At 58.2% G+C, this 47,004-nt stretch carries 39 protein-coding genes (1 of these 39 only partly in view); 20 read left to right on the top strand and 19 right to left on the bottom strand.

From position 1 onward, the window contains the following. Positions 1-211 precede the first annotated feature (211 nt). Entirely contained in the window at positions 212-1,552 is a 1,341-nt protein-coding gene (citS, locus tag CWM61_RS17960) for a citrate/sodium symporter CitS (RefSeq protein WP_100631636.1), read from the bottom strand. Positions 1,553-1,808: 256 nt separating this feature from the next. Here citS and citC point away from each other — a divergent pair, with 256 nt between their 5' ends. The 9 genes from citC (at position 1,809) to CWM61_RS17910 (ending at position 12,801) form a co-directional block, all read left to right on the top strand. Next, the gene (gene citC, locus CWM61_RS17955) at positions 1,809-2,837 is read left to right on the top strand and encodes a [citrate (pro-3S)-lyase] ligase (RefSeq protein WP_040972889.1); all 1,029 of its coding nucleotides are present in this window, start codon (positions 1,809-1,811) and stop codon (positions 2,835-2,837) included. Positions 2,838-2,867: 30 nt separating this feature from the next. Continuing rightward, positions 2,868-3,161 carry a citrate lyase acyl carrier protein gene (citD, locus tag CWM61_RS17950; RefSeq protein WP_012542888.1) on the top strand — a complete coding sequence of 98 codons (294 nt, stop codon included), beginning with the start codon at positions 2,868-2,870 and terminating at the stop codon, positions 3,159-3,161. Continuing rightward, complete coding sequence (citE, locus tag CWM61_RS17945) at positions 3,158-4,027, top strand: citrate (pro-3S)-lyase subunit beta (RefSeq protein ID WP_012968960.1); 870 nt, start codon at positions 3,158-3,160, stop codon at positions 4,025-4,027. Before citD ends, citE begins: the two co-directional genes overlap by 4 nt. 10 nt (positions 4,028-4,037) lie before the next feature. Beyond that, the gene (citF, locus tag CWM61_RS17940) at positions 4,038-5,564 is read left to right on the top strand and encodes a citrate lyase subunit alpha (RefSeq protein WP_061155805.1); all 1,527 of its coding nucleotides are present in this window, start codon (positions 4,038-4,040) and stop codon (positions 5,562-5,564) included. A gap of 18 nt (positions 5,565-5,582) precedes the next feature. Next, positions 5,583-6,491, top strand: a complete 909-nt coding sequence (gene citG, locus CWM61_RS17935; protein WP_100631635.1) for a triphosphoribosyl-dephospho-CoA synthase CitG — start codon at positions 5,583-5,585, stop codon at positions 6,489-6,491. A 238-nt stretch (positions 6,492-6,729) separates the two neighbouring features. Further along, positions 6,730-7,551: a 4-hydroxy-tetrahydrodipicolinate reductase gene (gene dapB / locus CWM61_RS17930; RefSeq protein WP_061155803.1), complete on the top strand. Its 822-nt coding sequence runs from the start codon at positions 6,730-6,732 to the stop codon at positions 7,549-7,551. A gap of 457 nt (positions 7,552-8,008) precedes the next feature. Beyond that, the gene (gene carA / locus CWM61_RS17920) at positions 8,009-9,157 is read left to right on the top strand and encodes a glutamine-hydrolyzing carbamoyl-phosphate synthase small subunit (protein WP_061155802.1); all 1,149 of its coding nucleotides are present in this window, start codon (positions 8,009-8,011) and stop codon (positions 9,155-9,157) included. Between the two features lie 17 nt (positions 9,158-9,174). Next, a complete protein-coding gene (gene carB / locus CWM61_RS17915; RefSeq protein WP_061155801.1) occupies positions 9,175-12,399 on the top strand; it encodes a carbamoyl-phosphate synthase large subunit in 3,225 nt (1,074 codons plus the stop codon). Between the two features lie 168 nt (positions 12,400-12,567). Next, entirely contained in the window at positions 12,568-12,801 is a 234-nt protein-coding gene (locus CWM61_RS17910; RefSeq protein ID WP_074386896.1) for a YgdI/YgdR family lipoprotein, read from the top strand. Between the two features lie 48 nt (positions 12,802-12,849). Here CWM61_RS17910 and CWM61_RS17905 read toward each other — a convergent pair whose 3' ends face one another. Genes CWM61_RS17905 through idnO form a run of 3 tightly spaced genes read right to left on the bottom strand, consistent with a single transcriptional unit; the run spans position 12,850 to position 14,624 of the window. Next, entirely contained in the window at positions 12,850-13,317 is a 468-nt protein-coding gene (locus tag CWM61_RS17905; protein WP_100631634.1) for a YhcH/YjgK/YiaL family protein, read from the bottom strand. Next, positions 13,314-13,844, bottom strand: coding sequence for a gluconokinase (locus tag CWM61_RS17900; protein WP_008807483.1), 531 nt, complete (start codon positions 13,842-13,844; stop codon positions 13,314-13,316). The genes CWM61_RS17905 and CWM61_RS17900 overlap by 4 nt, the downstream gene beginning before the upstream one ends. 15 nt (positions 13,845-13,859) lie before the next feature. Then, entirely contained in the window at positions 13,860-14,624 is a 765-nt protein-coding gene (gene idnO / locus CWM61_RS17895; protein WP_025713774.1) for a gluconate 5-dehydrogenase, read from the bottom strand. 236 nt (positions 14,625-14,860) lie between these two features. Between idnO and CWM61_RS17890 the strand changes: the two genes are divergently transcribed. From CWM61_RS17890 to folA, 6 genes are all read left to right on the top strand, one after another. Then, on the top strand, positions 14,861-15,853 hold the full coding sequence (locus CWM61_RS17890; RefSeq protein WP_008807481.1) for a LacI family DNA-binding transcriptional regulator: 993 nt from the start codon (positions 14,861-14,863) through the stop codon (positions 15,851-15,853). Positions 15,854-16,063: 210 nt separating this feature from the next. Continuing rightward, positions 16,064-17,014 carry a 2-hydroxyacid dehydrogenase gene (locus CWM61_RS17885; RefSeq protein WP_012542880.1) on the top strand — a complete coding sequence of 317 codons (951 nt, stop codon included), beginning with the start codon at positions 16,064-16,066 and terminating at the stop codon, positions 17,012-17,014. A gap of 70 nt (positions 17,015-17,084) precedes the next feature. Further along, on the top strand, positions 17,085-18,389 hold the full coding sequence (locus tag CWM61_RS17880) for an MFS transporter (RefSeq protein WP_032756190.1): 1,305 nt from the start codon (positions 17,085-17,087) through the stop codon (positions 18,387-18,389). A 95-nt stretch (positions 18,390-18,484) separates the two neighbouring features. Continuing rightward, the gene (gene kefF, locus CWM61_RS17875) at positions 18,485-19,018 is read left to right on the top strand and encodes a glutathione-regulated potassium-efflux system oxidoreductase KefF (protein ID WP_008807478.1); all 534 of its coding nucleotides are present in this window, start codon (positions 18,485-18,487) and stop codon (positions 19,016-19,018) included. Beyond that, a complete protein-coding gene (gene kefC / locus CWM61_RS17870) occupies positions 19,011-20,876 on the top strand; it encodes a glutathione-regulated potassium-efflux system protein KefC (RefSeq protein ID WP_074386893.1) in 1,866 nt (621 codons plus the stop codon). The genes kefF and kefC overlap by 8 nt, the downstream gene beginning before the upstream one ends. Positions 20,877-21,050: 174 nt before the next feature. Beyond that, positions 21,051-21,530, top strand: a complete 480-nt coding sequence (gene folA, locus CWM61_RS17860; protein WP_008807476.1) for a type 3 dihydrofolate reductase — start codon at positions 21,051-21,053, stop codon at positions 21,528-21,530. Positions 21,531-21,733: 203 nt separating this feature from the next. On the opposite strand, the gene apaH is transcribed toward folA, so the two are convergent. The 6 genes from apaH to lptD are packed head-to-tail and all read right to left on the bottom strand — an operon-like array spanning position 21,734 to position 28,469. Beyond that, on the bottom strand, positions 21,734-22,582 hold the full coding sequence (gene apaH / locus CWM61_RS17855; RefSeq protein WP_074386888.1) for a bis(5'-nucleosyl)-tetraphosphatase (symmetrical) ApaH: 849 nt from the start codon (positions 22,580-22,582) through the stop codon (positions 21,734-21,736). Positions 22,583-22,586: 4 nt separating this feature from the next. Further along, positions 22,587-22,964, bottom strand: a complete 378-nt coding sequence (gene apaG, locus CWM61_RS17850) for a Co2+/Mg2+ efflux protein ApaG (RefSeq protein ID WP_004204274.1) — start codon at positions 22,962-22,964, stop codon at positions 22,587-22,589. Between the two features lie 2 nt (positions 22,965-22,966). Next, positions 22,967-23,788: a 16S rRNA (adenine(1518)-N(6)/adenine(1519)-N(6))-dimethyltransferase RsmA gene (rsmA, locus tag CWM61_RS17845; RefSeq protein ID WP_061155795.1), complete on the bottom strand. Its 822-nt coding sequence runs from the start codon at positions 23,786-23,788 to the stop codon at positions 22,967-22,969. Further along, a complete protein-coding gene (pdxA, locus tag CWM61_RS17840; protein WP_165785280.1) occupies positions 23,785-24,774 on the bottom strand; it encodes a 4-hydroxythreonine-4-phosphate dehydrogenase PdxA in 990 nt (329 codons plus the stop codon). Before pdxA ends, rsmA begins: the two co-directional genes overlap by 4 nt. A gap of 5 nt (positions 24,775-24,779) precedes the next feature. Beyond that, complete coding sequence (gene surA / locus CWM61_RS17835; RefSeq protein WP_061155793.1) at positions 24,780-26,066, bottom strand: peptidylprolyl isomerase SurA; 1,287 nt, start codon at positions 26,064-26,066, stop codon at positions 24,780-24,782. A gap of 54 nt (positions 26,067-26,120) precedes the next feature. Beyond that, positions 26,121-28,469, bottom strand: coding sequence for an LPS assembly protein LptD (gene lptD / locus CWM61_RS17830; protein ID WP_061155792.1), 2,349 nt, complete (start codon positions 28,467-28,469; stop codon positions 26,121-26,123). Between the two features lie 243 nt (positions 28,470-28,712). On the opposite strand from lptD, the gene djlA reads away from it, so the two are divergent. Then, the gene (gene djlA / locus CWM61_RS17825; protein ID WP_074386885.1) at positions 28,713-29,540 is read left to right on the top strand and encodes a co-chaperone DjlA; all 828 of its coding nucleotides are present in this window, start codon (positions 28,713-28,715) and stop codon (positions 29,538-29,540) included. A gap of 32 nt (positions 29,541-29,572) precedes the next feature. Here djlA and CWM61_RS17820 read toward each other — a convergent pair whose 3' ends face one another. Together CWM61_RS17820 and CWM61_RS17815 are read right to left on the bottom strand one after the other, a co-directional pair. Further along, complete coding sequence (locus CWM61_RS17820) at positions 29,573-30,271, bottom strand: response regulator (RefSeq protein WP_074386884.1); 699 nt, start codon at positions 30,269-30,271, stop codon at positions 29,573-29,575. Beyond that, on the bottom strand, positions 30,261-31,886 hold the full coding sequence (locus tag CWM61_RS17815) for a sensor histidine kinase (RefSeq protein ID WP_061155789.1): 1,626 nt from the start codon (positions 31,884-31,886) through the stop codon (positions 30,261-30,263). Before CWM61_RS17815 ends, CWM61_RS17820 begins: the two co-directional genes overlap by 11 nt. Positions 31,887-32,209: 323 nt before the next feature. Between CWM61_RS17815 and CWM61_RS17810 the strand changes: the two genes are divergently transcribed. Then, positions 32,210-33,574: a 2-hydroxycarboxylate transporter family protein gene (locus CWM61_RS17810; protein WP_008807467.1), complete on the top strand. Its 1,365-nt coding sequence runs from the start codon at positions 32,210-32,212 to the stop codon at positions 33,572-33,574. 179 nt (positions 33,575-33,753) lie between these two features. Then, a complete protein-coding gene (citX, locus tag CWM61_RS17800; protein ID WP_008807466.1) occupies positions 33,754-34,293 on the top strand; it encodes a citrate lyase holo-[acyl-carrier protein] synthase in 540 nt (179 codons plus the stop codon). Between the two features lie 42 nt (positions 34,294-34,335). On the opposite strand, the gene rluA is transcribed toward citX, so the two are convergent. The 6 genes from rluA to araB form a co-directional block, all read right to left on the bottom strand. After that, entirely contained in the window at positions 34,336-34,995 is a 660-nt protein-coding gene (gene rluA, locus CWM61_RS17795) for a bifunctional tRNA pseudouridine(32) synthase/23S rRNA pseudouridine(746) synthase RluA (protein WP_074386882.1), read from the bottom strand. 11 nt (positions 34,996-35,006) lie between these two features. Next, positions 35,007-37,913, bottom strand: a complete 2,907-nt coding sequence (gene rapA / locus CWM61_RS17790) for an RNA polymerase-associated protein RapA (RefSeq protein WP_061155787.1) — start codon at positions 37,911-37,913, stop codon at positions 35,007-35,009. A gap of 186 nt (positions 37,914-38,099) precedes the next feature. Beyond that, positions 38,100-40,457, bottom strand: coding sequence for a DNA polymerase II (gene polB / locus CWM61_RS17780; RefSeq protein WP_100631632.1), 2,358 nt, complete (start codon positions 40,455-40,457; stop codon positions 38,100-38,102). A gap of 148 nt (positions 40,458-40,605) precedes the next feature. After that, entirely contained in the window at positions 40,606-41,301 is a 696-nt protein-coding gene (araD, locus tag CWM61_RS17775) for an L-ribulose-5-phosphate 4-epimerase (protein WP_012968949.1), read from the bottom strand. A 137-nt stretch (positions 41,302-41,438) separates the two neighbouring features. Further along, complete coding sequence (gene araA / locus CWM61_RS17770) at positions 41,439-42,941, bottom strand: L-arabinose isomerase (RefSeq protein WP_074386880.1); 1,503 nt, start codon at positions 42,939-42,941, stop codon at positions 41,439-41,441. A 10-nt stretch (positions 42,942-42,951) separates the two neighbouring features. Continuing rightward, the gene (gene araB / locus CWM61_RS17765; RefSeq protein WP_074386879.1) at positions 42,952-44,661 is read right to left on the bottom strand and encodes a ribulokinase; all 1,710 of its coding nucleotides are present in this window, start codon (positions 44,659-44,661) and stop codon (positions 42,952-42,954) included. Between the two features lie 337 nt (positions 44,662-44,998). On the opposite strand from araB, the gene araC reads away from it, so the two are divergent. After that, on the top strand, positions 44,999-45,844 hold the full coding sequence (gene araC / locus CWM61_RS17760; RefSeq protein WP_004204301.1) for an arabinose operon transcriptional regulator AraC: 846 nt from the start codon (positions 44,999-45,001) through the stop codon (positions 45,842-45,844). A 128-nt stretch (positions 45,845-45,972) separates the two neighbouring features. After that, entirely contained in the window at positions 45,973-46,740 is a 768-nt protein-coding gene (locus CWM61_RS17755) for a DedA family protein (protein WP_008807458.1), read from the top strand. Here the strand turns inward: CWM61_RS17755 and thiQ are convergent. Next, positions 46,727-47,004: the end of a thiamine ABC transporter ATP-binding protein ThiQ gene (gene thiQ, locus CWM61_RS17750; protein ID WP_074386878.1), read on the bottom strand. 424 nt of this gene lie beyond the right edge of the window; 278 of the gene's 702 nt are visible here — the last part of the coding sequence; its start codon lies beyond the right edge, outside the window — the gene reads right to left on this strand; its stop codon occupies positions 46,727-46,729. The two genes, CWM61_RS17755 and thiQ, sit on opposite strands and share 14 nt — an antisense overlap.

Raw genomic sequence — 47,004 nt, 5'->3', positions numbered from 1 at the left:
TGCCGAGAAACATCAGGGTGAAGCCTTCGCCCAGGAGGACGGCATTGTCAGTCATTGGTACATCTCAAATAGAGGCACGATGGCGCGCTGCCTGGCGACGTTTCTGGTGTTTCCGGCTAAGGAGTAGGGTGGATTTCCCTCTGCCGCTCCCGGCATTGGACCCTGATAAGCCATTTACCTCGTCAGTTCAACGCGCCACCGTGCAAATGGGTTAAATCATCATGCCGAACACGATACTGGCGATGACCAGCACAATACCGCCGCCCAAGCGGGAGGAGATTTGCGCATAAGAGATAAGGCTCATACGGTTACAGGCGGAAAGGACTTCCAGGTCTCCGGAGCCGCCGCGGTTAGCCATACACAGGCCTGCGGTGATCGCCGATTCTATTGGGAAGAAGCCCATCAGCCAGCCACCGACCGCCGCGCCGATCACCGCACCGATAACGATAATGGCGGCGATAACGACGTTAGCGAAGGTGATGGCGTTGATGATTTCCTGCAGGTCGGTGTAGCAGACGCCGACGCCGACCATCAGTACCCACAGCAGCTGTTTAGAGAAGAAATCAGACAGACGCTTGGCGCCGGCTTTGATTTCTGGTGAGCACAGGCCGGAGGCGTTTAGCGCCGCAACGATCAGCACCATCCACGCGAAGTAGTGAATCGAAACGCCGCCAATGCTGGGCAGGATTTTCTTGGCGACGACGTACGCCAGCAGGAAGCAGGTAGTGGACAGCACCAGGCCGACGGCGGTTTCACGATGGGTGATTTGTCCCGCTTTTTCATCGTCTTCCACTTTGAATGAGGCTTTACGCACCAGTTCGCCTTCACCGCTCAGCCAGGTGTGCTTTTTACCGATGATATCGAGTATCGCGGCAAAGACGATGGCGAAGATGTTGGCGATGGTCAGGATAGCGATGGCAGTAGAGTAATACTCTTCACGTGAGCGGCCGGTGACGGAGTGATAAATCTCCGACAGCGGTACCGCGCCCGCGCCGTTGCCGCCGCCCATGATCGGCAGAACGTAGAGCATCATGATACGATCAACCGGAATCCCGAACACCAGACCGATAGCGATACCGAAAATCGACGCGCCGATAATGCCCATCAGGATGGTTGGGATGTAGCCGAGCAGCGATTTCAGCAGCAGGCGGCGGTTCACCGACAGAATCGCACCGGTAATTAATACCGCGATGAATAAGTTAAGGAAGTTACTCTTATCCATCACGTTGCTGATGGCATCGATCTCTTTCTGCGTGAAAATACCGGCATAGACGAAATAAGCCGCCACCAGGAAAATCATCACCGGTGCGCCACCGATATATTTATTGAATATTGGCAGGCGTTTACCAATTTCGCCGAACAAGGCGCCGATAATAAACATGATGGCGAAACCGCCGACAATGTCGGTGGGTAAAGCGTTATAGAAATGTGAAAGTAATAGTGTAATTAACGCAAACGCGTAAAGAGGTAGCGGCATGCCGAAGATTTTAAATCCCAGCAGGTCGCTAACGCCCTTCTTCTCCGTTACCGGAGCCTGACTCATGTTAGTCATAAACGTTATCCTGTTTATCGATGGAGTATTAAGACCGGCGCATAGTAATAAATAGACCCAGTGGTAAGGTGTGATTACCTTCACTGAATACTCGTGTTTTTTATTAATTTAATTGTTTTTATTATTCTGAATTAATTAACAACATAAAAACCATAAAGCCAATTAAGCCACGAGAAAAACTGTGACTTAAATACAAGAATCCATAGCCGAACGCTGGCGAAATACAGGTCGTTTTGAAATGACGAAGCGCTAAAAAATGACACTGATATTAAAACGCGTTCAGCTATTAAAAGATAAACCGCGGCGAGAGGCGATCGATCGGTTTCTCCGCCAGCATCAACTGTCGTTAGAGGCCGACTGCGAAATGGCGATTATCGCCGAGTATCAGCAGCGGCTGGTCGGCTGCGGTGCTATCGCCGGCAATGTGCTGAAATGCATCGCCATCGATCCCTCGCTGCAGGGGGAGGGGCTGAGCCTTAAATTACTGACCGAGCTCCTGACGCTGGCCTATGAGCTGGGGCGCAGCGAGCTGTTTTTATTCACTAAACCCAGTAACGCTGCGCTCTTTTCCGGGGCAGGCTTCTGGCCAATTGCCCAGGCGGGCGATCGCGCCGTATTAATGGAAAATAGCCGCGAACGGCTGACCCGCTACTGCCGACAGCTGGCGATGTACCGTCAGCCGGGGCGCAAAATCGGCGCCATCGTGATGAATGCCAACCCGTTTACCCTCGGCCACCGTTGGCTGGTGGAGCAGGCGGCACGCCAGTGCGACTGGTTGCATCTGTTTGTCGTGAAGGAAGATGCCTCCTGCTTTTCCTATCACGATCGCTTTACGCTTATCGAAAAAGGTATTGCCGGCATCGACAAGGTGACGCTGCATCCCGGTTCGGCGTACCTCATCTCACGGGCGACGTTCCCCGGCTACTTCCTCAAAGAGCAGGGCGTGGTCGATGACTGCCACAGCCAGATCGACCTGCAGATCTTCCGCGAACGCCTGGCCCCGGCGCTGCAGATCACCCATCGCTTTGTTGGCACCGAGCCGCTGTGTTCGCTGACCCGCAGCTACAACCAGCGCATGAAAGCGTTGCTGGAAGCGCCCGGTGATGCGCCGCCTGTTGAAGTGGTTGAGCTGGCGCGTATCGAAAAAAACGGTGGGCCGATATCCGCTTCTCGCGTGCGCGAGCTGTACCGACAGCGCAACTGGCAAGCCGTCGCGGCGCTGGTGCCGCCGGGAACCCTCTCTTTTCTGATGCAACTGGCGGAGAGCGAACATCAAACCGCCTGATTTATACGCCCTAACTAAGGATTTTCCCCTATGGAAATGAAGATTGACGCCCTGGCCGGCACGCTGGAGTCCAGCGATGTGATGGTCAGGATTGGACCGGCGGCGCAGCCGGGCATTCAGCTGGAAATCGACAGCATTGTGAAACAACAGTTTGGCGCCGCGATCGAGCAGGTGGTCAGAGAAACGCTGGCGCAGCTTGGCGTGAAGCAGGCCAACGTGGTGGTCGATGATAAAGGCGCCCTGGAGTGTGTTTTGCGAGCCCGCGTACAGGCCGCGGCGCTGCGCGCGGCGCAACAGTCTCAATTGCAATGGAGCCAGCTATGAAACCACGTCGCAGTATGCTGTTTATCCCTGGCGCCAACGCCGCCATGTTAAGCACGTCATTCGTCTACGGTGCTGATGCGGTGATGTTCGACCTGGAAGATGCCGTCTCGTTACGGGAGAAAGATACCGCCCGTCTGCTGGTGTATCAGGCGCTGCAGCATCCGCTGTATCAGGATATCGAAACCGTGGTGCGCATTAACCCGCTGAACACCCCGTTTGGTCTGGCCGATCTTGAAGCGGTGGTACGCGCGGGCGTGGACATGGTGCGTCTGCCGAAAACCGACAGCAAAGAAGATATCCATGAGCTGGAAGCGCATGTTGAGCGGATTGAGCGCGAATGCGGCCGGGAAGTGGGCAGCACCAAACTCATGGCGGCCATCGAGTCGGCGCTGGGCGTGGTGAATGCGGTAGAGATTGCCCGCGCCAGCCCGCGTCTGGCGGCGATCGCGCTGGCGGCTTTCGACTACGTCATGGATATGGGCACCTCCCGTGGTGACGGTACTGAACTGTTCTATGCCCGCTGCGCCGTGCTGCATGCCGCGCGCGTTGCCGGCATCGCCGCCTATGACGTGGTGTGGTCGGATATCAACAACGAAGAGGGCTTCCTCGCGGAAGCGAATCTGGCGAAAAACCTCGGCTTCAACGGCAAATCGCTGGTCAACCCACGACAAATTGAACTCCTGCATCAGGTCTATGCCCCGACGCGCAAAGAGGTCGACCATGCGCTGGAGGTGATTGCCGCGGCGGAAGAGGCAGAGTCGCGCGGTCTGGGCGTGGTGTCGCTGAACGGCAAGATGATCGACGGACCGATTATCGACCACGCTCGCAAAGTGGTGGCGCTCTCGGCTTCCGGTATTCGTGATTAAGGGGAACAAGATGAAAGAAACTGTAGCAATGCTTAATCAGCAGTACGTGATGCCGGAAGGACTGACCCCTTATAGCGGCGTGACGGCGAAAAGCCCATGGCTGGCCAGTGAAACAGAAAAGCGCCAGCGTAAAATCTGCGACTCGCTGGAAACGGCAATCCGTCGCTCCGGCCTGCAAAATGGTATGACTATCTCGTTCCACCACGCGTTTCGCGGCGGTGACAAAGTGGTCAATATGGTGGTGGCGAAGCTGGCGGAGATGGGCTTTCGCGATCTGACCCTGGCATCCAGTTCGCTGATCGACGCCCACTGGCCGCTGATCGAGCATATTAAAAATGGCGTGATCCGCCAGATCTACACCTCCGGTCTGCGCGGCAAGCTGGGCGAGGAGATCTCCGCCGGCCTGATGGAAAACCCGGTGCAGATCCACTCTCACGGCGGTCGCGTACAGCTGATTCAAAGCGGCGAACTGTCAATTGATGTCGCGTTTCTCGGCGTCCCCTGCTGTGATGAGTTTGGTAATGCCAATGGCTTTAGCGGTAAATCACGTTGTGGTTCGCTGGGCTATGCGCGCGTTGATGCGGAACATGCCAAATGCGTGGTGCTATTGACCGAAGCGTGGGTGGATTACCCAAACTATCCGGCCAGCATTGCCCAGGATCAGGTGGATCTGATCGTCCAGGTGGACGAAGTCGGCGATCCGGAAAAAATTACCGCTGGGGCGATCCGTCTGACCAGCAACCCGCGCGAACTGCTGATTGCCCGCCAGGCGGCGAAGGTGGTCGAGCATTCCGGTTACTTTAAAGATGGCTTCTCGCTGCAGACCGGCACCGGCGGCGCCTCGCTGGCTGTCAGCCGCTTCCTCGAAGACAAAATGCGCCGTAACGGCATCACCGCCAGCTTCGGCCTCGGCGGCATCACCGGCACGATGGTCGATCTGCACGAAAAGGGGCTGATCAAAACGCTGCTTGATACCCAGTCGTTCGATGGCGACGCCGCGCGCTCGCTGGCGCAGAACCCAAACCACGTCGAGATCTCCACCAACCAGTATGCCAGTCCAGGTTCCAAGGGCGCCTCCTGCGAGCGGTTGAACGTGGTGATGCTCAGCGCGCTGGAAATCGATACCGACTTTAACGTCAACGTGATGACCGGCTCCAACGGCGTGCTGCGCGGTGCATCCGGCGGACATAGCGATACCGCCGCCGGCGCGGATCTGACCATCATTACCGCGCCGTTAGTTCGCGGCCGTATTCCCTGCGTCGTGGAAAAAGTGCTGACCCGTGTGACGCCCGGAGCCAGCGTGGATGTACTGGTCACCGACCACGGCATTGCGGTAAACCCGGCGCGCCAGGACCTGATCGACAATTTACGCAATGCGGGTATTCCGCTGATGACCATTGAGGAGCTGCAGCAGCGTGCAGAGCTGTTGACCGGCAAGCCGCAGCCGATCGAATTTACCGATCGGGTGGTGGCGGTCGTGCGCTATCGCGACGGTTCAGTCATCGATGTGATTCGTCAGGTGAAAAACAGCGACTAAACGCAGAGGGGAAAGGCCATGAGCGACGTGTTAATGAATCCTGCGCGTGTGCGGCGCGTGAAGCCACTGAGCGCCGAAGAGGTGGTCAGCGCGGTAGAGCGCGCGCTGTTGACCGAAGTTCGCTTGACCCCCAAGCCCGGGCTGGTGGATATTCGTAACGCTGGCGCGCACCGGGATATGGATCTGGCCTCGTTTGAGGCCAGCACCGCGGTGGTGGCGCCGTGGATGGAGAAGTTTTTTATCATGGGTCACGATACTGCGGCGGTCGCGCCGGAGCAGGTATTGATGATGCTGCGCCCGGTAGGGATGGCCTGTGAGAACGATATGCTGGAGGCCACCGGCGGGGTGAATACCCATCGCGGGGCGATCTTCGCTTTCGGTTTGCTGAGCGCGGCGGCGGGAAGGCTGGTGTCGAAAGGTGAGCCGATTGAACAACACCGGCTTTGTGACCAGGTGGCGCGCTTCTGTCGCGGCATGGTTATGCAGGAATTGTCCGCCGCGAGTGGGGAACGGCTCAGTAAAGGTGAGGCCCATTTTCTGCGTTATGGCCTCTCCGGGGCCCGCGGCGAGGCGGAAAGCGGTTTCCTGACGGTGCGTACCCAGGCATTACCGGTCTTTACCCGCATGATGGAGGAGACCGGCGACAGCAATCTGGCACTGCTGCAAACCTTGCTGCATCTGATGGCGTGGAATGATGACACTAACCTGGTCTCGCGTGGCGGGCTTGCCGGGCTGAACTTTGTTCAGCAGGAGGCGCAGCGACTGCTGTGGCAGGGCGGTGTGCTGGCTGACGGCGGGCTGGAGGCGCTGCGCCAGTTTGACGACGAGCTGATTGCCCGCCATCTCAGCCCCGGCGGCAGCGCCGATCTGCTGGCGGTGACCTGGTTTTTATCCGCGTTTCCCGCCGGCGCACTTTTCCCGCTATAACCCGCTATAACCCACTACAACACCGCTTTCGCCCGCATTGTGCGGGCGAAAGCGCCATCATTAGCCTTCCCGGTTGTCACTACGTCAACGTGGAATTGCGGCACAATCGTATAGTTTTTACTGATATCGTCCGCCGTTTGTCATAAATTTCTAATTATCGGCGTTTTTGAGTAGCGGCCCGCTGACGGGCTGGTTACTCTGAAAACAATTTACGTAATGTTAACAAAAGAGAATAGCTATGCATGATGCACAAATCCGCGTGGCCATCGCCGGCGCGGGCGGCCGGATGGGACGCCAGTTAATTCAGGCTGCATTGCAGATGGAAGGCGTGGCGTTGGGCGCGGCGCTGGAGCGCGAAGGGTCAAGCCTGGTGGGCAGCGACGCCGGGGAGCTGGCGGGCGCCGGCAAAGCGGGCGTCGCGGTGCAGAGCAGCCTCACGGCGGTAAAAGATGATTTCGACGTGTTGATCGATTTTACCCGCCCGGAAGGCACGCTGAACCATCTGGCGTTTTGCCGCGAGCATGGCAAAGGGATGGTCATCGGCACCACCGGTTTTGACGACGCCGGCAAACAGGCGATTCGCGACGCCGCGCAGGAGATTGCCATTGTCTTCGCCGCTAACTTTAGCGTCGGCGTCAACGTCCTGTTAAAGCTGCTGGAGAAGGCGGCAAAGGTGATGGGCGACTACACCGACATCGAAATTATCGAAGCGCACCACCGGCATAAAGTGGATGCACCGTCAGGCACCGCGCTGGCGATGGGCGAAGCGATCGCCGGAGCATTGAACAAAGATCTGAAGGACTGCGCCGTCTACAGTCGTGAAGGTCATACCGGCGAACGCGTTCCGGGCACCATTGGCTTCGCGACCGTCCGTGCGGGCGATATCGTCGGCGAACATACGGCAATGTTTGCCGATATTGGCGAGCGTATTGAAATCACCCATAAAGCGTCCAGCCGCATGACCTTTGCTAATGGTGCAGTTCGTTCGGCATTATGGCTTAAAGATAAGAAAAGTGGTCTTTTTGACATGCGTGATGTGCTGGATTTGAACAGTTTATAACGATTATTACCCATCGTGATGTGGTTATTGCAATCAATAAGTCATTGATGCAAGGGGCAATATATTGTTGCCCTTTTTTATTTTTATGGGTTTGGTTTGTATTTTTGCATTAGTTGGCTATAAAGTATCATTTTTCTGCTGTTTTGGGTGAATGAAATGTAAATTTTGACCATTTGGTCCACTTTTGAGCTCTCCGTCGCCAGGTTTTACACTCTTTTCCTTCCGCAAGCGTTTTCTCAGCCAGGTTTGTTGATCTTTTTGGCGTAAAAATCACGTGTTATGCGCCAGTGGCGTAAAATGACATTAAAAATCTCCGCTTTAAGTTGACTTTTATCCGACATCTCTCCAGAATGCCGCCGTTTGCCAAAATTCTGCGGGCAACAGATTTGCATTGATTCAGATCGTGTTTATGAATTAATATGCAAATAAAGTGAGTGGATATTCTCTGGAGGGTGTTTTGATTAAGTCAGCGCTATTGGTTCTGGAAGACGGAACCCAGTTTCACGGTCGGGCCATCGGGGCAACCGGCACGGCGGTTGGGGAAGTCGTTTTCAATACTTCAATGACCGGTTATCAAGAAATCCTCACTGATCCTTCCTATTCCCGCCAAATCGTCACTCTTACTTATCCTCATATTGGTAATGTCGGCACCAACGCCGCCGATGAAGAATCTTCTCAGGTACACGCGCAGGGTCTGGTTATTCGCGACCTGCCGCTGATTGCCAGCAACTACCGCAATACTGAAGATCTTTCTTCTTATCTGAAGCGCCATAACATCGTGGCGATTGCCGATATCGATACCCGCAAGCTGACGCGTCTGCTGCGTGAGAAAGGGGCGCAGAACGGTTGCATCATCGCGGGCGACAACCCGGATGCTCAACTGGCGCTGGAAAAAGCGAAAGCGTTCCCGGGCCTGAACGGCATGGATCTGGCGAAGGAAGTGACCACCGCAGAAACCTACAGCTGGACGCAAGGCAGCTGGACCCTGGCGGGCGACCTGCCGGAAGCGAAAGCGGAGAGCGAGCTGCCCTTCCACGTCGTGGCGTATGACTTCGGCGCAAAACGCAACATCCTGCGCATGCTGGTTGATCGCGGTTGCCGCCTGACGGTGGTACCGGCGAAGACCTCGGCGGCGGATGTTCTGGCGCTGAATCCGGACGGTATTTTCCTCTCTAACGGCCCAGGCGACCCGGCGCCGTGCGATTACGCTATCGACGCGATTGAAAAATTCCTTGAGACCGATATTCCGGTATTCGGCATCTGCCTTGGCCATCAGCTGCTGGCGCTGGCGAGCGGTGCGAAGACCATTAAGATGAAGTTCGGCCACCACGGCGGCAACCACCCGGTTAAAGATATTGATAACGACGTGGTGATGATTACTGCGCAGAACCATGGTTTTGCGGTTGATGAAGCCACGCTGCCAGCCAACCTGCGCGTGACTCATAAGTCACTGTTCGACGGCACCCTGCAGGGCATTCATCGTACCGACAAACCGGCGTTTAGCTTCCAGGGGCACCCTGAAGCGAGCCCGGGGCCGCACGATGCCGCGCCGCTGTTCGACCATTTTATCGAGTTAATTGAGCTCTACCGTCAGTCCGCGAAATAATCAGGAGTAAAAGAGCAATGCCAAAACGTACAGACATAAAAAGTATCCTGATTCTGGGCGCGGGCCCGATTGTTATCGGTCAGGCGTGTGAGTTTGACTACTCCGGCGCGCAGGCCTGTAAAGCCCTGCGTGAAGAGGGCTACCGCGTTATCCTGGTGAACTCCAACCCGGCGACCATCATGACCGACCCGGAAATGGCCGATGCGACCTACATCGAGCCGATTCACTGGGAAGTAGTACGTAAAATTATCGAAAAAGAGCGCCCGGATGCGGTGCTGCCGACCATGGGCGGCCAGACGGCGCTGAACTGTGCACTGGAGCTGGAACGTCAGGGCGTGCTGGCAGAGTTCGGCGTGACCATGATCGGCGCCACTGCCGACGCGATTGATAAAGCGGAAGACCGTCGTCGCTTCGACGTGGCGATGAAGAAAATCGGCCTCGACACCGCGCGCTCCGGCATCGCCCACACCATGGAAGAAGCGCTGGCGGTTGCCGCCGACGTTGGCTTCCCGTGCATTATCCGTCCGTCCTTTACGATGGGCGGCACCGGCGGCGGTATCGCCTATAACCGCGAAGAGTTCGAAGAAATCTGCGAACGCGGCCTGGATCTCTCTCCGACCAACGAACTGCTGATCGATGAATCGCTGATCGGCTGGAAAGAGTACGAGATGGAAGTGGTGCGCGATAAGAACGACAACTGCATCATCGTCTGCTCGATTGAAAACTTCGATGCCATGGGGATCCATACCGGCGACTCCATCACCGTTGCCCCGGCGCAGACCCTGACCGACAAAGAATACCAAATCATGCGTAACGCCTCGATGGCGGTCCTGCGTGAAATCGGTGTGGAAACCGGCGGCTCTAACGTGCAGTTCTCGGTGAACCCGAAAGACGGTCGCCTGATCGTTATCGAAATGAACCCGCGCGTCTCCCGCTCTTCGGCGCTGGCCTCGAAAGCCACCGGCTTCCCGATTGCTAAAGTGGCGGCCAAGCTGGCGGTGGGCTACACCCTCGACGAGCTGATGAACGACATCACCGGCGGCCGCACTCCGGCTTCCTTCGAGCCGTCCATCGACTACGTGGTCACCAAAATTCCACGCTTTAACTTCGAAAAATTCGCCGGCGCTAACGACCGTCTGACCACCCAGATGAAATCCGTCGGCGAAGTGATGGCGATTGGCCGCACCCAGCAGGAATCGCTGCAGAAAGCGCTGCGCGGCCTGGAAGTGGGCGCTACCGGCTTCGACCCGAAAGTGAGCCTCGACGACCCGGAAGCGCTGACCAAAATCCGCCGCGAGCTGAAAGACGCTGGCGCCGAGCGTATCTGGTACATCGCGGATGCTTTCCGCGCCGGTCTCTCGGTAGACGGCGTTTTCAACCTGACCAATATCGACCGCTGGTTCCTGGTGCAGATTGAAGAGCTGGTGCGTCTGGAAGAGAAAGTGGTGGAAGTGGGCATCAACGGCCTCGACGCCGACTTCCTGCGCACCCTGAAGCGTAAAGGCTTTGCCGATGCGCGTCTGGCGAAACTGGCTGGCGTGCGTGAAGCGGAAATTCGCAAGCTACGCGACCAGTATGACCTGCACCCGGTCTACAAGCGCGTGGACACCTGCGCCGCCGAATTCGCCACCGATACCGCCTACATGTACTCTACGTATGAAGAAGAGTGTGAGTCCAACCCGTCCGTTGACCGCGATAAAATCATGGTCCTCGGCGGCGGCCCGAACCGTATCGGCCAGGGTATCGAATTTGACTACTGCTGCGTACACGCCTCTCTGGCGCTGCGCGAAGACGGTTACGAGACCATCATGGTCAACTGTAACCCGGAAACCGTGTCTACCGACTATGACACCTCCGACCGTCTGTACTTCGAGCCGGTGACCCTGGAAGACGTGCTGGAAATCGTACGCATCGAGAAGCCGAAGGGCGTAATCGTCCAGTACGGCGGCCAGACGCCGCTGAAGCTGGCGCGCGCCCTGGAAGCCGCAGGCGTACCGGTTATCGGCACCAGCCCGGACGCTATCGACCGCGCGGAAGACCGTGAGCGCTTCCAGCACGCGGTTGACCGTCTGAAGCTGAAACAGCCGGCGAACGCCACCGTCACCGCCATTGAGCAGGCGGTAGAGAGAGCGAAAGAGATTGGCTACCCGCTGGTGGTTCGTCCGTCTTACGTGCTTGGCGGCCGGGCGATGGAAATTGTTTACGACGAGCAGGATCTGCGCCGCTACTTCCAGACCGCGGTTAGCGTCTCCAACGATGCACCGGTACTGCTGGATCGCTTCCTCGACGACGCGATTGAAGTGGATGTCGATGCTATCTGCGACGGCGAGATGGTGCTGATTGGCGGCATCATGGAGCATATCGAGCAGGCGGGCGTACACTCCGGCGACTCAGCCTGTTCCCTGCCAGCGTATACGCTGAGCCAGGAAATTCAGGATGTGATGCGCGAGCAGGTGCAGAAGCTGGCTTTCGAGCTGCAGGTTCGTGGTCTGATGAACGTCCAGTTCGCGGTGAAAGATAACGAAGTTTATCTGATTGAAGTGAACCCGCGTGCGGCGCGTACCGTACCGTTCGTCTCCAAAGCCACCGGCGTCCCGCTGGCGAAAGTCGCGGCGCGCGTAATGGCCGGTAAAACGCTGGCGCAGCAGGGCGTGACCAAAGAGATCATCCCGCCGTACTACTCGGTGAAAGAAGTGGTCCTGCCGTTCAACAAATTCCCGGGCGTTGACCCGCTGTTAGGGCCAGAAATGCGCTCTACCGGGGAAGTGATGGGCGTGGGTCGCACCTTTGCCGAAGCGTTCGCCAAAGCGCAGCTGGGCAGCAACTCGACCATGAAGAAAAAGGGTCGTGCACTGCTCTCCGTTCGCGAAGGCGACAAAGAGCGCGTGGTCGACCTGGCGGCGAAGCTGCTGAAGTTTGGCTTTGAGCTGGATGCGACCCACGGTACGGCGATTGTACTGGGCGAAGCGGGTATCAACCCGCGTCTGGTGAACAAGGTGCATGAAGGTCGTCCGCACATTCAGGACCGTATCAAGAATGGCGAATACACCTACATCATCAACACCACCGCAGGTCGCCAGGCGATTGAAGACTCCAAGCTGATTCGCCGCAGCGCGCTGCAGTACAAGGTGCATTACGACACCACCCTGAACGGCGGCTTTGCCACTGCGATGGCGCTGAATGCCGATGCCACCGAGAAGGTGATTTCGGTTCAGGAAATGCACGCGCAAATCACCAAATAAGCGCACCGGCCTGGCCGGATAACAACAAGCCTGGGCTGACGACATCGTCAGCCCTTTTTTTTGGCTACGGTCATCTTCGGAGAGTTCTGCTTTTAACCACCTGTCGGGTCAGGCTAACTATAGTTAGCACCATAACGATACCTATTGATGAAAAGACAGGAGGATACAATGCGGCACAATATTCTGGTGGCATCCGCACTGGCAGCGACGGCAATCATGTTCGTGGCCGGCTGCTCATCGAATCAGTCGATCAAAACCACCGATGGCAAGACCATTGTCACCAGCGGCAAACCGCAGGTGGATGATGACACCGGCCTCGTCTCATACAAAAATGCCGAAACCGGCCGCGTGGAGCAGATTAACCGCGACCAGGTAAAATCCATGGATGAGCTGGATAACTAAGTGGTTATCCCAGGCCCCGCGGGGAGCGTGCGGGGCCGAACGATCGCGTTACAGCAGCGCGCGATCGATTTTGACCACGATTTTGCGCAACGCTGCGCCTTGATCGAGGCAGGCCATCGGGCGGTGTAATTCACCGGGGAAGAGGATCGCCAGCTCTTCCGGGTGGAGATGAATCAGCGTTTCGCTGTCGATAGCCTGGCAGAAACCGATATCCTGCGCCGTGTTGAAGGGGCCATCTTCAACGAGCGGCAGCCCTTTATTCCCGGCACCGATGATCTCTTCGCCTTTCAGCACAATGTGAATGTCGAGATATTGACGATGATATTCCGGGCGTTGCTCGCTCAGCGGCCGGGTGTGACCTTCGACGACGGTAAAAAACACATTATCACTCTCGACGGTATATTTCCCCGGCGGCAGCGCGTGCGGTTGTTGCTGTAATACGGCCTGCAGCGCCTGGCGAATCACCGGCGGATAGAGCTCATTTTCGGCGGCGGCGGTTAAGGTATCGATAATCATGCCGGGATCCTCTGCGGTTGTTGCGAATGAAGTAACGTTAATGAGTGAGCGACAATACTGGCGACGTCGGGGGTAATATCGACGGCCAGAACATCGCTTTCACTGGCGTCTGGCGTCTCCAGGGCGGCAAACTGGCTACGCAGTAGCGCCTCTGGCATAAAGTGGCCTTTACGCTGGCGCATACGCTGCAAAATGCAGTCATAATCCCCGGTCAACCACAGGAAGCGTAGCTTCGCGTTCCCCTCACGCAGGCGGTCGCGATAGCGCTTCTTCAATGCGGAACAGACCAATACACCAGACTCGTTTTTCTGCTCAAGGCTGAAAATAACGTCGGCGATACGCGTCAGCCACGGTTGACGATCCTCATCATTTAGCGGCTGGCTGGTGGCCATTTTGACGATATTGTTGCGTGGATGAAGGTCGTCGCCGTCGATAAATTTCGCCCCCAGCGCGTGGGCCAATGCCTGACCGACGGTGGATTTGCCGGTCCCGGAGACGCCCATCAAAATAATGCATTGTCCTGCCATCATGCGCTCCTTCTTTCAGACCGCGACCAGCATGCCGCCATCAACGAACAGCAGATGGCCGTTGACGAAATTCGACGCGTTTGACGATAAAAAGACGGCAGCGCCGACCAGCTCCTGCGGATCGCCCCAGCGGGCGGCAGGGGTGCGTTTGCATAACCAGTCGGTAAACGCCTTATCCTCAACCAGCGTCCGGGTCATCGCCGTATTAAAGTAGCCCGGGGCAATACCGTTGACCTGAATGTTGTGCCGCGCCAGCTCAACGCACATCCCGCGGGTTAGCATCTTCACCGCGCCTTTGGCGGCGGCGTAAGGGGTGATGGTGTCGCGCCCCAGCTCGCTCTGCATGGAGCAGATATTGATGATTTTTCCCTGCTGGCGGTCAACCATGCGCTTCGCGACGGCCTGAGAGACGAGAAACACCGCCGTCTGGTTAACCGAAATCACGTCATTCCACTCCTGCACCGGGAATTCGGTAAACGGGTGTCGACGCTGGATCCCGGCGTTATTGAATAACACGTCGATTGGGCCAATATGCGCTTCGATATCGGCAATGGCCTCTTCAACGGCCTCGGCATCGGTCACGTTAAATACCGCAGCATGGGCGATGGCGCCTTCATCGCGGAGCTTCATCACTGCATCGTCCGCTCGCGGGGCAGAAAGGTCATTAATAATGATTTCTGCGCCATATTGCGCCAGACCCTGGGCCATGACAAAACCGATCCCCTGTCCTGCACCCGTAATTAAAATGCGTTTACCTTGTAAGCTGAAAAGATCGTTCATCTCGATATCCTGATTAGCGGCTGAAGAAAACCTGTGCCCTATCTCACGGATTTTTACCGGGGGAAACTGTGATGAAGATCACTCGAAACCGTGTTACAAAAAGGGGTTACCTTAAACGTGACGCTGCCGGTAAATCTCGCTGACTCAACGGGTTAACGGCTACGGACTGGCATTCTCTTTTTACCCCCCGACAGGCATAATGGCCTGAAGCAGTCAGGTATTTGGCGGACACACAGATGAAAGCACAACGCATTACGCTCCATGATATTGCCGAGCTGGCTGGCGTAACCAAGATGACCGTTAGCCGCTATTTACGCACCCCGGAAAAGGTGAAACCGGAGACGGCGGAGCGCATTGCCAGCGTGATAGCGGAGATCGGCTATCAGCCCGACCCGGATAATCCGGCGATGACCAGCGTCGCCGTGCCGCGGATTGGCGTACTCATTCCCTCCTTTCATAATCAAATTTTTGCCGATCTGCTGGCCGGTATCGAATCTGTCGCCGCCGGGCATGGCTACCAGACGCTGGTGGTGAATTACGACTACGATCGCCAGCGTGAAGAGGAGCAGATTGCCGCCGTGCTGGCGTTTAACGTGAAAGGGCTGCTGCTGACCGAGTCGGTGCACTCCCTGCGGGCGGACAAGTATCTGAATGCCGCGAAGATCCCGATCGCTGAAGTGATGGGGCTGGCGGAGAATCCGGGACGCATCAACGTCGGATTCGATAACTTCCAGGCCGGCTTCGATATGACCACCATGCTGCTGGCCAGCGGTAAACGACGGATCATCTACTTCGGCTCGATGTCCGATGTCCGCGACGAGCAGCGTTATCTGGGCTACTGTCGGGCGATGGAGAATGCCGGGCTGGCGGTGGGGCGCATTGCGCCGAATAAAGTCTCGTCGGTTTCCATTGGCACCGGCATGATGACCCTGGCGCGGCAAATGTACGCCGATATGGACGGTATCCTGTGCACTAATGACGATCTGGCGGTGGGCGTGTTACAGGAGTGCCTGGCATCCGGTATCAGCGTGCCCCAGGAGCTGGCTATCGCGGGCTTTCATGGCCTGGAGATCGGCCAGATCGTCTCTCCCCGGCTGGCCAGCGTCCTGACGCCGCGCTTCGAGATGGGGAAAGTAGCGACAGAGATTTTAATAAAGAAAATCAAAGGACTGCCCACCATTGAAAAAGTGGATCTCCACTACCGCCTGTCGATGGGCGAAACGATTTAACGTCCATCAGCCAGCGCCTACCGCGTGTTAGCGAAAGGTTAATGCGCGCGCGGTCCATCGCCTGTCTGGTCGCCGTTTTGTCTTCACGATCACGCGTCCGGTAACACGCATTTTTAACACGATTCAGCGTGATACAGATCGCAAAATCCCCCGGTAAAAACCCGTTTGATAGTGGCTACCGTCGTAACCAAACGTCAAACAGGTGATCTGATGAAGAGTGTTATTCCCCGCGCCGTCCTTTTAGTGGCCCCCGTAATTGAAACCCTGCAGCTGCAGCTGGCGGAGCATTTCCCGCTGCTGCGTCTCTACGAGCAGGACGACCCGATCGCCTTTCTGCGTGAGCAAGGTGAGAACATTGCCGTCGTGGTCACTCGCGGCGACGTCGGCGTAGCAAACAGCGTCCTTGAGTTGCTGCCTCAGGCTGGGCTGATTGCCATCTTTGGCGTCGGTACCGATGCGGTGGATCTGGCGTATGCCCGCTCGCGGCAAATTGCCGTCACCATCACCTCCGGGGTGTTGACGAATGATGTCGCTGACCTGGCGATGGGGCTGCTGCTGGCCGGTTCCCGTCAGCTCTGTCAGGGCGATCGCTTTGTCCGCGAAGGACGCTGGCTGAGCGGTGGTATGCCGTTGGCGACTCAGGTGAGCGGGAAGCGTATCGGCCTGCTGGGTATGGGGAATATTGGCCAGGCGATCGCCCGCCGGGCGCGGGGTTTTGATATGCAGGTGCTGTATACCGACCGTAAAAAGATAGCGGGCCTCGATTATCAGTGGTGTGCCGACCTGCATACCCTGGCGCATGAGAGCGATTTTCTGGTGATTGCCGCATCCGGCGGCGAGGCGAACCGCGGCATCATCGACGCCTCGGTGTTTAACGTGATGCCGGCGCATGCCTGGCTTATCAATATTGCCCGCGGTTCGCTGGTGGATGAAAAGGCGTTGATCCACGCGTTACAAAACGGCGTTATCGCCGGGGCCGGGCTCGATGTGTTCGAACAGGAACCCCAGGTCCCGGCGGCGCTGATCGCCCTCGATAACGTGGTGCTGCAGCCGCATGTCGCCAGCGCCACGCAGGAAACACGACAGAAAATGAGCGAAGTGGTTTTTGCTAACGTCGCCGCCTGGTTTGCCGGCGCAGCGCTGCCAAACGCTATCGATTAATTAGCTTTTTATTTCTGTACCCGCGCGATCTCAATCAAAACAATAACCTCTGCATAGAGAGTGCAAATATATGAACGAGAAAATTCCCAGCACCCGTTGGCTGCGTATCATTGTGCCGGTGTTAATTGCCTGCATTATGTCATTTATGGACCGGGTTAATATTAGCTTTGCCCTGCCGGGCGGCATGGAGGCCGATTTAGGCATTACCAGCCAAATGGCCGGCGTGGCCAGCGGTATCTTTTTTATTGGTTATTTATTTTTGCAAATTCCCGGTGGGCGAATTGCGGTTAACGGCAGCGGTAAAAAATTTATTGCCTGGTCGCTGGTAGCCTGGGCTATCGTTTCCGTGGCAACAGGGTTTGTAACTCATCAATATCAACTGCTGGTGCTGCGATTTATTCTCGGGGTATCGGAAGGGGGAATGCTGCCGGTAGTGCTGACCATGGTCAGTAACTGGTTTCCGGAAAAAGAGCTGGGTCGCGCGAACGCGTTTGTGATGATGTTTGCCCCGCTCGGCGGCATGCTCACCGCGCCGGTCTCCGGCGCCATTATTGCGGCGCTTGACTGGCGCTGGCTGTTTATCATCGAAGGGCTGTTGTCGCTGGTGGTGCTGGTCGTGTGGTGGTTTATGATCAGCGACCGTCCGCAAGAGGCCCACTGGTTGCCCGCCCGCGAGCGTGACTATCTGGTGACCACCCTGGCCGCCGAGCGTGCGGCGAAGCAGGCCGAAGCCCCAGTCAGCAAGGCCCCGGTGAAGGATGTGTTTGGTAATGCCGGACTGATGAAGCTGGTGATCCTCAATTTTTTCTACCAGACCGGGGATTATGGCTACACGCTGTGGCTGCCGACCATTCTGAAGGGGTTAACCGGCGGCAACATGGCCAGCGTTGGCTTCCTGGCGGTGCTGCCGTTTGTCGCCACGCTGGCCGGGATCTATGTGATTTCGTTGTTCAGCGACCACAGCGGTAAGCGTCGTCTGTGGGTTCGCTTCTCGCTCTACAGTTTTGCGGCAGCGCTGGTGGCATCGGTGGTGCTGCGCGACCATATGGTGGCGGCCTATATCGCGCTGGTGATCTGCGGCTTCTTTCTCAAATCGGCTACCAGTCCGTTCTGGTCGATGCCGGGGCGTATCGCTTCGCCGGAGGTGGCGGGCAGCGCACGCGGGGTGATCAATGGCCTGGGCAATCTCGGCGGATTCTGTGGCCCCTATCTGGTGGGTGTGATGATGTATCTCTACGGCCAGAATGTGGCGGTCTGCGCCCTGGCCGGTTCGTTGATTATCGCCGGTACAATGACCTTTCTGCTACCGAAGCAATGCGATCTGGTCGACAGCGATTCTGATGTGGCGATCAAGAATCAACCCCGAAATGCGTAACCCACTGCGACATAAATCACAGTTATCATTGTAAGCCGTTGGCTTAACTGTCTACACTCTTGCTGATTATGACAAGAGCAAACACAGGCCAATCAATGATTCTGATAATTTATGCGCATCCTTATCCGCAGCATTCTCATGCGAATAAGCGAATGCTTGAACAGGCAGGGACGCTTGAAGGCGTAGAGATACGCTCCCTCTATCAACTCTATCCCGACTTTAATATCGATGTCGCCGCCGAGCAGGCGGCGCTGGCCCGTGCCGATCTGGTTATCTGGCAGCATCCCATGCAGTGGTATAGCGTGCCGCCGCTGCTGAAGCTGTGGATGGATAAAGTGCTGGCGCACGGCTGGGCCTATGGTCACAACGGTATTGCCCTGCGCGGTAAATCGCTGATGTGGGCGGTGACCACCGGCGGCGGTGAAAGCCACTTTGACATCGGCTCATTCCCCGGTTTTCCGGTGCTGGCGCAGCCGTTGCAGGCAACCGCGCTTTACTGTGGGATGAAATGGCTGCCGCCGTTCGCCATGCACTGCACCTTTATCTGCGATGACGAAACGCTGCAGGCGCAGGCCCGCCACTATCGTCAACGCTTAATCGACTGGCAGGAGGCACACCAGAATGGATAGCCATACCCTGATACAAGCGCTGATTTACCTGGGCGCCGCGGCGCTGATTGTGCCCATCGCCGTCCGCCTGGGGCTGGGGTCGGTGCTGGGCTATCTGATCGCTGGCTGTATTATCGGCCCGTGGGGGCTGCGGCTGGTGACCGATGCCGAGTCGATTCTGCACTTTGCCGAGATCGGCGTGGTACTGATGCTGTTCGTGATTGGTCTGGAGCTGGATCCGCAGCGACTGTGGAAGCTACGCGCCTCGGTGTTCGGCGGCGGCGCGCTGCAGATGGTGGCCTGCGGGGTATTGATTGGCCTGTTCTGTATGCTGCTGGGCCTGCGCTGGCAGGTGGCCGAGCTGATAGGCATGACCCTGGCGCTCTCTTCCACTGCCATTGCGATGCAGGCGATGAATGAGCGCAATCTGACGGTGTCGCAGATGGGGCGGAGCGCCTTCGCGGTGCTGCTGTTCCAGGATATCGCGGCGATCCCGTTGGTGGCGATGATCCCGCTGCTGGCGGCCAGCGGCGGCGCCACTTCGCTGGTGGCGTTTGCTATCTCCGCGCTGAAGGTGGCCGCGGCGCTGGCGCTGGTGGTGGCCCTGGGGCGCTATCTGACCCGTCCGCTGCTGCGCTTTGTCGCCCGTTCCGGCCTGCGCGAAGTGTTCAGCGCCGTGGCGCTGTTCCTGGTCTTCGGTTTTGGATTGCTGCTGGAGGAAGTCGGGCTGTCGATGGCGATGGGGGCGTTTCTCGCCGGGGTGCTGCTGGCCAGCTCCGAGTATCGCCATGCGCTGGAGAGCGATATCGAGCCGTTTAAAGGGCTGCTACTGGGGCTGTTCTTTATCGGCGTCGGCATGTCGATTGATTTCGGCACTCTCGTTACCCATCCGCTGCGTATCGTTATTTTGCTGCTCGGTTTCCTGGCGATAAAAATGCTGATGCTGTGGCTTATCGCCAGGCCGCTGGGCGTGCCACGCGCCCAGCGCCGCTGGTTTGCGGTGCTGCTGGGGCAGGGAAGCGAGTTCGCGTTTGTGGTCTTTGGCGCCGCGCGGATGGCGGATGTGCTGGACGGAGAATGGGCAAAGGCGCTGACCCTGGCGGTAGCGCTGTCGATGGCGGCAACGCCAGTCCTGCTGGTCCTGCTGACTCGCCTGGAGAAATCGGCCAGCGGCCAGGCGCGCGATGCTGACGAGATTGATGAAGAGCAGCCGCGGGTGATTGTCGCCGGCTTTGGTCGCTACGGGCAAATAGCCGGTCGTGTGCTGCTCTCCAGCGGAGTGAAAATGGTGATCCTCGATCACGACCCGGATCATGTTGATACCCTGCGCAAATTTGATATGAAGGTTTTCTACGGTGATGCCACCCGGGTCGACCTGCTGGAGTCGGCTGGCGCTGAAAAGGCGGAAGTGCTGATCAATGCCATCGACGATCCGCACGTCAGCCTTGAGCTGGTGGAGAGGGTGAAAGAGCATTTTCCGCATCTGCAGATTATCTCCCGCGCCCGCGATGTCGATCATTACATCAAGCTGCGCCAGGCTGGCGTCGAGGCCCCGGAGCGTGAAACCTTTGAGGCGGCGCTGAAGTCCGGCCGGATGACGCTGGAGGCGCTGGGGCTCGGCGCGTATGAAGCCCGCGAGCGGGCCGATCTGTTCCGTCGTTTCAACCTGCAGATGGTTGAAGAGATGGTGGCGATGGCGGAAAACGACGCGGCGTCGCGGGTGGCGGTCTTCAAGCGGACCAGCGATATGCTCACCGGCATCATTAACGAAGATCGTCATCATCTGTCGCTGGTGCAGCGTCACGGCTGGCAGGGGACGGAAGAGGGCAGGCACACCGGGGATATTGCCGATGAGCCGGAAAATAAGCCCTCAGCCTGACGCTCGCCAGTAACATTTTGTTTTCCGTTTAGAACCGGTTCTGGCGGCCCACGGTGTGAACGTGGGCTTGCCAGCAAATCAGAAAATTTTCTTATTCTTTACCTTCCGGCCAGTCGACGAAGTAGTACGCTTTCCGTATAGTGGCGACAATTTTTTGCACTCGGGAATGAATGAATGATCAGTCTGATTGCGGCGTTAGCGGTAGATCGCGTCATTGGTATGGAAAACGCCATGCCATGGAACCTGCCTGCCGATCTCGCCTGGTTCAAACGCAACACGTTAAATAAGCCGGTGGTGATGGGGCGTCTGACCTGGGAATCCATTGGGCGCCCGTTGCCGGGGCGTAAAAATATCGTGATCAGCAGCAAACCCGGCAGCGACGATCGCGTGCAGTGGGTCTCCTCAGTGGAGGAAGCGATTGCTGCCTGCGGTGATGTGGAAGAGATTATGGTGATTGGCGGCGGCCGCGTTTATGAGCAGTTCCTGCCGAAAGCGCATAAGCTCTATCTGACCCACATTGATGCGGAAGTGGAAGGCGATACCCATTTCCCGGATTACGATCCGGACGAGTGGGAGTCGGTGTTCAGCGAGTTTCATGACGCTGACGCGCAGAACTCCCACAGCTACTGCTTTGAGATCCTCGAACGCCGTTAAGCGGGAAGGATAACTATGAAAAAACCCCGGTCGCGTCTGGCGTGACCGGGGTTTTCTTTTGCGTGAATTCCGCGACGATTGCGCACTCAGTATCTCGTCATATTTCCCGTCGCGGGCTTCGTCTTTCGGGAGCGCTGCCCGGGCGACAAATCGCAAGGCAATGTAGCCCGGATAAGGCGCAACGCGCCGCCATCCGGGAAGACTCAGGACGCGACGGCTTCGCCTTCGTCGAGGCTTTTCTGGCGGTTCGACGGCTGGGTGAAGTACTGCTTATCTTCCCAGCGCAGGCAGGTGAGTTCACCGCCCCAGCAGCAGCCCGTATCCAGGGCGTAAATCCCCTCTGGCGTACCGCGTCCCTCCAGTGAAGCCCAGTGGCCAAAGGCAATGCTGTAGGCATTGCTGACCGGGCCAGGAATGGCAAACCACGGCTTCAGCGGCGCCGGGGCGTCCTCGGGCGCCTCTTTCGAATACATATCCAGCTGGCCGTTCGGGAAGCAGTAGCGCATGCGGGTAAAGGCATTAGAGATAAAGCGCAGGCGTGCCAGACCACTCAGCTCGTTGCTCCAGTGATTCGGCATGTCGCCGTACATGGCATCAAGGAAGAAAGGGTAGGAGTCGCTGGAGAGCACCGCTTCAACATCGCGCGCGCACTGCTGGGCGGTCTCCAGATCCCACTGCGGCGTGATGCCCGCGTGGGCCATCACCAGCTTTTTCTCTTCATCCACCTGCAGCAGCGGCTGGCGACGCAGCCAGTTGAGCAACTCATCGGCATCCGGGGCTTCCAGCAAGGATTTCAGACGATCCTTCGGCTTGTTACGGCTGATACCGGCGAAGACGGCCAGCAGGTGGAGGTCATGGTTGCCCAGCACCAGTCGCACACAGTCGCCCAGAGATTTGACATAGCGCAGGACCTCCAGCGACCCCGGGCCACGGGCCACCAGATCGCCGGTCAGCCATAGCGTATCGCTGCCCGGGTCGAATTCAACCTGCGCTAATAATGCGATCAGTTCATCGTAGCAACCGTGAACGTCGCCAATAAGGTATGTTGACATTGTTTTAATGAATGAGCGTTGGAACTGCGAGACGGAACACAGGGATCTCGATACGGAACGGCGCGCCGTCGATATCGATCATCTCATAATGACCCTGCATGGTTCCCAGCGGCGTTTCGATGACCGCGCCGCTGGTATATTGATATTCACCGCCAGCGGGAATATGCGGTTGCTCGCCGACCACCCCTTCACCCTGCACTTCAGTCTCACGACCGTGGCCGTTAGTGATGAGCCAGTAGCGGCCAAGCAGCTGAACCTGACTCCGCCCCAGATTGCGAATGGTGACCGTATAAGCGAAGACGTAACGCTCTTCTTCCGGAGAAGACTGCGATTCGATATAGACGCTTTGCACCTGAACGCAAACACGAGGCGAATTAATCATGGTTAGCTCTCCTTCGAAGGCAGATTGTTGGATAACCAGTTGGCCATCTTACAGTACTGCTCTACAGAAATATTTTCCGCACGCACTGCCGGGTCGACGCCCAGCTCGGTCAGCACTTCAACGCTAAACAGATTGCCGAGACTATTGCGGATGGTCTTACGGCGCTGGTTGAAGGCTTCGGTTGTGATGCGGCTCAGTACCCGGATCTCTTTTACCGGATACGGCATGGTGCGGTGCGGCACCAGGCGAACCACCGCGGAGTCGACCTTAGGCGGCGGGGTAAACGCGCTCGGCGGCACTTCGAGTACCGGGATCACCTGGCAATAATATTGCGCCATCACGCTTAACCGACCATACGCCTTACTGTTCGGCCCGGCAACCAGACGATTGACCACTTCCTTCTGCAGCATAAAGTGCATATCGGCAATGGCATCAGTATAGCTGAACAGATGGAACATTAGCGGCGTCGAGATATTGTACGGCAGGTTGCCGAATACGCGCAGCGGCTGGCCCATTTTCTCCGCCAGTTCGGCGAAGTTCATGGTCATCGCATCCTGCTGATAGATGGTCAGCTTCGGTCCGAGGAACGGGTGCGTCTGCAGGCGAGCTGCCAGATCGCGGTCCAGTTCGATAACGGTCAGCTGGTCAAGACGTTCGCCGACCGGCTCGGTCAGCGCGGCGAGACCCGGGCCGATTTCAACCATCGCCTGGCCTTTCTGGGGATTAATCGCCGAGACGATGCTGTCGATCACAAATTGATCGTTGAGGAAGTTCTGCCCGAAGCGTTTACGGGCTAAATGGCCCTGATGGACTCGATTATTCATTGGGTATTAACAATCATTTTGATGGCGAGATTAAGCGCCGTGATAAAACTGCCGACGTCCGCTTTTCCCTGACCCGCTAATTCCAGTGCGGTGCCGTGGTCGACGGAGGTACGAATAAAAGGTAAACCGAGCGTAATGTTCACGCCACGGCCAAAGCCCTGGTATTTTAGCACGGGCAGGCCTTGATCGTGGTACATCGCGAGTACCGCATCGGCATGGTCAAGGTATTTGGGCTGAAAGAGGGTATCTGCCGGCAGCGGACCGCTGAGGTTCATCCCCTTCGCGCGCATCTCTTCCAGCACCGGAATGATGGTATCTATCTCTTCCGTGCCCATATGGCCGCCTTCGCCAGCGTGCGGGTTAAGCCCGCAAACCAGCACATGCGGCTGGGCAATGCCAAATTTCGTGCGCAGATCGTGATCGAGAATGGTGATGATCTCGCGCAGCAGCTCGGGCGTTATCGCTTCGCTGATGGCTTTCAACGGCAGATGGGTCGTCACCAGCGCCACCCGCAGCTCCTCGGTCGCCAGCATCATCACCACTTTGCTGGCCTTCGCGCGCTCTTCGAAGAACTCGGTATGACCGGTGAAGGCGATGCCGGCGTCGTTGATGTTGCCTTTGTGCACCGGGCCGGTCACTAACGCCGCAAATTCGCCGCTAAGGCAGCCGTCGCAAGCGCGCGCCAGCGTTTCCACGACATAGGCGCCGTTTTGCACGTTCAGCACGCCGGGTTCCGCCGGAACGTTCAGCGGTACGTTAAGCAGCGTCAGCGTACCAGCGCGTTGCGGAACGGGCGGTTGCGCAGGATCGTATGGGCGGAGAGATAAAGGAAGACCGAGCCGCTGGGCTCGGTCAGTTAACAGGGCGCCGTCGGCGCAGATCACCAGCTCAACTGGCCAGTCGCGCTGGGCAAGCTGCACGACCAGGTCAGGGCCAATCCCGGCGGGTTCGCCGGGAGTGATGACAACTTTACGGATTTCAGGCATCGATATTAGTTGCTCAGAATTTTAACATACGCACTGGCGCGCTGTTCCTGCATCCAGGTTGCCGCTTCTTCAGAGAATTTGCGGTTCATCAGCATGCGGTATGCACGATCTTTCTGCGCGGCATCGGTTCTGTCGACCTGACGGCTATCCAGCAGTTCGATCAGATGCCAGCCGAAGGAAGAGTGCACCGGTCCGCTGGTCTGCCCTTTGTTCAGACGCATCAGCGCATCGCGGAATGCCGGATCGAAGATATCCGGTGTCGCCCAACCTAAATCACCGCCCTGGTTCGCCGAGCCCGGATCTTCAGAGAACGCTTTCGCCGCTTTGGCGAAGGTGGTTTTCCCGCTCTTAATGTCAGCCGCGATCTGTTCCAGCTTGGCCTGGGCCTGGGCATCGTTCATGATCGGCGACGGCTTAAGCAGAATATGACGGGCATGGACTTCGGTGACGGAGATGTTCTGAGTCCCGCCGCGCAGGTCGTTGACTTTCAGAATGTGGAAACCGACGCCAGAGCGAATCGGGCCGACGATATCCCCTTTTTTGGCGGTGCTTAACGCCTGGGCGAAAATACCTGGCAGCTCCTGGATACGACCCCAGCCCATCTGGCCTCCCTTCAGCGCCTGTTGGTCAGCGGAGTAGGTGATGGCCAGTTTACCGAAGTTGGCGCCGTTACGCGCTTGCTCAACGATGGAATTCGCTTGCTCCTGGGCTGCGGCAACCTCATCCGCGGTCGGGTTTTCCGCCAGCGGGATCAGGATGTGGCTCAGGTTAAGCTCGGTGCTGGCATCGTTCTGGTCGCCAATCTGTTTTGCCAGCGCTTCGACTTCCTGCGGCAGCACGGTGATACGACGACGCACTTCATTGTTACGCACTTCCGAAATCAGCATCTCTTTGCGGATCTGGCTACGGTAAGTGTTGTAGTTGATGCCTTCATAGGCCAGACGGCTGCGCATCTGATCCATGGTCATGTTGTTTTGTTTAGCGATGTTGGCGATGGCCTGATCGAGCTGGTCGTCAGAGACCTTCACGCCCATCTTCTGCCCCAACTGCAATACGATCTGGTCCATGATCAGTCTTTCGAGGATTTGATGGCGCAGGGTCGCGTCATCCGGCAGCTGTTGACCAGCCTGACCCGCATTGAGCTTAACTGATTGCATCAAACCATCGACGTCGCTTTCCAGCACGACGCCATTATTGACGACGGCCGCTACTTTATCGACCACCTGAGGGGCAGCGAAACTGGTATTCGCGATCATGGCGATACCGAGAAGCAGCGTTTTCCAGTTCTTCATACTTTTTCCATTTCAATTAACCGCAAATGCGGACGATGTTGTAAACCAGCCGCATCACAGGGAGCTCTGGTACGGTAAAATGTTCGAACGCAGCATCTGCTGGGTGCCGAGGCCGTAGTTAGAGCTCAGACCGCGCAATTCAATATTGATTCCGAAGGTGTTGTCGTATTTGCTCTCGCCGCCGTTGTTGTTGCTATCCCAGCCGTTGACTTTACGTTCGTAGCCAAGACGGATGGCGTAGCAGCAGGAGTTATACTGAACACCCAACATCTGGTTTGCTGCTTTCCGGGTATTGGTATCGAAGTAGTATGCCCCGACCACGGACCAGCGATCGACGATCGGCCAGCTGGCGGTCATCCCCACTTGCGAAATACCCTGTTTATATTGTGCCGCCGTGGAATATGACGGCAGTGTAGCCTGAATATATTCCGGGCTGGCGTAACGATAGTTAAGCTGAACTAAGCGGTTTTCATCACGACGGTATTCAATGGTGCCGTTACCGGTGGCGACGTTATCCAGACGGGTGTCGTACTGGATCCCCCCGCGTAAGCCCCAGTCATCGGCGATGCGCCAGTAGGTATCTCCGGCCCATACCAGTGAACCCGTGGTGTCGTTGTTCTCCCAGTTGATGTTGTCATCACCGGTGCGTGACTCGGTGAAATAATAGATTTGACCAACGGAAATATTAAAACGTTCCACGGCGGCGGCATCATACACGCGAGAGGTGATGCCGGTGGTGACCTGGTTGGCTGACGCGATGCGGTCCAGACCGCTGTAGGTACGGTCGCGGAACAGGCCGCTGTAGTCTGACTGCAGTAGCGTGGAGTCGTAGCTGCCGATTTCACTCTGATCGCGGTACGGCACGTACAGATACTGCATGCGCGGTTCCAGCGTCTGAGTGAATCCCTCCTGCAGGTCGCGCTCAAAGACCATTTTACCGTCGACTTTAAACTGCGGCATTACGCGGCTGACGGACTCTTTGTAGTTGGTACCGTTGGCGGCGTTGTAATCATCGAGGTTGCTCTGCTGGTAGTGGGTCGCCAGCAGCTTGGCTTCAGTATTCAGACTACCCCAGCCGTTGGACAGCGGCAGGTTGATCGTCGGTTCGAAGTGAACACGGGTCGCTTCCGGCATGTTGTTATTCGAGTTAACAAAGTGAGCGACCTGGCTGTACAGATGGGTATCGAACGGACCGACATCGTTCTGGTAGTAGTTGATGTCCAGCTGCGGCTCAGCCGAGTAGGAGTTGCTCGATTCCCGGTTAAAGACCTGGAACTGCTTGGTCGATACCGTCGCGTCAAAGTTCTGGTTGACGTAACCTGCGCTGAATTTCTGCGTCGCATAGCCATCGGTACTGGAACCATATTTCGAGCTGAAATCGCTGAAATAGTCTGGATCGCTCACCTTGGTGTAGTCAGCGTTCAGACGCCACACCTGATCGATAACCCCGGAGTGGTTCCAGTAGAACAGCCAGCGGCGGCTGTTGCTGTCTTTGGAGTGGTCGTCTTCGTAGACTTTATCCGATGGCAGGTAGTCGAATTCGGTTAAGCCGCTGCCGAGCTGGGTCAGATAGCGGAATTCGTTTTCCCACATCACGCCGCCGCGTTTGTTCATATAGTGCGGGGTGATGGTGGCATCGAAGTTCGGCGCGATATTCCAGTAGTACGGCAGGGAGAATTCCACACCGTTTTTGGTACTGTATTTAGCGTTCGGGATCAGGAAACCGGAACGACGTTTATCGCCCACTGGCAACTGCAGGTAAGGGCTGTAGAAAATCGGTACCGAGCCCAGCTTAAAGCGGGCGTTCCAGATCTCGGCAACCTGCTCTTCACGGTCGTGGATGACTTCGCTGCCCACGACGCTCCAGGTGTCTGAGCCCGGCAAACAGGAGGTAAAGCTGCCGTTTTCCAGAATGGTATAGCGGTTTTCGCCGCGCTGTTTCATCAGATCGGCGGTGCCACGCCCCTGGCGTCCGACCATTTGATAATCGCCCTGCCAGACGTTGGTGTCTTTGGTGTTCAGGTTTGACCAGGCTTTAGGCCCTTTGAGGATCACCTGGTTATCGTCGTAATGGACGTTGCCCAGCGCATCCACCGTTCGCACCGGTTGCGCCTGGCCTGCTGCCTGCTGCTGATGCAGCTGAACTTCGTCGGCACGGAGGCGGCTGTTCCCTTGATTAATGTCGACGTTACCGGTGAAGACGGCATTATCAGGGTAGTTGCCCTTCGCATGATCGGCATTAATCGTCACCGGCAACTCGCCAGGTCTCCCTTCCACGAGTGGACGATCAAAGCTTGGCACGCCAAGCATACATTGCGTTGCGAGATCGGCAGCGAGGCCTTGTTGGCTATACAAGGCGCTGGCAATCATCGTAGCCAGGAGGCTGGGAATACGTTTTTTCATACGTTGTATTTATTGTTCCATCATCTTGTGGCAGCGGCTTGCAAACGGTCAGAGCCTAACTTACTCAACTTTATCACGCTAGTGTTAATCCTGCCCGTTTCGAGCCCGAGCGTTAGGCACCCTGTTGAATGACGAGTATGATAAAGCAAATTATAGGCTATGTCCCACAATTGACCGAGGCGCGAGTGCCGGGTAACGTGCGGTCATATTCGAGCTTAACGGCGATAAACAGTTGGGGAGTCTATGCAGTATTTGGGTAAAGTGATTGGCGTGGCGGTGGCTTTGCTGATGGGCGGTGGGTTTTGGGGCGTCGTGCTCGGCTTCCTGGTGGGCCATATGTTTGACCGGGCGCGCAGCCGCCGGTTGAATCTCTTCGCTAATCAACAGGAACGCCAGTCGCTCTTCTTTTCCACCACTTTTGAAGTGATGGGGCATCTGACCAAATCCAAGGGCCGCGTCACCGAAGCCGATATTCATGTCGCCAATGTGCTGATGGATCGCATGAACCTGCACGGCGCATCGCGTACGGCGGCACAGCAGGCGTTTCGCGACGGTAAAGCCGACAACTATCCGCTGCGCGAGAAGATGCGTCAGCTACGCAGCGTCTGCTTTGGCCGCTTCGATCTGATTCGGATGTTTCTGGAAATTCAGCTGCAGGCCGCGTTTGCTGATGGCGAATTGCACCCCAACGAACGTGAAGTGCTGTTCGTCATCGCTGACGAGCTTGGCATCTCCCGCGCCCAGTTCGATCAGTTCCTGCGGATGATGCAGGGCGGCGCCCAGTTCGGCGGTGGTGCGCAGCAGCAATCGTATGGTCAGCACGGCGGCAATGCCGGCTGGCAGCAGGCGCAGCGCGGGCCAACCCTCGAAGATGCCTGCAATGTGCTGGGGGTGAAACCGACCGATGACGCGGCGACGGTGAAGCGCGCCTATCGTAAGCTGATGAACGAACATCACCCGGACAAGCTGGTGGCAAAAGGGCTGCCGCCGGAAATGATGGAGATGGCCAAACAGAAAGCCCAGGAGATCCAGAAGGCCTGGGAGCTGATCAAAGAGCAGCGCGGCTTCTGAGTTTTCCTGCCCCTCCCGTCCGGCGAGGGGCTTTAGCTTTTAGGCTGCGCGCGTCGGTACAGCCGCCGCGGATGGCCGATTTTTCCGTACAGCATCTCCACTTCCAGAAAGCCGGTCTCAACGCCGTGTTCCAGATAGCGCCGGGCGGTGGTTTTGCTGAGCCCGGCGGCGCTGACCACCTCATCGACGGAAAAACAGTGCGCTTCCCGACCGCTAAACAGCCCCTGTACCAGCGCCAGCGTCTTCTCTTCAATGCCCTTACTGCCATTATCCACGCGATAGTTCTTTGCCTGCAGTTGATAGAGCGAATCGACGTTCTGCTGATCGACGATTTTCCATTCCCGCTGCTGATCGTAAAACTGGATAAAGCGCTCAAGCGACTGGCTCAGCCGCTTCCACGAAACGGGCTTGAGGATATAGTCGAAGGCGCCGTTACGGATTGCCAGGCTGCAGGTTTCCATATCGCTGGCGGCGGTAATAAAGATCACCGAGCAATGGGTGGTCGCCAGCACCGGGTCAGTCATCAGCGTGACGCCTTTGCCGTCCGGTAAATAATTATCCAGCAGCACCAGCTGCGGCGGACTGGCGTGGAGCAGTTGCCGCGCCTGAGCGAGGGAGGCCGCCATGCCTGCCAGCCGCAGTCGCGGGTGTTTTTGCACAAGCTCGGCGTGCAGGCGCGCCAGCTCGCTCTCATCTTCAATGATCAGCACATCGACCAGGTCATGATGCATCGTGGGCCTCCGTTTGCGGACAGGCGGGCGCATCGGCCGGGATAAACAGGGTAAAGATGGCTCCCCGCGGCGCGTTGTCAGCGACTTCGATGGTGCCGCCCGCCTGAGTGACATAATGTTCAATAAGATACAGACCAATGCCGTGATCGCCACGGGTTTTGGTGGTCACGCCACGCTCAAAAATGCGGTCGCGAATATCAGGACGGATGCCGACGCCGCGGTCGGCCACTTCGATGATCAGCTCCCGGGCGTTGAGCTGAATCAGTACTTCCACGGGCTCGTGCGGAAGCTCGGCGCGCTGCGTGGCTTCGATGGCGTTATCCAGCAGATTGCCGATAATGGAGATCAGTTCGGATTCCTTCAACGACGGCAGCGGACGATCGATACGGCAGGCCGGGTCGAAGCTCAGTTCAACCCCTTTTTCGCGAGCACGGGTGGCCTTGCCCAACAGCAGGCCGCACAACGTCGGCGAGTGGAAGTGCGAGGAGATGAAGTCCAGCAGCTCCTGGGCATGCTCCGACTGGGCCTGAATATAGCGGATCGCTTCGTCATAGTGGCCCATATGCAGCAGGCCGGAGAGGGTGGTCATCCGGTTGAGCTGCTCGTGGCGCATGATGCGCAGGTTGTCGACATAGCGCTTCACCTGGCTGAGCTGGGCGGTGAGGGCATTGATTTCGTTGCGGTCGCGGAAGGTGATCACCCAGCCCTGCAGCGTATTCTCCAGCATAATGCGCACCCGGCTGGCGAGCACGGTCAGCTGGTTGAAGCGGCACAGTTCGTCATGGGTGTCACGCTCGAGCATGTCGTCGCTGGCGAAAAACGGCTGCGGCGAAATGACGCTGTCGATCGACTGGCCGCGCAGCTGGCGGGCAGGCTGGCTGAGCTCCAGCAGGCTGCGGGCGGCATGGTTAATCACCTCAATGCGCCGCTGGTGATCGATGACAATCACCCCTTCAAAGATAGACTCCATCATTGCCTTTTGCTGACGTACCAACAGGCCTATCTCTCGCGGCTCGAGCGAAAAAATCTGCTTCTTGATACTGCGGGTAAAATACCAGGAGAAGATAAACAGGGCGATGAGCAGCAGGACGGCGGCTATAAAAATATTGATCACTTTGGTCAGCGTGATGCTGTCGAGATAGCTGGTGAGGTAGCCAACGGAGACAATACCGATCACCCGCCCCTCGTCATCGACGATGGGCGTTTTGCTGCGCAGCGAGACGCCCAGGCCGCCTTTGCGAATGGTGGTGATGGTGTGCCCCTCCAGTACCGCCTGGTTGTCGCCGCCGACCAGCCGCGTGCCAACCCACTCCGGATGGACGGAGTGAAACAGATGCACGCCCTGGCGGTCGCCGATGACGATAAAACTGGCATCGCTATGGGCGGCGATTTGCTGCATAAACGCCCGAATCGCCTGCGGGTCGTGCTGGCTGACCTGCTGGCGTAAATTAGGCATCAGGGCTATCTCTTCGGCCTGAATTTTGGCCCGGCCACTCATTTCCTGATACAGCTGGCGGCTGGCATCAAAATAATAATAAATGCCCAGCGCAATAAAGAGGACCGAGAAAAAGGCGACCAGCGAAATAAACAGCTTATATTGAAAAGATACTTTCATAGGTCCCGGACAGCGTATTCACCATACCGGCACTCTATCATTTTTCTGTCACGTGACGTAAATGTTAAGGAAAAGTTGTGATCGCCTGCGCAGGCGCTGACTGTCGGCGGGGGGCTCGACGGAAATAACGCGTCAGAGAGAATAAACACCATAAAAACCACGACAATAAATCAGAGATATATCACCCCTGCGCGGTTCCGCGAATAGAAACCATAAAAACCATAGTGACCATTAAAACTTCTTTTTTAATCTGGGGAGCTTCACATTAACGACGCCGCTGTCCCTTTACGCTGAAAATGAATAATAACGACAGGGCTGAATTTATGAGCACCACAGACAATGCATTCTCTGCAACCCTTGAACCGATCAATACGCCGAAAACCACGCTGAAGCAGCGCTGGTGGCACATCATGGATAACTGGAAGGTAGGGATCGTCCCGCTGCCGCTGTTTTTGCTGGCCGGGGGGCTGATTGCCCTCGACTGCCTTGGCGGTAAACTGCCGAGCGATATCGTGGTGATGGTGGCCACCCTGGCTTTCTTTGGCTTCGCCTGCGGCGAGTTTGGTAAGCGCCTGCCGGTGCTGGGGAAACTCGGCGCGGCGGCGATCTGCGCCACTTTTATCCCTTCCGCGCTGGTCCACTACGGTCTGCTGCCGGACGTGGTCGTGGAATCCACGACTAAATTCTATAAATCCACCAACATCCTCTATCTCTACATCTGCTGCATCATCGTCGGCAGCATCATGAGTATGAACCGTACCACGCTGATTCAGGGCTTTCTGAAGATCTTCTTCCCGATGCTGTGCGGCGAAGTGGTTGGCATGCTGGTGGGCATCGGCGTCGGCACGCTGCTGGGCATGGAGCCGTTCCAGGTGTTCTTCTTTATCGTGCTGCCGATCATGGCCGGTGGCGTGGGGGAAGGGGCGATCCCGTTGTCGATGGGTTACGCCGCGCTGATGCATATGGAGCAGGGCGTGGCACTGGGCCGGATATTGCCGATGGTGATGCTCGGCAGTCTGACGGCGATCGTTATCTCCGGCTGCCTCAACCAGCTCGGCAAGCGTTCCCCGCATCTCACCGGTGAAGGACAACTCATGCCGAACCGCAGTAATGAAACCCGTAGCCTCGGCGAGAGCGAAGGCGTGAGCGGCAAAACCGACGTCGGGACCCTGGCCTCCGGCGCGTTGCTGGCGGTGCTGCTGTATATGATGGGGATGCTTGGCCACAAGCTGATTGGCCTGCCGGCGCCGGTGGGCATGCTGTTCCTCGCGGTGCTGTTAAAGCTGGCTAACGTGGTGTCGCCGCGCCTGCAGGAGGGATCGCAGATGGTGTATAAATTCTTCCGCACCGCGGTGACTTACCCGATCCTCTTTGCCGTCGGCGTGGCGATCACCCCGTGGCAGGAGCTGGTAAACGCCTTCACGCTGACCAACCTGCTGGTGATCGTCAGTACCGTCTCGGCGCTGGTGGCGACGGGGTTCTTTGTGGGTAAAAAAATAGGGATGCACCCGATCGATGTGGCGATTGTCTCCTGTTGCCAGAGCGGGCAGGGCGGCACCGGCGATGTGGCGATCCTGACCGCCGGTAACCGCATGAGCCTGATGCCGTTCGCGCAGATCGCTACCCGGATCGGCGGGGCGATAAATGTCTCGCTGGGACTGCTGTTCCTCAGCCACTATCTGGCGTGATTAAACGCTGCGCTAAGCGATAAATCTGCCATTTTCCGCTACAGAACGCAGAAAATATCTGCGTTCTGTATCCTAAATGCTCCTCATTTAGCGTTACAATCAGCGCGCGATCGGCTATCGCATCCATCATCATGACAGCCCAGGCGCTGTCGCATTTATCATATGTAGGAGAGGAATTAATGTCAGTGGATACTCCCGCCCAGGCGGGCGTCAGCATCGATGCATTGCTGGCGGCGAAAGAGCAGCGTGCAGCCCGCCAGGCTGACTGGCTGGCCCATTATCAGCAGCCTGTTATTTCCCTGACCCTGGTGACCCCGGGGGCGGTGAAAGACAGCATTCGCTATCGCAACATGATGGGCGTTGCCCTCCAGGCCTGCGACCAACTGCTGTGGAAGCACCGCTGGCAAGCGCTGGATCGTCAGGTGCTGTGGTTGCCGACCGGGCCCGAAGCGCTGTGGTGCGTGGCGCACCCGGCCAGCGAAATCAAAGCGATGTGCAGTACGCTGGAGCAGAGCCATCCGCTGGGACGCCTGTGGGATATCGATGTGATCTGTCCACAGAACGGGCAGGTAGGTCGTCAGTCGCTGGGTGAGTCGCAGCGCCGCTGTCTGCTGTGTGATGAGCCTGCGCACGCCTGCGCGCGCAGCCGTCGACACGACACCGATCTCGTCGTGGCGCGCGTTGAGCAGATGATTGATGCGTGGTTTGCCCGCGACTAACGGGTCAGTATTCCCCGGCGGCAAGGCGGCACCGGGGACGTCCTAAAAGTCGACCGGCGCGCGAAAGGTCATCGCGTTGCCGTAGGCAGGGTGGGTGATGGTGAGCGTCTCGGCGTGCAGCAGCAGACGCGGGGCCATCGCCAGCGCCTCCGGCGTGGCGTAAAAGCGGTCGCCGAGAATCGGATGCCCCAGCGCCAGCATATGCACGCGCAGCTGGTGCGAACGTCCGGTAATCGGCTTCAGGCGCACGCGGGCGGTATTATCCTCTGCGTACTCCAGCACCTCATATTCGGTTTGCGCCGCTTTGCCGGTTTCATAGCACACCTTCTGCTTTGGCCGGTTCGGCCAGTCGCAAATCAGCGGTAAATCCACCAGACCTTCCGCCGGCTGCGGATGTCCCCAGACGCGGGCGACGTACTGCTTTTTCGGCTCGCGCTCGCGGAACTGACGTTTCAGTTCACGCTCCGCGGCCTTATTCAGTGCCACCACAATCACACCGCTGGTGGCCATATCAAGGCGATGCACCGATTCGGCCTGCGGGAAGTCGCGCTGAATGCGCGTCATCACGCTGTCTTTATGCTCATCAAGACGACCGGGTACGGACAACAAGCCGCTTGGCTTGTTGACCACCATGATGTGCTCATCCTGATACAGGATCACCAGCCAGGGATCCTGCGGCGGATTGTAGTTTTCCATCGCCATTTCGCGTTCCGTTACTGGTGGGTGACGACGATCAGACGCAGGGCGTCCAGACGCCACCCGGCCTGTCCCAGCGCCTCCAGCACCTGCTGACGGTTGCTTTCGATCGCCGCCAGTTCGTCGTCACGGATGTTCGGGTTCACCGCCTTCAGCGCTTCCAGGCGCGACAGTTCCGCTGTCAGTTTATCATCGGCTTCGCGACGCGCCGCGTCGATCAGCGTCTGCGCCGCTTTGGCGATCTGCGCTTCGCCCTGCTGCAGAATCGCGTGAACGTCCTGCTGCACCGCGTTGACCAGTTTGCTGCCGGTGTGGCGGTTAACCGCGCTCAGCTGGCGGTTGAAGCTTTCAAACTCCACCTGGCCGGCGAGGTTGTTGCCGTTTTTATCCAGCAACATGCGGACCGGCGTCGCTGGCAGGAAGCGGTTAAGCTGCAGCTGTTTCGGCGCCTGCGCTTCGACCACGTAGATCAGCTCCAGCAGCAGGGTGCCGACCGGCAGCGCCTTATTCTTCAGCAGGGAAATGGTGCTGCTGCCGGTATCGCCGGAAAGGATCAGATCCAGACCGTTGCGGATCAGCGGGTGTTCCCAGGTGATAAACTGCGCATCTTCACGCGACAGCGCCACGTCACGCTCGAAGGTGATGGTGCAACCGTCTTCCGGCAGGCCCGGGAAGTCCGGGACCAGCATATGGTCGGAAGGGGTCAGGACGATCAGGTTTTCACCGCGGTCATCCTGGTTGATGCCGACGATATCGAACAGGTTCATCGAGAAGGCGATCAGGCTGGTGTCGTCATCCTGCTCTTCGATGCTCTCCGCCAGGGCCTGGGCCTTCTCGCCACCGTTAGAATGGATCTCCAGCAGGCGGTCACGGCCCTGCTCCAGCTGCGCCTTCAGGGCGTCATGCTGCTGGCGGCAGGATTTGATCAGATCGTCAAAGCCGTCGGTGGATTCCGGTGCTGCAAGGTAGTTGATCAGTTCATCATGGACGCTGTCGTAGACGGTCCGACCGGTCGGGCAGGTATGTTCGAAGGCGTCGAGGCCTTCGTGATACCAGCGCACCAGCACCGACTGCGCGGTCTTTTCCAGGTATGGAACGTGGATCTGGATATCGTGTGCCTGGCCGATACGGTCGAGACGGCCGATACGCTGCTCAAGCAGATCCGGGTTAAACGGCAGATCGAACATCACCAGGTTGCTGGCGAACTGGAAGTTACGTCCTTCGGAGCCGATTTCGGAGCACAGCAGCACCTGGGCGCCGGTGTCTTCTTCGGCAAACCACGCCGCGGCGCGGTCGCGTTCGATAATCGACATCCCTTCATGGAACACCGCGGCGCGGATGCCTTCGCGCTCGCGCAGCACCTGCTCCAGCTGTAGCGCGGTGGCGGCTTTGGCGCAAATCACCAGTACCTTCTGCGAGCGATGGCTGGTCAGGTAGCCCATCAGCCACTCGACACGCGGGTCGAAGTTCCACCAGGTACCGGTATCGCCTTCAAATTCCTGATAGATCTGCTCCGGATAGAGCATGTCGCGCGCGCGCTCTTCCGCGGTTTTGCGGGCGCCCATAATACCGGAGACTTTGATGGCCGTCTGGTACTGGGTCGGCAGCGGCAGACGAATGGTGTGCAGCTCGCGTTTCGGGAAGCCTTTGACGCCGTTACGGGTGTTACGGAACAGCACGCGGCTGGTGCCGTGGCGGTCCATCAGCATGGAGACCAGCTCCTGGCGCGCCGCCTGAGCGTCTTCGCGATCGCTGTTAGCAGCCTGCAGCAGTGGCTCGATATCCTGCTCGCCGATCAGATCGCCAAGGGTATTGAGTTCATTATCGCTCAGCGTGTTGCCTGCCAGCAGCAGGGCGACGGCGTCGGCGACCGGGCGGTAGTTTTGCTGTTCTTCAACAAACTGCTCGAAATCGTGGAAGCGGTTTGGATCCAGCAGACGCAGACGCGCAAAGTGGCTCTCCATACCCAGCTGTTCCGGCGTCGCGGTCAGCAGCAGAATGCCCGGCACGCGTTCGGCCAGCTGTTCGATCGCCTGATATTCACGGCTCGGCGCCTCTTCGCTCCACACCAGATGGTGCGCTTCATCGACCACCATCAGGTCCCACTCGGCGTCGCACAGGTGCTCCAGACGCTGCTTACTGCGGCGCACGAAGTCTAAAGAGCAGATCACCAGCTGTTCGGTTTCAAACGGGTTGTAGGCATCGTGCTGCGCTTCGGCATAGCGCTCGTCGTCGAACAGCGAGAAGCGCAGGTTGAAGCGGCGCAGCATTTCCACCAGCCACTGGTGCTGGAGGGTTTCCGGGACCACGATCAGCACGCGCTCGGCGGCGCCGGAGAGCAGCTGCTGATGCAGGATCATCCCGGCTTCAATGGTTTTACCTAAGCCCACTTCATCAGCCAGCAGGACGCGCGGCGCGTGACGACGGCCCACATCGTGGGCGATATTCAGCTGATGCGGGATCAGGCTGGTGCGCTGGCCGCGCAGGCCGCTCCACGGCATGCGGTACTGTTCGCTCTGGAACTTACGCGCGCGGTAGCGCAGGGCAAAGCGGTCCATACGGTCAATTTGACCGGCAAACAAGCGGTCCTGCGGCTTGCTGAACACCAGTTTGCTGTCGAGCAGCACTTCACGCAGAGTCACGTTAGCTTCCTCGGTGTCCAGCCGGGTACCGGTGTAGGACAGCAGCCCGTTCTCTTCATTCACTTCGTCAACGTGGAGCTGCCAGCCTTCGTGGCTGGTGATGGTGTCTCCCGGGTTAAACATCACGCGGGTGATCGGGGAATCGTTGCGAGAATACAGACGGTTTTCGCCGATGGCGGGGAAAAGGAGAGTGACCATGCGCGCATCCAGCGCTACCACCGTTCCTAATCCTAGTTCGCTCTCTGTGTCGCTAATCCAGCGTTGACCAAGTGTAAAAGGCATATGTGTTCGGCTCTTTGTTCTTTAATTGCAGGCAATAGTTGATCATCTCCATGAATAATCGGAGATACGTCAAAATTGGGGCCAGGAATGGAAAGGGCGCTATATTACTGGATGGAGGAACGTTCGTCACCTCCTCCGCACCCTTCATTTTTCGGCTTTTGTGCCTGTGGAAGGGGTGAGAAAAAATCAAAATAGTCCCAGCTGCCCTGTCACTATTGTAGCAAAGTCATCGTTGACGAAGGGCAGGATCCCTTCCGCCACTGGCTGCAACTGCTTTGTTAAATAGTGATCATAATCGAGCGGCGACAGCTGGTAATCCACCGGCTCCGGGCCGCTGGTGGTCCAGACGTATTTAATGGTGCCGCGCTGCTGATACTGCTGCGCACGTCCCCGCTTCAGGTTGTGCTCATCGGCAAGCCTGGCCGCGCGTACGTGCGGCGGTACGTTGCGTTGATACTCGGCCAGCGGTCGGCGCAGGCGCTTGCGGTAAATCAGCTGTTCGTCGAGCTCGCCGTTCATCAGCCTGGCGATAGTCTCCCGCACATAGTCCTGATACGGCTGGTTGCGGAAGATGCGCAGATATAACTCCTGTTGGAACTGCTGGGCCAGCGGCGTCCAGTCGGTACGCACCGTCTCCAGACCCTTAAACACCATGCGCTGGGCATCGCCCTCCTGAATCATCCCGGCATAGCGCTTCTTGCTGCCAGTATCGGCGCCGCGGATCGTCGGCATTAAAAAGCGGCAGAAGTGGGTTTCATACTCCAGCTCCAGGGTGCTGGTCAGTTGGCTTTTGCCAAGCTCCTGCGCCCACCAGGTATTGACGTCGCTGACCAGCTCGCGGCCGATTTCTGCGGCCTGCGCTTCGCTGTGCGGGCGTTTCAGCCAGACGAAGGTGGAGTCGGTATCGCCGTAGATAACGTCGTAGCCTTTGGCTTCAATTAACGCTTTGGTCTGGCGCATGATCGCGTGGCCGCGCATGGTAATTGACGAGGCGAGACGCGGGTCGAAGAAGCGGCAGGCGCTGGTGCCCAGCACGCCGTAGAAGGCGTTCATGATGATCTTCAGCGCCTGGGAGAGCGGCTTATTATGCTGGCGTTTGGCTTCATCGCGGCCGTGCCAGATCTGCCCGACGATCCCCGGCAGGCAGTGCTTGTCGCGCGAGAAGCGGGCGCCGAGAAAGCCCTCGGTACTGTGCTGGTCATCGGGTTGCGCCAGGCCTTCCACCAGGCCGACCGGATCGATTAGAAAGGTACGAATAATCGACGGATACAGGCTTTTGTAGTCCAGCACCAGCACCGAGTCATACAGACCGGGGCGGGAGTCCATCACGTAGCCACCGGGGCTGGCCTGCGGGGGGACGTCGCCGAGATTCGGCGCCACGTAGCCCAGGCGGTGCATGCGCGGGAAGTAAAGATGGCTGAAGGCGGCGACCGAACCGCCGTGGCGATCGGCGGGCAGGCCGTTAACCGTCGCTCGTTCGAGCAAAAACGGCATGATCTCGGTTTTATGGAAGATCCGCGTGACCAGCTCGCAATCCTGCAGGTTATAGGTTGCCAGCGCCGGTTTGTCTTCATGGAAGCGGCGATCGATCTCGTCCATCCGATCCCACGGGTTGTCAATGGCTTTACCTTCACCCAGCAGTTCGCGGGCCACGGCCTCCAGTGAAAAGGAGGAGAAATTCCAGAACGCCGATTTTAGCGCGTCGATGCCGTCGATAATCAGCCGCCCGCAGGCCTGGGCGAAAAAGACGCCGTTCTTAAAACCGTGCTCGCGCCACTCCAGCTCACTGTTGCCGCGGCCAAGACGCAGGGGGATGCGGTAGCGCTCGGCGTGCTTTTGCAGGACGCGGAGATCGAACTGCACCACGTTCCAGCCGATCAGCACGTCGGGGTCGTGTTCGGCAAACCAGGCGTTGAGCTTTTCCAGCAGCAGGGGGCGGCTGGCGATGTAGACCAGCTCGAAGTCGGCGTCTGGCGGCGTTTCCGGTTCGGGGCCCAGCATGTAGACCACCCGCTGGCCGCAGCCTTCCAGCCCGATGCAGTACAGCTCGCCGTGGCGGCTGGTTTCGATATCCAGCGACACCCATCTCAGCGGCGGGCGATAGTCAGGGTTCGGTTTCATGCGCGCGTTGACCAGCTGCGAGCCGCGCATTTCGCCTTCCACCCACACCGGGGCGGTAATAAAGCGCTCCATCAGGTAGCGCTCCGGCGGGCGGATATCGCCCTCGTAGACGGTGACGCCGCTGTCGCGGAGCATCTTCTCCAGACGCATCAATTGACGATGGGCGCGGCAGTAGAGGCCGACAACCGGTTGCCGGTGGAAATCTTTCAGGGCCAGCGGCGCGAAGCGGAAGCCTTTCTCCCCCTGCAACAGCCGTTCAGCCTGCGCCCGCTGCGCTTCGGGGATAAAGGCAACGGACTCCTGCGGCGGGAGTGTGACTTGCAGCGGGCCGTCGTCGGTGGCCAGCCAGAAGGAGAGCTCGGTGCCCTGCGGGGTGTCCCGCCAGTGACGGGTGAGTAAAAAACCTGCTCGTGGCTGGGTCACGGGTATTCTCGCCGATAAAAAACCAGGCCTGATTATAGCCTGGTTTCTCAATAGGTGCTGGGGTTTTATACAGTTATTCGGTGCTAAGGTGGCCCCGGATTGCGGCTTGCGCCTTATCCGGTCTACCAGACGGTGGCGAGCAGGGTGATTATTGGCCGTAGTAGGCTTTAGCCCCGTGCTTACGCAGATAGTGCTTATCGAGCAGCGTTTGTTGCATATCCGGCAGCTGCGGCGCCAGCTGGCGGCAGAAGATGCCCATATAGGCGATCTCTTCCAGCACGATGGCGTTATGCACTGCGTCTTCGGCATTCTTACCCCACGCAAACGGGCCGTGGGAATGCACCAGCACGCCGGGCATCTGCGCCGGGTCGATTCCCTGCTGACGGAAAGTTTCGACAATTACGTTGCCGGTTTCCCACTCATATTCGCCGTTGATCTCCGCATCGGTCATCAACCGGGTGCAGGGGACCGGGCCATAGAAATAGTCAGCGTGGGTGGTACCGGTCGCTGGAATGGATTGCCCGGCCTGCGCCCAGATGGTGGCGTGGCGTGAATGGGTATGCACAATACCACCCAGCGTCGGGAAGGCCTGATACAGCAGGCGATGAGTTGGGGTATCCGACGAGGGCTTCTTATTGCCTTCCACCACCTCGCCAGTCTCCAGACTGACCACCACCATATCGTCGGCGGTCATCACGCGGTAATCCACGCCGGAGGGTTTGATAACCAGAACGCCCTGGTCGCGGTCGACGGCGCTGACGTTGCCCCAGGTTAAGGTCACCAGATTATGCTGCGGCAGCGCTAAGTTGGCTTCCAGAACCTGGCGTTTAAGATCTTCTAACATAATGTGCTCCGAATAGCAGGCGAGTCGGGTATCCCTCACCCCGGCCCTCTCCCAACGGGAGAGGAAGAAAGGCGGCATGACGCCCTGTCGGTATCCTCTCCCCAACGGGGAGAGGGAAAGGGTGAGGGGACGGCCTCTTAGCGTTTTGAACCGTAATACACTTCATTCCAGCGCAGCGCGTCCTTGAAGGACGGCAGACGGGTATCGTTGTCGATGACCGTCAGCTCGATATTGTGCAGCTCGGCGAACTGGCGCATATCGTCGAGGTTCAGCGCATGGCTGAAGACGGTATGGTGCGCGCCACCGGCGATGATCCAGGCTTCCGAAGCGGTACGCAGATCCGGCTGCGCTTTCCACAGGGCGTTGGCCACCGGCAGCTTCGGCAGATCGTGCGGCGTCGGGACGGTTTCAATGGTGTTGACCAGCAGACGGAAGCGATCTCCCAGATCGATCAGGCTGGCGACAATCGCCGGGCCGGTCTGGGTATTGAAGATCAGGCGTGCCGGATCCGCTTTGCCGCCGATACCCAGCGGCTGGACGTCGAGGATCGGTTTCTCGGCGGTAGCGATCGTCGGGCACACTTCCAGCATATGCGAGCCGAGCACCAGATCGTTGCCGTTGTCGAAGTGATAGGTGTAATCCTCCATAAAGGAGGTGCCGCCCTGCAGACCGGTTGACATCACCTTCATGATGCGAAGCAGAGCGGCGGTTTTCCAGTCGCCTTCGCCGGCAAAGCCATAGCCCTGCTGCATCAGGCGCTGTACGGCGAGACCAGGAAGCTGTTTCAGGCCGTGGAGATCTTCAAAGGTGGTGGTAAAGGCGTGGAAACCACCCTGCTCGAGGAAGCGTTTCATCCCCAGCTCAATGCGCGCGGCGTCCAGCACGTTCTGGCGCTTGTCGCCGTGAACCTGCGCTGCCGGGGTCAGACGGTAGCTGCTTTCATATTCATCGACCAGCGCGCTGATATCGCCGTCGCTGATGCTGTTGACCACCTGCACCAGATCGCCGACCGCCCAGGTGTTCACTGAGAAGCCAAACTTGATCTGCGCCGCCACTTTATCGCCGTCGGTCACCGCCACTTCGCGCATGTTATCGCCGAAACGGCACACTTTCAGATGGCGGGTATCCTGTTTGGAGACCGCCTGGCGCATCCAGCCGCCGATGCGCTGGTGGGCTTCTTTATCCTGCCAGTGGCCGGTGACCACGCTGTGTTGCTGGCGCATACGGGCGCCGATGAAACCGAACTCGCGGCCGCCGTGCGCGGTCTGGTTCAGGTTCATAAAGTCCATATCGATGCTGTCCCACGGCAGCGCGGCATTGTATTGCGTATGGAACTGCAGCAGCGGCTTGTTGAGGATGGTCAGGCCGTTGATCCACATTTTTGCCGGCGAGAAGGTATGCAACCAGACCACTAACCCGGCGCATTTGTCATCGTAGTTGGCGTCGCGGCAGATATGGGTGATTTCGTCCGGGGTGGTGCCCAGCGGCTTAAGGACCAGTTTGCACGGCAGTTTGGCTTCCGCATTCAGGCTGTTCACCACATGTTCGGCATGCTTCGTCACCTGGCGCAGGGCTTCCGGGCCGTACAGATGTTGGCTGCCAATAACGAACCATACTTCATAGTTATCAAAAATCGTCATTTTCGTATCCTTAATGGGTGAGCGCTGCCTGAGATTGCGGGGCTTTTTCCGTCTTTGCAGCCGAAGGGAGATAGTGTTGTTCAGCGCTGACCGACCACTGCTGGTAGCGCTGATAGAGTTGTTCGAAACGTTGTGCCTGCGCCGGGCGCGGCTGCAGAGTGGTTTCCACCTGGCTTGCCATTCGCTGCTGGGCGGCGGGAATATCGTCGTAGACGCCGGCGGCGACGGCGGCGAAGATAGCCGCCCCCAGCGCACAGCACTGATCGGAGGCGACAATCTGCAGCGGGCGGTTCAGCACGTCGCAGCAGGCCTGCATGATGACCTGGTTTTTCCGCGCGATACCGCCGAGGGCCATCACGTTGTTAACCGGGATCCCCTGCTCGGTGAAGCACTCCATAATGGCGCGCGCGCCAAAGGCGGTGGCGGCGATCAGGCCACCGAACAGCGCAGGGGCGTCGGTCGCCAGATTAAGGTCGGTGATCACCCCTTTCAGACGCTGGTTGGCATTCGGCGTGCGGCGGCCGTTGAACCAGTCGAGCACCACCGGCAGGTGATCGAGCGAGGGATTACTGGCCCAGGCTTCGGTGAGCGCCGGCAGTAACTGTTTTTGGCTGGCTTTGATTTGCTCGCGCAACGCCGGTTGCTGTTGAGCCAGCTGTTCCAGCGGCCAGCCGAGAATGCGGCCAAACCAGGCGTAAATATCGCCGAAGGCGGACTGGCCTGCCTCCATGCCGATAAAGTGCGGAACCACGCTGCCGTCGACCTGCCCGCAGATGCCTTTTACCGTGCGCTCGCCGACGCTCTCTTTATCGGCAATCAGGATGTCGCAGGTGGAGGTGCCGATGACTTTCACCAGCGCGTTAGGCTGTGCCCCGGCGCCAACGGCGCCCATATGGCAATCGAAGGCGCCGCCGGAGATGGCCACAGTCTGCGACAGACCCAGACGCTCGGCCCACTCTGCGCTCAGCGTGCCGACCGGCACATCGGCCGTCCAGGTATCGGTGAACAGCGGCCAGGCCAGATGCTGGTTAATGATGGGATCAAGCTCATCGAAGAAGCTGGCCGGCGGCAGACCGCCCCAGCTTTCGTGCCACAGCGATTTATGTCCGGCGCTGCAGCGGCCGCGGCGCAGATCCTGCGGGCGCGTGGTGCCGGAGAGCAGGGCAGGCACCCAGTCGCAAAGTTCTACCCACGAGGCGGCTGCCTGGGCGACGGCGCTATCTTCGCGGGTGACGTGAAGGATTTTGGCCCAGAACCATTCGCTGGAGTAGATACCGCCGATATAGCGCGAGTAATCCTCTTTACCCGGCTGGTGGCACAGGCGGGTGATCGCCTCGGCTTCCTCGACCGCCGTGTGATCCTTCCACAGGACAAACATGGCGTTAGGGTTGTCAGCGAATTCTTCGCGCAGCGCCAGCACCTTGCCCTCGGCATCTACGGGAGCCGGGGTTGAGCCGGTGCTGTCGACGCCAATGCCCACGACGTCGGCGCGCTGTTCGGCGCTCAGCGAAGCGAGCACGCTTTTCAGCGCCGCTTCCATGGACTCGATATAATCTCGCGGGTGGTGGCGGAACCGGTTGTTAGCCCCATCGCAATACTGTCCTTCCCGCCAGCGCGGATACCACTCCACGCTTGCCGCCAGCTCTGCGCCGGACGCGCATTCCACCGCCAGGGCGCGGACTGAGTCACTACCAAAGTCGAGGCCAATCGCAATTGCCATCTTGTTACTCCATGCAGAAATCATTCATGCAGCAACAGTAGATACCCCCGGCAAAATCCGTCAGGCCGGATTCGCTAATCTTATGGATTATTTTGCTGTCACCTCGCAAAGTGTGACGCCGTGCAAATATTCGATGTGGACTTTCCTGCCGTATTTATAGACACTTTTGTTACCCGGCATATCACGGTGGAATGCACGCTGCTGGCGCTTTTTTCGCTTACTGTGCGGCTTTTTAGCGAAATTCCCACCGCCGTCGCAGTCGCGACAGGGCCGAGAGCGATAAAATGATGAATATGGACAATTGGTGTCACTAATACCTTCGGGGAGAACCACGCGTATGGCCGAAACGCAAAACGATCCGCTGCTGCCGGGCTACTCTTTTAACGCTCATCTGGTCACCGGCCTCACGCCGATTGAGGCGCAGGGATACCTGGATTTCTTTATCGACCGCCCGCTGGGCATGAAAGGCTATATTCTCAACCTGACGATCCGCGGCGAGGGTGTTATCAATAACCACGGCGAGCAGTTCGTCTGCCGGCCGGGCGATATGCTGCTGTTCCCGCCAGGGGAGATCCATCACTACGGCCGCCATCCCGACGCCAGCGAGTGGTATCACCAGTGGGTCTACTTCCGGCCACGCGCCTACTGGCACGAGTGGCTCAACTGGCCGACGATCTTCGCCCAGACCGGCTTTTTCCGTCCGGATGAACAGTGGCAGGCGCGCTTTGGCGAACTGTTCGGCCAGATCGTCGATGCCGGGCAGGGGGCGGGGCGCTATTCCGAACTGCTGGCGATAAATCTGCTGGAACAGCTGCTGCTGCGGCGCATGGAGGCGATCAACGAATCGCTGCATCCGCCGCTGGATAACCGGGTGCGCGACGCCTGCCAGTACATCAGCGACCATCTGGCCGACAGCCATTTTGATATTGCCAGCGTCGCCCAGCACGTCTGCCTGTCGCCCTCGCGTCTGTCGCACCTGTTCCGCCAGCAGCTGGGGATCAGCGTGCTCGGCTGGCGGGAAGATCAGCGCATCAGCCAGGCCAAACTGCTACTGAGCACGACGCGGATGCCGATCGCCACCGTCGGGCGCAACGTCGGTTTTGAAGATCAGCTCTATTTTTCGCGCGTATTTAAAAAATGCACCGGCGCCAGCCCGAGCGAATTCCGTGCAGGATGTGAATAAAAAGTAAAGAAAGTGAAATGATGACCCGCTTAAATGTCACAGCCAGTAAACTATTAAGACAATTGGTGGCTTGACGAGGGCGCGATGGCTCCGGAGAATCCGGGCTTCGTTTTTTAACCGGGTACATTATGCAAGCATTGCTGGAACACTTTATCACCCAATCCACGGTCTACTCGTTGTTAGCCGTGATGCTGGTGGCCTTTCTCGAGTCGCTGGCGCTGGTGGGGCTTATCTTACCTGGAACGGTGATGATGGCCGGCCTTGGGGCGCTTATCGGCAGCGGTGAGGTTAACTTCTGGCAGGCGTGGCTGGCGGGGATCGTAGGCTGCCTGCTGGGCGACTGGATCTCATTCTGGCTCGGCTGGCGTTTCAAAAAGCCGCTGCACCGCTGGTCGTTTATGAAGAAAAACCGTGCCCTGTTGGAGAAGACCGAGCATGCGTTGCATCAGCACAGCATGATCACCATTCTGATCGGCCGCTTTGTTGGGCCGACGCGACCGCTGGTGCCGATGGTCGCCGGGATGCTCGATCTACCGGTGGCGAAGTTTGTGCTACCGAATATTATCGGCTGCCTGCTCTGGCCCCCGCTCTATTTCCTGCCCGGCATTCTCGCCGGGGCGGCGATTGATATTCCGGCCGATGAAAACAGCGCCAGCTTTAAATGGCTGCTGTTAGGGGCGGCGCTGCTGGCCTGGCTGGCAGGGTGGCTGTGCTGGCGGCTGTGGCGGAGCGCGAAAACCTCAGGCGATCGCCTGACCCGCTGGCTGCCGCGCGGCCGACTGCTGTGGCTGTCACCGCTGATGGTGGTGGTCGCCGCGACGGCGCTGACTCTGGTCTGCCGCCATCCGCTGATGCCGGTCTATCTGGCGATCCTGCACAAGGTTATTGCGCGCTGATGCCCATCAGATGCGAGGCGCTGCTGTTGCCGCTTAACAGCTCGGCGGTGGCGCCATCCCAGACAATCCGCCCTTCGGCGACCACTATCGAGCGCGGCGCGATGCGCGCGGCATCTTCCACGCTGTGGGAGACCATCAATAGCGTGAGCTGCTGCTGCTCGCAGACATCGGCGACCAGGGACAGCATCTCCTGACGCAGCGCCGGGTCAAGCGCTGAGAAGGGTTCATCCAGTAACAGCACTGGCTGCTGGCGCACCAGACAGC

Origin of the sequence: Klebsiella sp. K-Nf6 (genome assembly GCF_002806655.1) — a bacterium.
Classification (GTDB): domain Bacteria; phylum Pseudomonadota; class Gammaproteobacteria; order Enterobacterales; family Enterobacteriaceae; genus Klebsiella; species Klebsiella variicola.
This window is presented reverse-complemented; position numbering and strand designations above follow the sequence as displayed.

Excerpts from the sequence above, each read along its gene's own strand:
- citF (WP_061155805.1), top strand. The coding sequence starts at position 4,038 with ATGAAAGAAACTGTAGCAATGCTTAATCAGCAGTACGTGATGCCGGAA.
- apaH (WP_074386888.1), bottom strand. The coding sequence starts at position 22,582 with ATGTCAACATACCTTATTGGCGACGTTCACGGTTGCTACGATGAACTG.
- rapA (WP_061155787.1), bottom strand. The coding sequence starts at position 37,913 with ATGCCTTTTACACTTGGTCAACGCTGGATTAGCGACACAGAGAGCGAA.
- rluA (WP_074386882.1), bottom strand. The coding sequence starts at position 34,995 with ATGGCGATGGAAAACTACAATCCGCCGCAGGATCCCTGGCTGGTGATC.
- CWM61_RS17810 (WP_008807467.1), top strand. The coding sequence starts at position 32,210 with ATGAGCACCACAGACAATGCATTCTCTGCAACCCTTGAACCGATCAAT.
- CWM61_RS17890 (WP_008807481.1), top strand. The coding sequence starts at position 14,861 with ATGAAAGCACAACGCATTACGCTCCATGATATTGCCGAGCTGGCTGGC.
- lptD (WP_061155792.1), bottom strand. The coding sequence starts at position 28,469 with ATGAAAAAACGTATTCCCAGCCTCCTGGCTACGATGATTGCCAGCGCC.
- CWM61_RS17880 (WP_032756190.1), top strand. The coding sequence starts at position 17,085 with ATGAACGAGAAAATTCCCAGCACCCGTTGGCTGCGTATCATTGTGCCG.
- pdxA (WP_165785280.1), bottom strand. The coding sequence starts at position 24,774 with ATGCCTGAAATCCGTAAAGTTGTCATCACTCCCGGCGAACCCGCCGGG.
- citD (WP_012542888.1), top strand. The coding sequence starts at position 2,868 with ATGGAAATGAAGATTGACGCCCTGGCCGGCACGCTGGAGTCCAGCGAT.
- CWM61_RS17885 (WP_012542880.1), top strand. The coding sequence starts at position 16,064 with ATGAAGAGTGTTATTCCCCGCGCCGTCCTTTTAGTGGCCCCCGTAATT.
- dapB (WP_061155803.1), top strand. The coding sequence starts at position 6,730 with ATGCATGATGCACAAATCCGCGTGGCCATCGCCGGCGCGGGCGGCCGG.
- araA (WP_074386880.1), bottom strand. The coding sequence starts at position 42,941 with ATGACGATTTTTGATAACTATGAAGTATGGTTCGTTATTGGCAGCCAA.
- carB (WP_061155801.1), top strand. The coding sequence starts at position 9,175 with ATGCCAAAACGTACAGACATAAAAAGTATCCTGATTCTGGGCGCGGGC.
- djlA (WP_074386885.1), top strand. The coding sequence starts at position 28,713 with ATGCAGTATTTGGGTAAAGTGATTGGCGTGGCGGTGGCTTTGCTGATG.
- citG (WP_100631635.1), top strand. The coding sequence starts at position 5,583 with ATGAGCGACGTGTTAATGAATCCTGCGCGTGTGCGGCGCGTGAAGCCA.
- kefF (WP_008807478.1), top strand. The coding sequence starts at position 18,485 with ATGATTCTGATAATTTATGCGCATCCTTATCCGCAGCATTCTCATGCG.
- CWM61_RS17755 (WP_008807458.1), top strand. The coding sequence starts at position 45,973 with ATGCAAGCATTGCTGGAACACTTTATCACCCAATCCACGGTCTACTCG.
- CWM61_RS17815 (WP_061155789.1), bottom strand. The coding sequence starts at position 31,886 with ATGAAAGTATCTTTTCAATATAAGCTGTTTATTTCGCTGGTCGCCTTT.
- citC (WP_040972889.1), top strand. The coding sequence starts at position 1,809 with ATGACACTGATATTAAAACGCGTTCAGCTATTAAAAGATAAACCGCGG.
- citX (WP_008807466.1), top strand. The coding sequence starts at position 33,754 with ATGTCAGTGGATACTCCCGCCCAGGCGGGCGTCAGCATCGATGCATTG.
- araD (WP_012968949.1), bottom strand. The coding sequence starts at position 41,301 with ATGTTAGAAGATCTTAAACGCCAGGTTCTGGAAGCCAACTTAGCGCTG.
- citS (WP_100631636.1), bottom strand. The coding sequence starts at position 1,552 with ATGACTAACATGAGTCAGGCTCCGGTAACGGAGAAGAAGGGCGTTAGC.
- araC (WP_004204301.1), top strand. The coding sequence starts at position 44,999 with ATGGCCGAAACGCAAAACGATCCGCTGCTGCCGGGCTACTCTTTTAAC.
- kefC (WP_074386893.1), top strand. The coding sequence starts at position 19,011 with ATGGATAGCCATACCCTGATACAAGCGCTGATTTACCTGGGCGCCGCG.
- araB (WP_074386879.1), bottom strand. The coding sequence starts at position 44,661 with ATGGCAATTGCGATTGGCCTCGACTTTGGTAGTGACTCAGTCCGCGCC.
- surA (WP_061155793.1), bottom strand. The coding sequence starts at position 26,066 with ATGAAGAACTGGAAAACGCTGCTTCTCGGTATCGCCATGATCGCGAAT.
- CWM61_RS17900 (WP_008807483.1), bottom strand. The coding sequence starts at position 13,844 with ATGGCAGGACAATGCATTATTTTGATGGGCGTCTCCGGGACCGGCAAA.
- CWM61_RS17910 (WP_074386896.1), top strand. The coding sequence starts at position 12,568 with ATGCGGCACAATATTCTGGTGGCATCCGCACTGGCAGCGACGGCAATC.
- rsmA (WP_061155795.1), bottom strand. The coding sequence starts at position 23,788 with ATGAATAATCGAGTCCATCAGGGCCATTTAGCCCGTAAACGCTTCGGG.
- CWM61_RS17905 (WP_100631634.1), bottom strand. The coding sequence starts at position 13,317 with ATGATTATCGATACCTTAACCGCCGCCGCCGAAAATGAGCTCTATCCG.
- apaG (WP_004204274.1), bottom strand. The coding sequence starts at position 22,964 with ATGATTAATTCGCCTCGTGTTTGCGTTCAGGTGCAAAGCGTCTATATC.
- citE (WP_012968960.1), top strand. The coding sequence starts at position 3,158 with ATGAAACCACGTCGCAGTATGCTGTTTATCCCTGGCGCCAACGCCGCC.
- idnO (WP_025713774.1), bottom strand. The coding sequence starts at position 14,624 with ATGAACGATCTTTTCAGCTTACAAGGTAAACGCATTTTAATTACGGGT.
- CWM61_RS17820 (WP_074386884.1), bottom strand. The coding sequence starts at position 30,271 with ATGCATCATGACCTGGTCGATGTGCTGATCATTGAAGATGAGAGCGAG.
- folA (WP_008807476.1), top strand. The coding sequence starts at position 21,051 with ATGATCAGTCTGATTGCGGCGTTAGCGGTAGATCGCGTCATTGGTATG.